Genomic DNA, 55,001 nt, shown 5'->3' on the forward strand with positions numbered 1-55,001 from the left:
GCCCCGGGACTTTTCAGTCCCGGGGCCGCCCCTTTGGTGCTCGGTCGCGCTTACGCGCCCTTCGACAGGTCCGGGCCGGAGCCCGTGGCCTCGATGGGGGGAAGGTCCGGCAGGGCCGACTTCTCCTCACCGCGGAAGGTGAACTTGGCTTCCTCGCCCTCACCCTCCTTGCCGACGACCACGATGTGACCGGGACGCAGCTCGCCGAAGAGGATCTTCTCCGACAGGATGTCCTCGATCTCGCGCTGGATCGTCCGGCGCAGCGGCCGGGCACCCAGGATCGGGTCGTAGCCGCGCTTGGCGAGCAGGAGCTTCGCGTCACCGCTCAGCTCGATGCCCATGTCGCGGTCCTTCAGGCGCTCGTCGACCTTGGCGATCATGAGGTCGACGATCTGGATGATGTCTTCCTCGGTGAGCTGGTGGAAGACGACCGTGTCGTCGACACGGTTGAGGAACTCGGGCCGGAAGTGCTGCTTGAGCTCTTCGTTGACCTTCGCCTTCATCCGGTCGTATCCGGTCTTGGTGTCGCCCTGGGCCGCGAAGCCCAGGTTGAAGCCCTTCGAGATGTCCCGGGTACCCAGGTTGGTCGTCATGATGATGACCGTGTTCTTGAAGTCCACGACCCGGCCCTGGGAGTCGGTCAGACGACCGTCCTCCAGGATCTGGAGAAGGGAATTGAAGATATCCGGGTGGGCCTTCTCGACCTCGTCGAAGAGGACGACGGAGAACGGCTTCCGGCGCACCTTCTCGGTGAGCTGGCCACCCTCTTCGTAGCCCACGTAGCCGGGGGGCGAACCGAAGAGACGGGAAACCGTGTGCTTCTCGCTGAACTCCGACATGTCGAGGGAGATCAGCGCGTCCTCGTCGCCGAAGAGGAATTCGGCGAGCGTCTTGGAGAGCTCGGTCTTACCGACACCGGACGGACCGGCGAAGATGAACGAGCCACCCGGACGCTTCGGGTCCTTCAGACCCGCACGGGTACGGCGGATGGCCTGGGAGAGCGCCTTGATGGCGTCCTTCTGGCCGATGACCCGACGGTGGAGCTCGTCCTCCATGCGGAGCAGTCGCGAGGACTCCTCCTCGGTGAGCTTGAAGACGGGAATGCCGGTCGCGGTCGCGAGGACTTCGGCGATGAGCTCACCGTCGACCTCGGCGACGACGTCCATGTCGCCGGCCTTCCATTCCTTCTCGCGCTTGGTCTTCGCCGCCAGCAGCTGCTTCTCCTTGTCGCGGAGAGAGGCCGCCTTCTCGAAGTCCTGGGAGTCGATGGCCGACTCCTTGTCGCGGCGCACGCCCGCGATCTTCTCGTCGAACTCGCGGAGGTCCGGCGGCGCGGTCATCCGGCGGATGCGCATCCGGGAGCCGGCCTCGTCGATCAGGTCGATCGCCTTGTCCGGGAGGAAGCGGTCCGAGATGTACCGGTCCGCCAGCGTCGCCGCCTGGACGAGGGCCTCGTCCGTGATGGAGACGCGGTGGTGGGCCTCGTAGCGGTCGCGCAGGCCCTTGAGGATCTCGATCGTGTGGGGGAGGGAAGGCTCCGCCACCTGGATCGGCTGGAAGCGGCGCTCGAGGGCCGCGTCCTTCTCGAGGTGCTTGCGGTACTCGTCGAGCGTCGTGGCACCGATGGTCTGGAGCTCACCACGGGCCAGCATGGGCTTGAGGATGCTCGCGGCGTCGATCGCGCCCTCGGCGGCGCCCGCACCCACGAGGGTGTGGAGCTCGTCGATGAACAGGATGATGTCGCCGCGGGTGCGGATCTCCTTGAGCACCTTCTTCAGGCGCTCCTCGAAGTCACCGCGGTAGCGGGAACCCGCGACCAGGGCGCCGAGGTCGAGCGTGTAGAGGTGCTTGTCCTTCAGCGTCTCGGGAACCTCGCCCTTGACGATCGCCTGGGCCAGGCCCTCGACGACGGCGGTCTTGCCGACGCCGGGCTCGCCGATGAGGACCGGGTTGTTCTTCGTACGGCGGGACAGCACCTGCATGACCCGCTCGATCTCCTTCTCGCGCCCGATGACCGGGTCGAGCTTGGATTCGCGGGCCGCCTGGGTGAGGTTGCGGCCGAACTGGTCCAGGACCAGCGAGGTCGAGGGCGTGCCCTCGGCCGGCCCGCCGGCCGTGGCCGACTCCTTGCCTCCACCGGTGTAGCCGGAGAGCAGCTGGATGACCTGCTGCCGGACTCGGTTGAGATCGGCGCCCAGCTTCACGAGGACCTGGGCGGCGACGCCCTCGCCCTCGCGGATCAGGCCGAGCAGGATGTGCTCGGTGCCGATGTAGTTGTGGCCGAGCTGGAGGGCCTCTCGGAGCGAAAGCTCCAGGACCTTCTTCGCCCGCGGGGTGAAGGGGATGTGGCCGGACGGGGCCTGCTGCCCCTGACCGATGATCTCCTCAACCTGCTGGCGAACAGCCTCGAGCGAAATCCCGAGGCTCTCCAGGGCCTTAGCGGCGACACCCTCACCCTCGTGGATCAAGCCCAGGAGGATGTGCTCGGTGCCGATGTAGTTGTGGTTGAGCATCCGGGCTTCTTCCTGAGCCAGGACGACAACCCGCCGCGCGCGGTCGGTGAACCTCTCGAACATCGTTTATCGCTCCTCAGAGCGGTCGGGCAGTTCGGGGTCGGTCCCCGCCCTGTCCTTCCGCATGCTAGTCCCGCGGGGCGGGACAGCTCATTCCAACTGCCGACATCCGTCCGCGGTTCGCCCCTGCATCAGCGGGAAAACCGGCTTGAAGAGCCGACAACTGCTCCAACTCGATGGTGCGAGACGATGTTCCCGCAGGCCAGGCAGATACCCGTCATGCGTGTACGCCGACGGCGAACGGAGGCCCGTCAAATCAGCGTGTCGCCCCGATCCACTAGGAATGTCTTACCCGTAAGGACTGACACTCCATGCCGGTAGCACCGGTTCCCTCCGCTAAGGGCGAACACAGTTCCGTCCCGAATGCGGGACTCCGGACTCCACGGACGTTTACGTTCCGCATCGAGATGGGTGCGGTCCGTCACATTGAGCGTAACCCCGGGGCGTTTCGGAAGTTGCTCCGGACATGGCCGTAACCCTCCCGCCGCTCGCCCCGCCGACCGTGCCGCTGCCCCGCACGGCGCCCGAGGAGGACGCGTACGCCTCCTGGTACGGGAGAGAGCTCGGCTGGACCGTCACGGGCGGGCCGCCCCTCCAGCTCGCGACCGGGATCCGGTTCGACGTGCTGGAGCTGCCGTCCGACGCGGGGGCCGCACTGCTGCGCAGGCCCGTCGCCACGGGCCCGGTGGCCCTGATGGGGCGCCGGATGCGGTTCCTGGTGGCCGCGGGGAGCGCAGACGAGCTGGACGGGCTGCTCGACTGGCTGGAATGGGGCGGGGTCGCCCTCGATCTGACCGCCCTGGGTACGGGTGGCCGGATCACCGCCCCGGCTCCCCCGGGAGAAAGCCCTCGGGGGGCCGCCGTGTGGCTGCGACCCCCCGAGCAGGGGTGTGAGGCACTGCTGCCGGCCCTGCCCGGTCCCGGGCGGGCCGCCGGACCCGCTCGGCCCGACCTCGTACGCCTGGTGGCGGCGGCGGCGACGGAATGCCACCGGGCGCGCCTCGGGCGGCGTACGAAAGGGGTCCGTCAGCCCTTGGCCTTCTCGTAGGCCTCGCGGATCTCGGCCGGGACGCGGCCGCGGTCGTTCACGTTGTAGTTGTTCTCCTTGGCCCACGCGCGGATCTCCGCGGTGTCCGGGTGACCGGTCGCCGCCGAGCCGCGGCCCTTGGCGCGGGCGGCGGTGGCACGGCCACCGGTGCGGCGGCCGCCCTTGGTGTACGGGTCGAGCAGACCGCGGAGCTTTTCAGCGTTGGCGGTGGTGAGGTCGATCTCGTAGGTCTTGCCATCCAGAGCGAACGTCACCGTCTCGTCCGCCTCGCCACCGTCGAGGTCGTCGACAAGAAGGACCTGAACCTTCTGTGCCACCGGGATTTCCTTTCATCGAAAAGCAGTACGCGGAAAGGAAACCGCTTTTGCCTGGAAAACACAAACCCCCCGGGAGAGGTTCGAGACCGCAACGGGGCGGGAAACGTGCGCGATTCGGACATAGGCCACAGGTGCGCGGAGCGCCGGAAAAGCTGAGGCCATCGATCAGAGGTGCAGAAGCATCCGACTGTTGCCCAAGGTGTTCGGCTTCACTCGTTCGAGACCGAGGAACTCGGCGACACCCTCGTCATAGGAACGCAGGAGCTCCATGTACACATCGGTCTTGACCGGGGTCTCGCCGATCTCGACGAAGCCGTGCTTCGCGAAGAACTCGACTTCGAAGGTGAGGCAGAAAACCCGGCTCACCCCGAGCGTGCGGGCGGTCCGCAACAACTGCTCCAGCACCTGATGACCGACTCCGCCGCCCTTCAAGTCGCGGTCGACGGCGAGAGTGCGTACTTCGGCGAGGTCTTCCCACATCACGTGGAGAGCGCCGCAGCCGACGACCTGACCGTCGGAGTCGCGTTCCGCGACCCAGAACTCCTGGATGTCCTCGTAAAGGACGACCGGTGCTTTGTCGAGCAGGATCCGCTGCTGCACGTACTGGTCGAGGAGGCGGCGCAGCGCGGGAACATCACGCGTGCGGGCACGGCGGATCGTCACTGTTTCTGCATGTGCAGAGGAAAACTCTCCCATGGCTGCGGACGCTATCGCCCCGGCTCCTGCGGGCGCTCGGCGGAGTCCCCTTCGGCGGCCGGCGCAGCCGGGGGTTCGGGGGCGGCCTCGGGGCCGGACTCGCCGTCGTGCTGGACGACCCGCACGGCGTCGCGGAGGGCTTCCCGCTGTTCCGCGGACATCATGCCGAAGAAGGCCACGAGGGCGGCCGCGGGGTTGTCGCTCGTCGACCAGGCCTCGTTCATCAGTGCGGCCGAGTAGGCGGCGCGGGTGGAGACCGCGGTATATCGATAGGCGCGGCCTTCGGCTTCCCGGCGGACCCAGCCCTTCTGATGAAGATTGTCCATAACGGTCATGACCGTGGTGTACGCGATGGACCGTTCCTGCTGGAGGTCTTCCAGTACTTCCCGAACGGTGACCGGGCGGTTCCACTGCCACACCCGTGTCATGACGGCGTCTTCGAGTTCTCCCAGGGGGCGAGGCACATCAGCACGATAGTGCTGCTTGTACGGAATTGCCCGACTATTCGCTCGGCAACGCGCAACAAAATCGGGCGCGCGGCCGGGGAAGCCGCACGCCCTGAGGGGTTACTTCTGCTGCCGCTGAGTGGCTTCGGCCCGGGCGAGCACGGCGTCGACCGCCGCGTCCTCCTTGGCCTTGTTGGAACCGCCCTGGCTCTTCACGATCGTCACGACGAGAGCGATGAAGAACACGGCCATCACGAAGGGGGGCACGAGCGCGGAGACGTAGTCCATGCCCCCAGCGTAGCTACCCCGCGGCCCGCCCGGCCGCCGGGGGCGGGCCGGGCTTGCGGCGCGGCGGGAACACCTCGCCCGGGGTCGGAACGGGCCGCTCGGGGCGCGGCTGCTCCTCGGGGTGCGGCGCCGGGCGCGGCGGCTGGTCGTCCTTTTCCTTGTCCTTGCCGCCGGCGAGGGCCAGCAGCCGGGTTCTGGGCGCGGGCGTGGTGGACAGCCGCCGGCGCACGGACCGCTCCGCGACGGTCCGGACCCGTTCCAGCAGCGCGGCGGCGACCGGATTGGCGCGCAGCGCCCGCAGGGCGGCGAGGTCGTCGGGCTCCGGTTCGTACCCGGCGGCCAGGGCGTCCTGCAGCAGTTCCAGGTAGCCGGAGAGGCTGCCGGGCAGGGCGCCGCGGTAGCGGGCGAGGTCCGCGAGGAGGAACGCTCTGAGCCGGCCCGCCTCCTGGACCGCGTCGTCCACCGACTGCGCGAGGCGCAGGCAGTCCTGGACCTCCTCGGCCGCCAGGGGGGCCGAGGAGGACTGAAGGGCGTGGGCGAGGAGGCGCCTGAGCAGGTGCAGCTCAGCGGCGCTGAACGCCATGCCGCCGCGGGATCCGTAGGGCGTGGGCATGGGCCGAAGATACGCGCTAATCGGACAAAATCCCCTGATCGCGGACGCGGCGCGGCGCGCAGGTCCCTCAGCCGGTCCCTCAGCCGGTCTCTTTGACCGCTCGCAGGAAATCGGCCCAGGCGGCCTGGGTGGTGGCGAGCACGAGGTGGGCCGGGTCGGCTCGGTCGGCGACCTTGACGAGGGCTCCGGGGGCCGTGGCGACGTATACGCAGGCGTCGCCCTCAGTGCAGAACGAGGACTTCCGCCACGCGGGCTGAGTGGTCATGGTGTCTCCTCCGGGCGCGGTGGCCGGTAATTGCCGTCCAAGGACGGTATCGCCGAGGTCGGCCCCGGCCGGTGCTTTCGTGGAATTCGGTGTTTCGCCGGTTCCCGGCGGAGCGGGGCGGGTATCGCTGCGCGAGCCGCTCCCCGCCCCGCCCTTTCGCCGTTCCGCGGTTTCCCGGGACTGCGCCCCGGAATCTCGCGACCCGCAGGCGGCGGGGCCCTCAGATGCGGGCCACGAAGGCCGCGACGGCCTCGTGGACGTCGGACTCCGTCCAGGACAGGCCCGGCCCGGTGACCTCGACCTCCGTCACCGCGAGGCCCGGCGGGCCGTCGGCGGACCAGCGGCGGAAGAGGACCGTGCCCGTCTCCTCCGCCTGGCGCAGGCCCGCATCCGTCAGCCGGTCAGCGTCGTACGGGAGCCACACCTGGAACTGGTGCGTGTGCGGCTCCTCCGGGTTGATCCGGGCCCACGGGACCGTCGAGTCCGCGAACGCCGAGCGCAGCGCCCCGGCCACCGTCCGGGCCCCGGCCACGTACGACGGCAGTCGGGGCAGTTCCCGTTCCAGTCCGGCCAGCGCGGACAGGGCCTGCGGGAACTGCCGGAAGATCTGGCCGCCGTAGCGGTGTCGCCAGACCCTGGTCTCCTCCACGAATTCCCGCGGTCCGGCCAGCGCCGCCCCGCTCAGGCCGCCGAGCGACTTGTAGAAGGAGACGTAGACGGAGTCGGCGAGCGCCGCGATCTCGGGCAGTGTGCGGCCGAAGTGGACGGTGGACTCCCACAGCCGGGCGCCGTCGAAGTGGACGACCGCGTCCCGCTCCCGGGCCGCTTCGGTCAGCGCCTCCAGCTCCTCCCAGGTGGGCAGCAGGAAGCCGGCGTCCCGCAGGGGCAGCTCCACCATCAGCGTGCCGAAGGGCTCCCGGAGCGATGCGACGTCCTGCGCCGACGGCTGGCGTGCCTCCGTGGTCGGGTGCGCCACCCGCAGTCCGGAGACGGCCGACAGCGCGTCCCCCTCCCACCGCTCCGGATGGCTCATCGGGTGCAGCGCCACCACCGGGTTCCCGGTCCGGCCCGCCCAGCAGCGCAGGGCGATCTGCTGCGCCATCGTCCCGCTGGGGAAGAACGCCGCGTCCTGCGTCCCCAGCAGGTCCGCGACCTCGCGCTCCAGTGCGGCGACGATCCCGTCGCCGTAGACGTCGGCGGGGCCGTCCATGTCGTACGGGGCCTCCGCGAGGGAGTCGAGCAGCTCCGCCAGGGTGGGCTCCAGCAGGCTCCGGGACAGGGTCCGCCCCGCCCCGCGCCAGGCCGCGACCAGCCGCTTCGTGCGTTCCGTGTCCTCGCTGTCGTCACTCATGAGGACAGATCCTCTCCTCCATCGCCACGGACCGGCCAATAGCCCCAGGAGCTAGCATGGCGGCGTATCGTCCGGTACCCCCCGCGGACTGGAACGGAAGGGCCCTCCCCGCGTGAATCCATCACAGCAGCCACGCCCTGCCCGGCTCGCCGTCGGCGTCGTCGGAGCCGGCCGCGTCGGCCCCGCGCTGGCGTGCGCGCTCCAGCAGGCCGGGCACCGGCCCGTCGCCGTCTCCGGAGTCTCCGACACCTCCGTGCGCCGGGCCGCGCGGATGCTGCCCGACGTGCCGCTGGTACCGCCCGCTCAGGTGCTGGAACTGGCGGATCTGGTGCTCCTCACCGTTCCCGACGACGCACTGCCCTCCCTCGTGGAGGGCCTCGCCGAGACCGGCGCGATCCGGCCCGGACAGCTCCTCGTGCACACCTCCGGCCGGTACGGGACCTCCGTGCTCGACCCCGCGCGCCGCGCGGGCGCCCTCCCGCTGGCCCTGCACCCGGCGATGACCTTCACCGGCACCGAGGTCGACGTGCAGCGGCTGGCCGGCTGCTCCTTCGGCGTCACCGCCCCCGAGGAGCTGCGGCTGGCCGCGGAGGCCCTGGTCATCGAGATGGGCGGGGAGCCCGAGTGGATCGCGGAGGAGAACCGTCCGCTCTACCACGCCGCCCTCGCCCTCGGCGCGAACCACCTGGTCACCCTGGTCGCCCAGTCGATGGAGCTGCTGGCCAAGGCCGGGGTGGAGCACCCCGACCGGATGCTCGGCCCGCTGCTCGGCGCGGCCCTCGACAACGCCCTGCGCTCCGGCGACGCCGCCCTGACCGGCCCGGTCGCCCGCGGTGACGCCGGTACGGTCGCCGCGCACGTCGCGCAGCTGCGCAGGCACGCGCCCGCCACGGTCGCCGGGTACCTGGCGATGGCCCGCACCACCGCGGACCGGGCCCTCGCGCACGGTCTGCTCAAACCCGAACTCGCCGAGGACCTGCTCGGCGTGCTCGCCGACACGGAGTCCGACGGGGGCGACCAGTGACCGATCTGCTGCTGCACACCGCAGAGGAGCTGCACAAGCTGTCGCGCACCGGCCGCCGGGCCGTGGTGATGACCATGGGCGCCCTCCACGAGGGCCACGCCACCTTGATCCGCACGGCCCGCGAAGAGGCCGGGCCGGACGGTCAGGTCGTCGTCACCGTCTTCGTCAACCCGCTGCAGTTCGGGGCGGGCGAGGACCTCGACCGCTACCCCCGCACCCTCGACTCCGACGTGGCGATCGCCCAAGAGGCGGGCGCCGACGCGGTGTTCGCCCCCGCGGTCGACGAGGTCTACCCGGGCGGCGACCCGCAGGTGCGGATCAGCGCCGGCCCCATGGGCGAGCGCCTCGAAGGGGCCACCCGCCCCGGGCACTTCGACGGAATGCTGACCGTCGTCGCCAAGCTGCTCCACCTCACCCGTCCCGACCTGGCCCTCTTCGGCCAGAAGGACGCGCAGCAACTCGCCCTGATCCGGCGGATGGTGACCGACCTGAACTTCCCCGTCGAGGTGGTCGGCGTACCGACCGTCCGCGAGGAGGACGGGCTCGCGCTGTCGTCCCGCAACCGCTACCTCTCCGCCGCCGAGCGGCACACCGCCCTGGCCCTGTCCCGCGCCCTGTTCGCCGGCCGCGACCGGCTCGCCGCGCAGGCGGCGCTGCGCGCCCGCGCCGAGGCCGCCCCGGCCAGCGACGAGCGCGCCACCGCCCTGGCCCGGCTGGGCGAGATCCGCGCCTCCGCCGACGCGCACGCCGTCTCGGCGGCGGGCGCCGGACTGCCGGACGCCGTACGGGCCGCCGCGCTCCACGTCCTGGAGGAGGCGGGCCGCCACGAGCCGCCGCTCGTGCTGGACTACCTGGCGCTGGTGGACCCGCTGGACTTCATCGAGACCGGTCAGGACTTCACCGGGCGGGCCGTGCTGGCCGTCGCCGCGAAGGTGGGTTCCACCCGGCTGATCGACAACATCCCATTGGAATTCGGAGCACACTCGTGAGCACCCCAGGCAGAGGCCCCGCAGGCAGCGACGGCGGCACGGGCACCGGCATACGGCTGCACGCGCCGGCCCCCGGCTGGTCCCTCGACGCCGACGTCGTGGTCGTCGGTTCCGGCGTGGCCGGCCTCACCGCCGCGCTGCGCTGCGCCGCCGGGGGCCGCCGTACCGTCGTGGTCACCAAGGCCCGGCTCGACGACGGGTCCACCCGCTGGGCGCAGGGCGGTATCGCCGCCGCCCTCGGCGAGGGCGACACCCCGGAGCAGCACCTCGACGACACCCTGGTCGCGGGTGCGGGCCTGTGCGACGAGGAGGCCGTACGGCTGCTCGTCACCGAGGGTCCGGACGCGGTACGGCGGCTGATGGCCACCGGCGCGGTCTTCGACACCTCCACCGAGACCGGCGAGATAGAACTGACCCGCGAGGGCGGTCACCACCGCCGCCGGATCGCGCACGCGGGCGGCGACGCCACCGGCGCCGAGATCTCCCGGGCGCTCGTCGAGGCCGTCCAGGCCGCCGGCATCGAGACCGTGGAGAACGCCCTCGTACTGGACCTGCTCCAGGACGCGCAGGGCCGTACGGCCGGTGTCACCCTGCACGTCATGGGCGAGGGCCAGCACGACGGGGTCGGCGCCGTCCACGCGCCCGCCGTGATCCTCGCTACCGGCGGCATGGGCCAGGTCTTCTCCGCCACCACCAACCCGTCGGTGTCCACCGGTGACGGTGTGGCGCTCGCGCTGCGCGCCGGGGCGGAGGTCTCCGACCTCGAATTCGTGCAGTTCCACCCGACGGTGCTCTTCCTCGGCCCCGACGCCGAGGGGCAGCAGCCGCTGGTGTCGGAGGCGGTCCGCGGCGAGGGCGCGTACCTCGTCGACGCGGACGGCGTGCGCTTCATGCAGGGGCAGCACGAGCTCGCCGAGCTCGCGCCGCGCGACATCGTCGCCAAGGGCATCATGCGCCGCATGCAGGAGCAGGGCGCGCAGCACATGTACCTGGACGCCCGGCACTTCGGTGCGCAGATGTGGGAGCAGCGGTTCCCGACGATCCTGGCCGCCTGCCGCTCGCACGGCATCGACCCGGTGACCGAGCCGATCCCGGTGGCGCCCGCCGCGCACTACGCGTCCGGCGGCGTACGGACCGACCTGCACGGGCGGACCACCGTCCCCGGCCTGTACGCCTGCGGCGAGGTCGCCTGCACCGGTGTGCACGGCGCGAACCGGCTGGCCTCCAACTCCCTGCTGGAAGGTCTGGTCTTCGCCGAGCGGATCGCCGAGGACATCGTCGCCGAGCGGGCCGCCGGCAGCGGCCCGGGCATACCGGTCCCGGCGACCGGCCCGCTGCAGCCCGCGGGGGCCCGGTACGAGGTCCAGCGGATCATGACGGACGGCGCGGGCGTGCTCCGCTCCGCCGAGTCGCTGAGCGCGGCGGCCGAGGCTCTCGAAGCGCTGTACGCCACCGCGCTGAACGACCTCGAAGCCCACGGCAAGACCGCCGAGCCGGGCGTGGACACCTGGGAGGCCACGAACCTGCTGTGCGTGGCGCGGGTCCTGGTCGCCGCGGCGCAGCGGCGCGTGGAGACCCGCGGCTGCCACTGGCGCGAGGACCACCCCGACCGGGACGATGCCCACTGGCGCCGCCATCTCGTCGTCCGGCTCTCGGCGACCGAGCGGCGCGCCCTGGTCGTCGTACCCACCGACACCGCGGACTTCCCGTCCGTGCACCCCCTGAGCACCCCGAGCCTGGAGCAGTGACCGTGAGCACCCCCGAACTTCCCCTGATCGACCAGAACGACGGCGGCTGCGGCGACGACTGCGCCTGCGGCGACGGCGAGGAGAGCGGCCTCGACCCCGCGCTGGCGCAGCTGCTCGCCGACGCGGGCCTGGACCCGATCGAGGTCGAGGACATCGCGCACATGGCGCTGTCCGAGGACCTGGACGGCGGCGTGGACGTGACGACCGTCGCGACCGTGCCGGAGGAGGCCGAGGCCGTCGCCGACTTCGTCGCGCGCGAGGACGGCGTCGTGGCCGGTCTGCGCATCGCCGAGGCCGTGTTCTCGGTGGTCTGCACGGAGGCCTTCGAGGTGGAGCGGCACGCCGAGGACGGCGATGCCGTCAAGGCCGGGCAGCTGCTGCTGTCCGTGCGCTCGCGCACCCGTGACCTGCTCACGGCGGAGCGCAGCGCGCTGAACATCATGTGCCGGCTGTCCGGCATCGCGACGGCCACCCGCCGCTGGGCCGACGTGCTGGAGGGCACCGCGGCCAAGGTCCGCGACACCCGCAAGACCACGCCGGGCCTGCGCTCCCTGGAGAAGTACGCGGTGCGCTGCGGCGGCGGCGTCAACCACCGGATGTCGCTCTCGGACGCGGCGCTGGTCAAGGACAACCACGTGGTGGCGGCGGGCGGTGTCGCGCAGGCGTTCAAGGCCGTCCGCGAGGCGTTCCCGGAGGTCCCGATCGAGGTCGAGGTCGACACCCTGGAGCAGATCGGCGAGGTCCTGGAGGCGGGCGCCGACCTGATCCTGCTGGACAACTTCACGGTCGAGCAGACCGCGCAGGCCGTGGCCCTGGTGGCCGGGCGCGCGGTGCTGGAGTCCTCGGGCCGCCTGACCCTGGACACGGCGCGCGCGTACGCGGAGACGGGCGTGGACTACCTGGCGGTCGGCGCGCTGACCCACTCCTCGCCGATCCTGGACATCGGGCTCGATCTGCGCGAGGCGGTGTAACCCGTGCTCCTCACCATCGACGTGGGCAACACCCACACGGTCCTGGGCCTGTTCGACGGTGACGAGATCGTCGAGCACTGGCGCATCTCGACCGACCCGCAGCGCACGGCCGACGAGATGGCCGTGCTCATGCAGGGGCTGATGGGCATGCACCCGATGCTCGGCAGCGAGCTCGGCGACGGGATCCACGGCATCGCGATCTGCTCGGCGGTGCCGTCGGTCCTGCACGAGCTCCGCGAGGTGACCCGCCGCTACTACGGCGACGTGCCCGCGGTGATCGTGGAGCCGGGCACCAAGACGGGCGTGCCGATCCTCACGGACAACCCGAAGGAGGTCGGCGCGGACCGCATCGTGAACGCGGTCGCGGTGGTCGAGCTCTACGGGGGCCCGGCGATCGTGGTCGACCTCGGTACGGCGACCACCTTCGACGCGGTGTCCGCGAAGGGCGAGTACGTGGGCGGGGTGATCTCCCCGGGCATCGAGATCTCGATGGACGCGCTCGGCGTACGGGGTGCCCAGCTGCGGAAGATCGAGCTGACCCGGCCGCGCAACGTGATCGGGAAGTCCACGGTCGAGGCGATGCAGTCGGGCGTGGTCTACGGCTTCGCGGGGCAGGTCGACGGGGTCGTGGCCCGGATGGCGAAGGAGCTGGCCGGACCGCACGGCAACCCGGACGACGTCCGGGTCATCGCCACCGGCGGGCTGGCTCCGATGGTGCTGGGCGAGTCCTCGGTGATCGACGACCACGAGCCGTGGCTGACGCTGATCGGGCTGCGGCTGGTGTACCAGCGCAACGCGCCCAATTTTGCATAGTCCGGTCCCCCGGGGGGCCGGGCGGGGCGTCGGGGTCCCGGGCCGGTCCGGCTCGGGTTCCGCGCCCGGTCAGCACGCCCGCGGGCGGACGAATATCCGGCGCAGGGCCGCACGCCAGGGGTGTCGGCCCGATCTGCCGTCCATGACGGCGCGTGCCTGCTCGTACGAGCGGAGCGAGCGCAGGACGGCCACGTCGTCCCGCCCGGGCGGCGGGGGCATCGGGGCGCCCTGCTGGGACGCCCGGTAGGTGTCGATCATGTACTGCTCGATTGCGGTCATGACCCAAGCCTCACCCCGTCGGCGGCATCGCGCACGACAGTTGACGTTCCCCGTCAATCGACGGCTCGAAAGCGCCCCCGCGGCCACAAATGATCACTCGTCCGGCCGCCGTGCCGGGGCGACCGCAGCCACTCGTACGGCGGCCCCCGGCGGCCGCCCCGGACCTCCCCGTGGTGCGCGGAACGACAGAATGGCCTGATGAGCGTCACCATCGACATCGCAGGCCTGCCCACCGAGCGGATCAGTTTCGCCCCCTCCCCGCTGGCGGAGCTCTGCATGTCCCTGCACGCGCTCTCCCAGCCCTCGCACCACCCCGGGCTGGCCTCCTGGACCACCGCCACCGCCGCCGCGCTCGATCCGTGCCTCGCGGACCGGCTGCTGGAGGCCGAGTTCATGTGGCGGAGCTCCTTCTCCGACATCTTCATGCCCTTCGCCGGGATCCCCGGCGGCACCGGGCTGCCGGCCGCGACGCTGGCCGAGGAACTGGACGTGCTCGACCGGCTGGACGACGAACAGTTCGTGCGGGCCGCCATGGAGCACTGCTGGCTGGCGCTCTACAACGAGGGCGGCCCGGCCTCCTCGCCGCCGGCGAACCCGGCGGCGCGGGCCAAGGCGCTGGAGACGGCCGCCGCCCGCGGCCCGCGCCAGCTGGACTTCTCCGTGCGGCTGCTGGACGACACGGCCGCCGTACGGGTGTGGATGCGGCGCCTCCTGGAGGACTGCGAGGAGGCCTTCTTCGCCGAGACGTGGAAGCGCATCGAGCCCGGGCAGAGCGCCGACGCCCGGCACAAGAGCGAGGTGCTGCGCCGCAAGGGGCTGCCGACCGCGCTGAAGGAGGTCTCGGCGGCGCTGAGCGTCGACGAGGGCGCCACCACGATCACCGTCGACAAGATGGTCCACGGGTCGACGACGGCCACCGATCCCCGAATAGGCACCGGCCTCGTCTTCGTGCCGACCAACTTCGGCTGGCCGCATCTGCTGGTGCTGCACGCTCCGCGCTGGCGGCCGGTGGTCCACTATCCGCTCGGCAGCCCCGAGCCGGCGGGCGCGCCGGGCTCGGTGGAGCTGCTGCAGCTGCGGATGGAGGCGCTGGCGCATCCCATGCGGATGATGCTGTGCCGGAGCCTGGCCCGTGCCCCGTACACGACGAGCGAGCTGGCGACCGTGTACGGGATCACCGCGCCGGAGGTGTCACGGCACCTGGCCGTCCTGAAAAAGGCCGGTCTGATGCATACGCGACGTCAGGGCCGGTATGCCCAGCACCAGTTGGATCTGCCGGTGGTTGCCCGCATCGGGTCGGACTTCATCGAGGGCATCCTCCGCTAGCCGCCCCCAGGACGAACCTGCAGGTGGATGGCCGGAATCGGGCGGCCCGTATTCACCGATATGCGGAATTCATAAACCGGAATCAGCGAAAACTCTGGCCATGGTGGCCACTTGCTGTCTAACGTGCGTCCACCGATCCCCCACGTAACGCGCACCACTTCTGCTCACCCGCTCCGCCACGCTCTGCCTTGCTGTGCCCTGCTCCGCCCTGACCTGCTCGCCTTTGTCGTGGAAGGACCTTCATGCCCTCACGCCGTATAGCCGCAGCAACCGCCGCCCTGGCAGCCGCGGCCCTCGTCTCGCCTCTGCTGCTGGCCGGACCGGCCGGTGCCACCGGGAGCCCGCAGAGCGACGCCGCCCGGGGTGACGCGCTCGCCAGGAAGCTGGTCAAGGACGCGACCGGCAAGGGCGCCTACAACCACCTCAAGGTGCTGCAGTCGCTGGCCGACTACAACAACGGCAACCGCGCGGCCGGTTCCAAGGGCCACGAGCAGTCGGCCAAGTACATCGAAGCCGTGATGAAGGCGGCCGGCTACACGGTCACCAGGAACGAGTTCGACTTCGTCTACGTCGAGACCATCGAGGAGAAGCTGACGGTGGGCGGCGCGAACCAGCGCGACGTACCGATCCACCTGATGTCGTACACGGCGAACTCCCCGGAGGGCGGCGTGACAGCCCAGGTCGCCGTCGCCCCGGTCGACGCGGACGGGACGAACGGCTGCGAGCCCGGCGACTTCGCCTCCGGCACCTTCACCGGCAAGATCGCCCTGGTCAAGCGCGGCGGCTGCACCTTCGCGGTGAAGCAGCAGAACGCGGCGGCGGCCGGCGCGGTCGGCGCGGTCATCTACAACAACACCGCGGGCGCCCTCAACGGCACCCTCGGCGACCCGAACGCGGGCAAGGTCCCGACGGGCGGCATCACCCAGGAGGACGGCGAGAAGCTCGCCGCCGAGGCCGCGGCCGGCCCGGTCGAGGTCACCCTCGACATCCGGCAGCTGCGCGAGAACCGCAAGACGTTCAACGTCATCGCCGAGACCAAGGGCGGCGACGAGAACAACACCGTCTTCCTCGGCTCGCACCTCGACTCCGTCGCCGCGGGCCCGGGCATCAACGACAACGGTTCCGGCTCGGCCGGCATCCTCCAGGTCGCACAGCGCCTCGCGAGCGAGCAGAAGAAGGTCAAGAACAAGGTCAAGTTCGCCTGGTGGTCGGCGGAGGAGTTCGGTCTGCTCGGCTCCGAGGCGTACGTCGCCGGGCTGACGGACGAGCAGAAGAAGCAGATCAAGCTCTACCTGAACTTCGACATGATCGCCTCGCCGAACGCCGCGTACTTCGTCTACGACGGCGACGACTCGGACGCCACCGGCGCGGGCCCCGGCCCGGAGGGCTCCGCCCAGCTGGAGAAGGGGATCAACGACTTCCTCGACTCGAAGAAGATCCCGCACGAGGGCACGGACTTCTCGGGCCGCTCGGACTACGGCCCGTTCATCGAGGTCGGCATCCCGTCCGGCGGTACCTTCACGGGCGCCGAGGGCATCAAGACCCCGGAGCAGGCCGCGAAGTTCGGCGGCCAGGCCGGTGTCGCCTACGACGTGAACTACCACGGCAAGGGTGACGACATCACCAACATCGACCAGAAGGCGCTCGACATCAACGTCGACGTCATCGCGGACGCGGTCGGCCACTACGCCCACGACCTGGCCCCGCTGTCGAAGCCGGTCGTCTCGCAGCCGACGGACGGCTCGGGCAGCGGCGGCGGCCTGCACCAGGGCCACGACGAGGTCAAGCAGTAGTCACACCGGCAGGTGAGCAGGAGGGCCGGGATCCGCGACGGGATCCCCGCCCTCCTCCTCGTTTCCGGCGCGTCAGCGCTCCGGGCGCTGCTCCGGGTGCTCCGGGTGCTCCGGGTGCTCCGGGTGCTCCGGGTGCTCCGGGAACGGTTGCGCAGGGCCGGGCCAGGCCGCGATGCCGACCGGCTGGACCAGCCAGCCGAAGGCTCCCAGCCCGGCGCGGTCCATGAGCTCCGCCGCCTCGCCGGCCGCGGACAGGGCCCGTACGTAGGCCACCGGGTCCGACGAGGCCAGGGCCAGCGGGGGCCGGGCTCCCGAGACGCCGAGGGCGGTCAGGGCCTCGCGCTGGGTCAGCAGGACCGCCCCCGGGCCCGCGCAGGAGTCCAGGGCCACGTGGGCGGTGACGTCGCAGGAGCCGTCCGGGACCGGCGGGACCTCCCGGCCGCCGCGGAAGCCCGTCAGGGTGCCGTACGGGGGCCTCGCGTCGCGGGTGTGGGCGTAGTCCACGGCCACCGCGAGGCCCCGCTCCAGGGTCCCGGTGGCGGCCGCCCAGGCCTCGTCGCGGGTCCGGCCGATCTCCGCGCGGCCGCCGCCGGGCCACCACCGCTCCAGCCAGGCCCGGTCCGCGTCGTCCAGCGGCCCGCCCGGGGACTGCGTACCGTCCGGGGCGACCAGCACGTAGCGCCCGTCCTCGGCGACCTCCAGGGGCACGTTGTCCAGCCATTCGTTGGCGAAGAGCAGCCCCGTCGTCCCTCCGGGCGGGTCGGCGACCCAGCGGATCCGCGGGTCGAGCCCGGCCGGCCGCCCGGCCCGTTCCACGGCGTACGGGCGCACCCGTGCGGCCGTCCGCGGGTCCAGCGCGCGGAGCACCCCGGCCAGCAGCTCCCCCCGGCCGGCCCCCACGTCCACCAGGTCCAGCTCCGGCGGGTGCCCGAGCCGGGCGTCCACCCGGCGCAGCAGCCGGGCCACGGCCCCCGCGTACAGCGGCGAGGCGTGCACGGAGGTGCGGAAGTGTCCGGCGGGTCCCGGCCCGCCGGGGCGCACGTAGAAACCGCCCGGCCCGTACAGCGCGGCGTGCATCGCACTGCGCCACCGGACCGGACCCGCGCCTTCACCCTGAGAGCTCACCGGACAAAGGTTATGCATCCGTCCACCTTGGGGAGTACTCGCCCGGTGCCAGGTTCGGACCTCTGGTTGACTCCAGCACCTATCTGCGTTCCCTACTCTGGGTGACGTGCAGCGCCTCTACGACTTCCTCCGCAGACACCCGACGGGCGTCGACAGCTTCTGGGCTGTCTTCCTCTTCGGGATCGGGATGCTGCAAGTCGCCGACGACAGTTTCTCCAGCACCACCGCGCGGATGCTCGCCGTCCCCGCCGTGGTCGCGATGAGCGTCGTGGTGGCCCTGCGCCGCAAGTGGACGCAACAGATGTTCTGGCTGGCCGTCGGCACGGGCGTCTACAAGCTGATCACCCACACCGAGGTGAACAACGCCGACCTCGCGATGCTGATCATCCTGTACACGGTGGCCGCCTCCGCCGAGGTCTCGCGCCGGATGTCCCGTACCGCGCTCGCCATCGGATTCCTCGCCTCCCCCCTGTACGCCCTGCGCTTCCAGGTGGACAAGGGCGGCTTCCGCGACAACGTCCTCTTCACGCTCTTCGCCATGGTCCCGTTCGCCCTCGCCTGGGTGCTGGGCGACTCCCTGCGCACCCGCCGGGCCTACTACGCCCAGCTCGTCGAGCGGAACCAGCGCCTGGAGAACCAGCGCGAGGCCCAGGCCAAGGTGGCCGTGGCCGCCGAGCGCGCCCGGATCGCCCGTGAGCTGCACGACGTCGTCGCGCACAACGTCTCGGTGATGGTGGTCCAGGCGGACGGCGCGGCGTACGTCATGGACGTGGCCCCCGAACAGGCCAAGGAAGCGCTCCAGACCATCTCCGGAACCGGCCGCCAGGCGCTGGCCGAGATGCGGCGGCTGCTGGGCGTCCTGCGCACCGGCGAGCCGCAGGAGTCCGAGGACTACGTGCCCCAGCCGGACGTCGAGCAGATCGAGGTCCTCGTCGAGCAGGTGCGGGCGGCGGGGCTCGCGGTGGACTTCGAGGTCGAGGGCGCGCCGCGGCGGCTGCCCAGCGGGGTCGAGCTGACGGCGTACCGCATCGTGCAGGAGGCGCTGACCAACACCCGCAAGCACGGCGGCCCGGACGCGAAGGCCAGCGTCCGGCTGGTCTACTTCGACGACGGGCTCGGCCTGCTGGTCGAGGACGACGGCCGGGGCGCTGCCCACGAGCTGTACGAGGACGGCGGCGCGGACGGCGCCGGGCACGGGCTGATCGGCATGCGCGAGCGGATCGGTATGGTCGGCGGAACCCTGGACGCGGGGCCCAGGCCCGGTGGCGGCTTCCGGATCAGCGCACTGCTTCCGCTGAAGAAGAGATGACGAGGACGAGGTAACTGATGTCCATCCGCGTGATGCTGGTCGACGACCAGGTGCTGCTGCGCACCGGTTTCCGTATGGTGCTCGCCGCCCAGCCGGACATGGAGGTCGTCGCCGAGGCGGGCGACGGCCTGGAGGCGCTGGAGGTGCTGCGGGCCACGAAGGTGGACGTGGTGCTGATGGACGTCCGCATGCCCAGGCTGGACGGGGTCGAGGCGACGCGGCGGATCTGCGAGCCGGAGGAGCACCCGAAGGTGATCATCCTGACCACCTTCGACCTGGACGAGTACGCCTTCTCGGGCCTGAAGGCGGGCGCGAGCGGGTTCATGCTGAAGGACGTCCCGCCGGGCGAGCTGCTCGCGGCGATCCGCTCGGTGCACAGCGGGGACGCGGTGGTGGCGCCGTCCACGACGCGGCGCCTGCTGGACCGCTTCGCGCCGATGCTGCCGACGACCACGCAGGAGCCGCAGAACAAAGAGATCGAGCGGCTGACGGAGCGCGAGCGCGAGGTCATGCTGCTGGTGGCGCAGGGCCTGTCGAACGGGGAGATCGCGGCCCGGCTGGTCCTCTCGGAGGCGACGGTGAAGACCCACGTGGGCCGCATCCTGACCAAGCTGGGCCTGCGCGACCGGGTCCAGGTCGTGGTCCTGGCGTACGAGACGGGCCTGGTCCGCGCGGGCGGCGGGGCCGGCTAGCGCGGCGACCGGGCGGCGGGGCGGCTGTCAGGCGCCCCGCTCCTCGCCGTCGACGAACCGCGTCTCGAGCGCGTCGGCGTAGCCGTCCAGAGGGTCGTCGGTCTCCAGGACGGCGAAGCGGCAGCTGCTGTCACCGAGTGACAGCAGGGAGGTGCGCTCGGCGCGCAGTCCGCTGACCGCGGGGTCGATCGCCTTCATGAAGTTCACGTCGAACGCGCACATCACCGTCGTGACGGGCGTGGCGTCGTGACGGGCGAAGAAGTCGCGCCAGAAGCAGCGTCTGACGTTCATCTCGAAGAGCCCCGGCTCCGGCCGTTGGAAATCGAACTCGAAGTGGGCGGGGTAGAGCTTCACCATCACGCGGCACGTCTTCTCGATCTTGTCGAGCGCGTGGTCCCTTTCGTTGAGGGTCGAGAAGGCCATGTCGTAGGGGCGCCTCAGCACCGGGCTCATCGCATGCTGGAGATAGCGGATCGTTCGCCTGCGGTCCCCGTCGAACAGGGGGACCAGCGTCTCGAAGGCGGCGAGTACCACCGCACCGATCAGCAGCGCGCCCTTCGACGGTCCGTCGACGGCCATGTCCTCGTCCGCGTCGGCGATCTCCTTCGCCCGCGCGCGGATCGTGTCGATCAGCTCGTCCTCGCGATCGGGCGCCACGTGGTGGAGGTGCTTGCGGACTTCGCCCAGAAACCTGCGGGGCATGACGCGCCCCATCAACCAGTGGGCCTCTGCTCCGATTGCCTTGTCGATGGCATTCACAAAGTCACCCTGCGTGCTGATCGCGATCAGGGACGGCCCGAGGTTCGCGACCTCGGTGGGGGGCCTGGGCCCGGTTCTTCATCCTCGACTTTTGTGCCAGAAAAGCGTACTGCCGGGCCCATCCCGTCGCCACCGAGCGCCATGCCGAGGCGAATGTCTCAGGCGCCCCGTCAGCTGCCGGGGCCGACCGGCCGCTTGTAGTAGCGCCACGGGAACCATCCCGCGCCAACCGGAATCCAGCCTTCCGATTCCATGCGCCGGTGTCGCGCGGGAGAGGGGAGCGTGATCCGGCAGTGCTCCCAGGCGTGGCCGGACGCCTCCACCTCGTGGAAGAAGGGGCCGTAGCCGACCATGTGCCAGCCGTCGCGACCGGCCTCCTCCAGGGCGGCCATCTCGTTGAAGGCGGACAGTCCGCCGAGAATGCGCCGCTCGGGGCCGTCCGGGCCCCCGGCGGCCGGCGACGACGGGTGTGCGCCCGCGCCCTTGCCCGCGAAACGCTGCTGGGCGGCCTGGCGGCTCACCCCCAGGACACGGCCCACCGCGTCCCAGCTGTGGCCGGCGGCCCTGGCGCCCTGGACGGCCTCGCGCAGCAGCCGGCTCGCCTCCTCGGCACCGACGCGCGAGGCGTCCACCAGGCGCAGATATCCGTGGGGGTCGTGTTCGAGCGACTCGGCGAGCCCCTCGGGGGCGCCGAGGACGGCCGCGGCGATCCCTTCCCGGATCCGGTCCATCTCCACCGGTTCCAGCAGCGGTCCGTCGTTCATCGGCGCAGCCCGGCGAGGGGCTCGAGGGCGTCCAGAACCGCTTCGTCGCGGCGCGCCCGCTCGGCGCGGGCGGCCGACCGGGCGGCCAGGGCGCCCGTGCAGGCGATGAGGGCGAGGCCCATGACGACCAGGACCAGGGTGGCGGTGGCGCCGAACCGGTCCCCGGACATCACCGTCACGGCCGGCAGGGCCACGCCGAGCGGCAGTGCTGCGGCCATGGACGCGGTGGCGGGGAAGGGATCCCGGCGCGGGGCCTTCGATCGCAAGATCAACATACGTCAAGGAAAGCTTGACATGATCACTTTGTCAAGAATTCCTTGACGCCCGGGCCGGTGCCCCCCGCCCCCCGCCGCCGGGCGCCGGTTCAGGCGTCGGGGTCCGGTGCCGTCATCCAGCGGTCCGGGCGGGCGGAGGCCCGGGAGGTGCGGGAGCGGGCGGCCTGGGCGTGCAGCAGGGTCGCCGCCTCCGGCTCCGGCCGGAGGCGGGCCGTGACCGTGCAGTTCGCGCCGGTGTCCACGTGGACGTCGGCGACGCCGCGGGCGCGGGCCCACGGGCCCTGTGTGAAGCGGACGCTCTGCACCTTGGCGTGCGGGACGATCTCCGTACGCCGGCACAGGCGGCCGTGGCGGGCGGCGAACACCTGCGGGGAGACGGCCAGGGCGTAGCCCTTCCACCACACCGGGACCACCCAGCGGGACCCGGCCCGCGGGGAGCCGGAGAAGGACAGGGCCGCGAGGTCCACCCCGGGCAGCACCCGGGCGATCACGGCGTACGCGGCGTTCCGCGAGGCCACCGGGACCAGGACCGTGTTCTTCGAGCCCGCCACGGCGAGCTCCACGCGGACCAGGCCGCGCCGCCGCCACAGCACCGGTTCCACGATCCGTACGCTCTGCACGCGCCCCGGCGGCACGGTCTCGTGGGCCCGGTCCAGCATTCCGTGGTCCAGGCGCAGCCCGTCCGGGGACTCGGCGACCCGCCAGTCGAACTCGGTGAGGAAGCGGCCCGCGGTGCCCGTCCACACGGCGCCGAGCAGCGGGAGCATCGCGACGATGGCCGCCCACGGGCTGGAGCTGAGCCACCACACGACCGCCGGCACGATCAGGCCGGGGGCCAGCAGCGCCCAGAAGCCGAGGCTGAGGAGCATCGACACGGCGAGCTCGCGCGGGCTCACCCGCAGCAGTTCGCGTTCGGGGGCCTCACCCAGGCGGACCGCCTCCTCGGGGGCGAAGCCCGCCGCACGGGCGAGGAGCTCGGCGCGCAGCGCGACGGCCTGCTTCTCGCCGAGGAAGGACAGCTGGTCCTTCTCCTCGGTGCCGATGACATCGAGCCGCAGGCTGGCGACGCCCGTGAGGCGGGCCAGGAGCGGGCGGGTGACGTCCACGGCCTGGAGCCGGTCGAGGCGGATGTGCGCGGTGCGCCGGAAGAGGAGTCCGCTGCGGATGCGCAGCTCGGTGTCGGTCACGGCGTAGTGGGTGAACCACCAGCTCAGGAAGCCGTACGCGCTGAACACCAGGATCAGGCCCAGCAGCGCCGCCGCCCGCAGGAGGGTGGAGAGGTCGGCCAGCCACTGGCCGGCCTGGTCGCCCTGCTGGGCGATCACGCCGACGGTCGCGGCGATCGGCACCCAGGCGCGGCGCAGCGGGGTGAAGGGGTGCAGGCGCCGTTCGCCGGCGGACCCGCCGACGACGGGACTTACCGGACCCTCCGGGGCGGGACCTTCCGCGGTGGGCGGGGCGGCCTCGTCGGCCCGCGGGACCGCCTCGTCGGCCCGCGGGACCGCGTCGTCGGCCTGCGGGACGGCGTCGTCGGCCGGGGCGGGGCTCACAGCCCCGCCGACCTTGCCTCGCCGAGGGCGGTGAGCCGGTCGCGCAGCCGCTCCGCCTCGGCCGGCACCAGCCCGGGGATCTTGGCGTCGGAGGCGGCCGCGGCCGTGTGCAGCTGTACGGAGGCCAGGCCGAAGCGCCGCTCCAGCGGGCCGGAGGTGACCTCGACGAGCTGCATCCGCCCGTACGGGACCACGGTCTCCTCGCGCCAGAGCACTCCGCGACTGATCAGCAGGTCGTCCGCGCGCTCCGCGTACCGCCAGGACCGCCAGTTCCGGCCGAGGAGCACCCAGCCCCAGGCCAGGAGCGCGAGCCAGAGCGCCCCGAGGGCCGCCCACACCGGGCCGAGCGTCAGCCCCAGTACGACGGCGGTCACGACGGCGAGCAGCACCGTCCATATCACCAGCAGCGTCCGCCGCAGAGTGAGCAGCCCGCCCGGCAGCCCGACCCAAGCGGGGCCGCCCGTCTCACCCATTGTCCCCGTATCCATGCGTCCACCCTAGGGCTGAGACAATGCCCGCATGACGGAGACCACGGTCGGTATCGGCGGAGCGGCGGAGAGCACCGACATGGTGCTCAACATCGGCCCCCAGCACCCCTCCACGCACGGCGTGCTGCGCCTGCGCCTCGTCCTGGACGGCGAGCGGATCGTCAGTGCCGAACCGGTGGTCGGCTACATGCACCGCGGTGCCGAGAAGCTCTTCGAGGCCCGTGACTACCGGCAGATCGTGATGCTCGCGAACCGGCACGACTGGCTGTCCGCGTTCTCCAACGAGCTGGGCGTGGTCATGGCGGTCGAGCGGATGCTCGGCATGGAGGTGCCCGAGCGGGCCGTGTGGATGCGGACGCTGCTGGCCGAGCTGAACCGGGTGCTGAATCACCTGATGTTCCTCGGGTCCTACCCACTCGAACTGGGTGGAATCACCCCGATCTTCCACGCGTTCCGGGAGCGCGAGGAGCTCCAGGCCGTCATGGAGGAGATCTCCGGCGGCCGGATGCACTACATGTTCAACCGGGTCGGCGGCCTCAAGGAGGACCTCCCGGCCGGCTGGCTGGGCCGGGCCCGCGCCGCGATCGCCGACGTCCGGACGCGGATGGACGTCTACGACAAGCTGGTCCACGGGAACGAGATCTTCCGCGCCCGTACCCGCGGGGTCGGCGTGCTGTCCGCCGAGGCGGTGCACGCCTACGGGGTCTCCGGCCCGATCGCCCGCGCCTCCGGCGTCGACTTCGACCTGCGCCGCGACGAGCCGTACCTGGCCTACGGCGAGCTGCAGGACGTCCTGAAGGTGATCACCCGCACCGAGGGCGACTGCCTGGCCCGCTTCGAGTGCCTGCTCGACCAGACCCACAACGCCCTCGACCTGGCCGTGGCCTGCCTGGACCGGATGGCCGAGCTGCCGCCGGGGCCGGTCAACCAGCGGCTGCCCAAGGTGCTGAAGGCGCCGGAGGGGCACACCTACGCCTGGACCGAGAACCCGCTCGGCATCAACGGCTACTACCTCGTCTCCAAGGGCGAGAAGACCCCCTACCGGCTGAAGCTGCGCAGCGCCTCCTACAACAACATCCAGGCGCTGGCCGTGCTGCTGCCGGGGCAGCTGGTCGCCGACATGGTGGCGATCCTGGGCTCGCTCTTCTTCGTGGTGGGCGACATCGACAAATAGCCCGACCCGCGGACATGTCCGGATCTAGGGTGGGCACATGATCTCTGGCATATACACCGATTACCTGGGCCGGATCGGCATCACGGACCCCGGATCCCCTTCCGTCGAGGGGCTGTTCGCGCTCACGCGGGCCCATCTGGCGCGGATTCCGTTCGAGAACACCGAAATCCAGCTGGGCCGGCCGCCGGGCATCGAGCCCGAACTGTCCGTGCGCCGCCTCGCCGAGGGGCGCGGCGGCTACTGCTTCCACCTCAACGGCGCCTTCGCGGCCCTGCTGGAGCACCTCGGGTACGACGTGACGCTCCACTTCGGGGGCATGTGCGCCACGCCGGACTCCCAGGAGGTGAGCGGCGATCACCTCACCCTGACCGTACGGATCGACGGGCAGACCTACTTCGTGGACGTCGGCCTGGGCGACGGGCCCCCCGAGCCGCTGCCCCTGCACGAGGGCCGGTACGTGCGGGGCTTCCGGTACGGACTGAGGCCGCTGGGCGGCCCGGACGGCGCCGACACGGGCTGGACCTTCCTCAACGAGGACTCCCCCTTCCCCGCGATGAACTTCCGCTCGGCCCCCGCGGCCATGGCCGACTTCGCGGCCGAGCACCTGCGGCTGTCCACCGCCGAGGACTCCCCCTTCCTGCAGTCCTTCTTCATGCTGCGGCGCAACGCCGGTGCCATCGACCGGCTGCACGGCAGGATCCTGGTCCACATCGACCCCGAGGGCGGGCAGGACAAGCGGGAACTGGCCTCCCCGGAGGAGCTCTTCGAGGCCATGTCCACCGTCTTCGGGCGGGAGCTCGACGACCTGACCCCGGCGGACCGGGACGCGCTGTGGGCCCGGGTGCAGCGGGCCCACGAGGCGTGGCTCGCCTCCCAGCAGGCCTGATGTCGGTGCGGCAGGGCACACTGGGCCGCATGTCCCACTCTCCCCGCCGGGCCTGCCCCACCTGCGGCCGCGACTGCGCCGTCACCGCCGGACGGATCGCCCGCCACGACCCGCCCGCCGGGCGGGGCCGCGGCGACCTGGTGTCCTGCCCCGGATCCCGGGCCCGGGTGGTGCTCGGCGCCTCAGCGCCGACGCTGGACGGCTTCGTCCTGTCCGAACACCCCGGGCAGCTACCGCTGTTCTGAGACCCGGGGTGGGGGATCCGGGGTGCGGGAGCCGGGGGTTTTCCCCCTCTGCCGACGGGTGAGGACCGGATGTCGGGGACCGGCGGGCGTCCGTAGCGTTCCCGACATGACGATCACGCAGCACAGCAAGCAGCAGCGGCGCCGGCAGTGGCTGCGGCGCGGCGCCGCAGCCGTGGCCCTCGCCGCCGTACTCGGCGGGATCGCCGCCCCGGCGGCGCTGGCCGCGCCCGCCGCCGGGGCCGGTGCGTCCGCCGCCGCCCGCGGCTCCCTCGTCTCCGTCGTCCCGCTGGACACCCTCGACCGCGACCGGGTCACCGCCGAACTCGCCACCCTGGGCTTCGACTCCGGGACCGTCCGGTACGGCGTGCGCTCCTACCGGCTCACCTACGCCACGGTGGACCCGCGGGGCCTGCCCACCACCGCGACCGGGCTGCTCGTCCTGCCGCGCGGCGGCCCGCACCGCCTCGACCTGGTCTCCGACACCCACGGCACGGTCCCCACCCGCGACGACGCCCCCTCCGGCGGCGCCGGCTACAACCGGCTCACCCCGTACCTGCACGCCTCCGCCGGCCGCGCCGTCGCCGCCCCGGACTACCTGGGCCTGGGCGGCGGCCCCGGCAGTCACCCGTACATGGACACCCGTTCCGCGGTCACCGCCTCCGTCGACATGCTGAAGGCCGCCCGCACCGCCGCCGACCGGCTGGGGCGCCCCGTCGGCCGGGACGTGTACGCCACCGGCTTCTCGCAGGGCGGCCAGGTGGCCATGGCCCTGGGCCGCGAACTCTCCCGCGGCCGGGACGGGCTGCGGCTGCGGGCACTGGCCCCGATGGCCGGGCCGCACGACCTGCTGGGCACCGAGTTCCCCGGGATCACCGACGGCCGGGTCGATCCGCGCTCCGCGGTCTTCTACCTCTCCTACTTCCTCACGGCGCAGAACCGGCTCCACCCGCTCTACAAGGACCCGGCCGAGGTGTTCCGCGCACCCTATGCACAGGCTGTGGAAGACCTGTTCGACGGGAGCCACCGGCCGCAGGACATCGTGGCGGCGCTCCCCGCGACGCCGCAGGAGCTGCTGACCCCGCAGTGGGCCGAGAACGTCCGCACCCCGCACGGGGCCCTGCTGGAGGCCGTGCGGGCCAATGACGGGGTCTGCGACTGGAAGCCCGCCGTGCCGGTACGCCTCTACGCGGGCACGGCCGACACCGACGTGCCGATCGCCAACTCCCGCGCCTGCGCCGCCGACCTGGCCCGCCACGGGGTCCCGGCGAAGGTCGTGGACCAGGGCCCGGACGCCGACCACACGACCACGGCGGTCCGCTCGGCACCGCAGGTGGTCCGCTGGTTCGACTCGATCCGCTAGGAATTGTCCTGCCGGTGAACGGGCGCTACGAGATCGCGGTGCGCAGCCGGACCACGTCGATCGGCTCGGTCTCGTCGTGGGCCGTCAGGTCGATGACCTGGCCCACCGCGCGGGTCTCGGCGGTCGCCGGCTTGAACTCCGGCTCGACGGCGGTCCGGGCGGATTCCGCCTTGTGCACCGCGAGGGCCTCGGCGCCGACCACGTCGGCCAGGTCCTCGTTCTGGACCGCCTCGATCACCGCACGGGCCTGCGCCGCGTTCTTGGTGCCGAAGAAGTCGAAGCCGCCCTCGACGCGGGAGGCCGTACGCCGCTGGGCCGCGTACGGGGCCACCGCGGCCGCCGGACGCCGCGCGGGGAGCGAGGGCGTCGCCGCGGCGGGGGCGTGGCCGCGACCGGATCCGGGGCCGGGCTCCGGGGCCGGCGGCGGGGGCAGTTCCCGCGCCTGCCGCTTGCGGGCCAGCGCCCCCAGGGCCGCGTGGGCCCGGGCGTAGCCGACCGCGGTGGGCGCGCCGGCCGAAGTGCGCTCCTCGGTGACGGCCGGAAGTTCCTTCGGCGCGGCGGCCTGACCCGCGGAGGCCTCGATGGCCAGCAGTCGGCGGCCTTCCAGCGCGCTGGCGCGCTCGGTCTCGGCGGTCGCGTACCGCCGCAGCAGCGCCGCGTGCTCGCCGCGCAGGCCCGCGAGTTCGACCCGCTTGGCGCGCAGCTTGGCGTCGAGCTTGGCCCGCAGCATCCGGGCCTCTTCGAGGTCGGATTCGAGCTCGGCTATCCGCTCGTCCGTCTTCCACTCGTCCTTGACCCGCTCGCGCGCGAGCTCCGCGACGCGGCGGCCCGCCGAGCGGTCCCAGGCGCGCATGACGACGGCGCCGGTGACCCCGGCGGCTGCCGTGAGGGCCACGAGCAGCCGGAGCGCCATCGGATCCGCCAGCAACCAGGCCGCGCCGGCGCCGACGGCGGATAGGCCGGCCACGGTCGTCGGCGTGAGCAGCCGGTGCAGGGGTTCGGGATTGCGGTGGCGTCCACGGGGCATGGCCCGAAATTTACAGGGGAAGGGGGTCGAGTGGGATACCCGCCCGGCAAACTCTTCCCGGGCGGTTACCCCACATTTCTGCATCAACCCCGTGCGCGCTACTTCTTCAGCAGCCCCTTGGACTCCAGGTAGGCCTTCGCGACGTCGGCGGGCTTGGCGCGCTCGGCGTCCACCTTCCGGTTCAGGTCGACCAGATCGGCCGTCGTGAGCACCTTGGTCAGCTTGTCGAGGGAGGCCGCGATCTCCGGTGTGCCCGCGTCCTTGGCGTTGACCACCGGCAGGACGTTGTCGGCGTTCTGGAGCTTCTTGTCGTCCTCCAGCAGGACCAGGCCGAAGCTGTCGAGGGTGGCGTCGGTGGTCGTGGTGAGCACGAGCTGGTCGGCGCCGTCCTTGACCGCCTGCTTGGCCTGGGGGGTGCCGACGCCCTTCGGGTCGATGCCGGAGACCTGAATTCCGTAGGTCTTCGTCAACCCCGGTGCGCAGAAGGGCCGGACGCTGCATTCGTCGCCCGCCGCGATCTTCACCTCGAGTCCGGACCTGCCGAGATCGGAAAGCGTCTTCAGGTTGTTCTTCTGGGCGAATTCCTTGGTCACCGCGAATGCGTTCTGGTCGACCGCCTCGCCCGCGGCCAGCGCCTTCAGGCCGAGCGGGGCCGCGAGCTTCTCCAGGCCCGCCACCGTCGCCGCGACGTCGCTGGAGGCGACCGGCTTCTCCTCGGGCGCCTTCGGGCCGTTGACCTTGGCGTTGAGGAACTCCGCGAGCGTGGCCGCGTACTCCGGGACGACGTCGATCTCGCCCTTCTCCAGCGACGGCTCGTACAGCTCGCGGTTGCTGACCGTCTTGATCGACGTGCTGTGGCCCGCGTCCTTCAGGACCTGCGCGTACAGCTCGGCGAGCACGTTCGACTCGGTGAACCCGGCGGCGCCGATCACCAGGCTGCCCTTGCCGCCGCCCGCGGACGAGGAGGAGTCGGCGGAGGCCGCGCCGCCGTCCTTGCTCTTCTCCAGGCTGTCGCCGCCGCACGCGGCCAGCGACACCGTCAGCGCCAGGGCGCCCAGGGACGCGCCGAGGACGCGCGTGGTCTTGGTCATGGAGGTACTCCGTTCGAGGCGAGGGACAGGAATCAGCGGGACGCCGCCGTCCGCGGCAGCAGCCGGTCCGCGGCGACCAGCGCGCCCTCCACCAGCAGGGCGAGCGCGGCCACCAGCAGGGCACCCGCGACGACCTGCGGGGTGTTGTACGTGTTGAAGCCCGCGGTGATGATCCGGCCGAGGCCGCCCTGGCCGACCATGGCGGCGATCGTGGCCGTGGCGATGACCTGCACGGCGCCCGAGCGCAGGCCGGTCATCACCAGGGGCCGCGCGAGCGGCAGCTCCACGCGCAGGAACAGCTGGCTGCCGGACATGCCCATGCCGCGGGCGGCCTCGACCACCGAGCGGTCCACCTCGCGCATGCCGACGTAGGCGTTGGTCAGCAGCGGCGGTACGGCGAACAGCACCAGTGCGGCGATGGTGGGGAGGTATCCGGCGTTGCGCAGCGGGGAGACCATGAAGAGCGCCAGCACCGCGAAGACGGGGACGGCCCGGCCGATGTTGGAGATGTTGATCGCGAGGGTGCCGCCCCGGCCGAGGTGGCCGAGGAAGAGCCCGATCGGCAGCGCCACCGCGCAGGCGATCGCGAGCGCGACCCCGCTGACGTAGACGTGCTCGCCGAGCCGGTGCCAGACGCCGCTCTCCCCCGACCAGTTGGCGCCGTTCGCCAGCCAGTCCCAGGCCCCTGTGATCACGTCCACGGGCTCAGGCCCCCTTCGCCTGCGCCGACGGCCGGGCGCCGGCCCGGGTCCAGGGGGTCAGCAGCCGCTGCACACCGAGCAGCAGCAGGTCGGCCGCGAGCGCGAGCAGGACGCACAGCACGGAGGCGGTGAGTACCTGGGCCTTGAAGGAGCTGTTCACGGCCGGTGCGATGAGATTGCCGAGGCCGCCCTTGCCGACGATGGAGCCGACGGTGGTCAGCGCGACCGTGGAGACGGTGGCGATCCGGACGCCGGCGAGCAGGGCGGGCAGCGCGAGGGGCAGTTCGACCTGCCACAGCAGGCGCCCCGGGCCGTACCCCATGCCGCGCGCGGCCTCCCGTACGTCCTCGGGGACGGCCTCCAGGCCGGCCAGCACGTTGCGGACCAGGATCGTCAGCGAGTACAGCACGAGGCCGGTCACCACCAGCGACGCCGAGAGTCCGAAGACCGGCAGCAGCAGGGAGAACATGGCCAGCGAGGGGATCGTGTAGAGCAGGGTGGTGAAGGCCAGGACGGGCGCCGCCCAGTGCCGGCCGCGGCGGGCCAGCAGGGCGAGCGGCACGGAGACGGCGATGCCGATCAGGACCGACACGCCGGTGAGCCAGATGTGTTCGAGGGTGGCGTCGGTGAGTTCCTGGGAGCGGGAGGTCACGTAGTCCCAGCAGATCCAGTCGTTCGCCACCAGGCAGTTCTGCCCGGCCATTCCCCTCACCCCCCACCATTCGAACGTACGTCTTCACGATCACCCGACCAGAGCGACCCTAACCCCCACCACCCCCGATGGCCGGAATCCTTCGCACTCGGGCAACACGCCCTTCACAAATCCACGACGCCGGTACGGAAAGATGGTTTTGTGATCCGATTCGAGCAAGTGACCAAGCGCTACCCCGACGGAACGACAGCCGTCGAGGACCTGTCCTTCGAGGTGGCGGAGGGGGAGCTGGTCACGCTCGTGGGACCGTCCGGCTGCGGCAAGACGACCACCATGAAGATGGTCAACCGGCTGATCGACCCGACGTCCGGCCGGATCCTGCTGGGCGGCGAGGACATCGCCGACGCCGATCCGGTCGAGCTGCGCCGCCGGATCGGGTACGTCATCCAGCAGGTCGGGCTGTTCCCGCACAAGACGGTGCTGGAGAACACGGCGACCGTGCCGCAGCTGATCGGCACCCCGAAGGCGGCCGCCCGTGCGCGGGCGGCCGAGCTGCTCGAACTGGTGGGCCTGGACCCGGCCGTGTACGGGAGCCGCTACCCGGAGCAGCTGTCGGGCGGCCAGCGCCAGCGCGTCGGCGTGGCCCGCGCGCTCGCCGCCGATCCGCCCGTGCTGCTGATGGACGAGCCGTTCGGGGCGGTGGACCCGGTGGTGCGCGAGCGGCTGCAGAACGAGTTCCTGACGCTGCAGAAGACGGTGCGCAAGACGATCCTGCTGGTCACGCACGACCTGGAGGAGGCGATCCGGCTCGGCGACCGCATCGCCGTCTACGGGACGGGCACCATCGAGCAGTTCGCCCGCCCGGCGGCGGTCCTCGGGTCGCCGGCCACCCCGTACGTGGCCTCCTTCGTCGGCTCCGACCGCGGTCTCAAGCGGCTCGCGGTCACCGCCGTCGGGGCGGCCGACCTGGCGGCGGCGGAAGGGAAACAGCCGACGGCGTCGGTGGAGTTGGGGGCGACGCTGCGCGAGGCGCTCGCCGCCCTGCTGCAGGAGGACTCGGGGCGGATCGGGGTCACGGACCCCGAATCCGGCGCGCTGGTCGGCGTACTGACCCCGGAGGCCGTCCACCGGGCACTGCGCCGGGCCCAGCTGCAGAAGGCTTAGCCCCGAAACGGCTGTGACCGGCCTCGGGAGGCCGGTCACGGGTGTGTCGGCGCCGGTTCGGCGCGGGGCTGAGCGGGGCGGGTCAGGCCTCGATGCGGTCGCTCATCCACGTCAGCATCGGCGGGATCTCGCGTCGCCACGTGTTGAAGTTGTGGCCACCGCTGTCGAGGATGATGGAGGAAACCCGGTCCGGGCCCTGCACCTTCTTGATGAACTTCTTGGTGTCGGCGAGGTTCGGTTCGCCCTTCTCGCTGCTGGTGACGAGGAAGGACGTACCGGTCGGCTTCTTGTTCTCGATGCTGTACAGCACGTCCGCGCGCTTCTTCAGCTTCGCGTCCCCGTGGAACAGGTCACCGGTCGTCGGGTCGTCCGGGGCGTCGTAGTACGCGGACAGACCCGCAGCGGCACCGAAGGTCTGCGGGTAGTGCGCGGCGATCTTCAGGGCGCAGTAACCGCCCGTGGAATTGCCGATGAAGCCCATGTTCTGGGGCTTCTTGCCGACCCGGAAGGTGTCCGTGATGGCCTGCGGGAGGTCCTCGCCGAAGAAGGTCTCGGTCTGCGGGCCATCGGGTATATCGACGCACTCGGTGTCACGCGGGGGCGCGATGGTCGGGCGCAGCATGACCAGGATCATCGGCTCCATCTTGCCCGCCTTGGACAGGGTGAAGGCCTTCATCGGGTAGTCGAGCCCTTTGATGAGGTTCTCGGCGGTGCCCGGGTAGCCGGTCAGGACGATGGACGCGGGGAAGTTACGGTCCTTGTGCTGCGGCTGGAAGTACTCCGGCGGGAGCCAGACGTAGCCGGGGCTCGTTATCTTCGACTTCTGCCCGGTTATGGCAACCTTCAGGATCTGACCACCGACCTGGGGCTTGGCGCCACCGGGTACGTCCAGCTTCTGCTTGTCGACGACCTTGATGTCCTTGCTGCTCATCGAGTGGTCGACGACCTTGCCCATGGACGTCTCCCGGCCGAACAGGTCGGCCCAGGAACCGTAGAAGAGGAACGACTTGTTAGCCGCGAGCCCCACAGCCGAGAACAGCGCCAGCTGGGTCGCCAGCAGGAGCCCGATCCGGCCGGCGAACGCGCGCCAGGTGCGGCCCGAGAGCTTCGGCCAGAACCAGACCGTGGCCGCGAAGAGCAGCACACCGGCGAGGATCGCCAGCGCCAGAACCGTATTACTGGTGAGACCCATGAGCAGTCAGTCGACTTTCTTGTAACAGGACCGTTTTTTCCGACGAAAGAGTGAACCCGCTCCTCGTCGATGTCGTCCTAAGGGACGCACCACACACCGGAGGCTGTCGCGGCCTTCGGCCACATGATCTCTCGCGGAGCAACGGGAAGCGATGTCTAGCAGGATAGATGGCGATAAGTCGGGACAGGTTCCGAGCAGGGTCCGCCGAATCCTCCGAGGCCCACAGCCGGAGGCGGTGCCCGGCCTGGTAGGTACGGCCGTCATGATCGTCGGCCTTCTGGACATCGCGGCAGGGGTGTTCCCGCGTTTCCGGCACAGCCGGATCCACGCGGTCGCCGAGGTGCTGCCGGTGTTCGGCCCCTTCGCAGCGGCCCTCGCCATCAGCGCGGGCGTACTGCTCCTGCTGCTCGCGCACGGCCTCAAGCGCCGCAAGCGCCGGGCCTGGCGGGCGGCGGTGGTGCTGCTGCCGGCCGGTGCCGTGGCGCAGTTCCTCTACCGGCACTCGATCCCCGGCGTGATCATCGCAGCGGTGCTCTTCGCCCTGCTGCTGCGCCACCAGGGTGAATTCAAGGCGCTGCCCGACCCGCGCAGCCGCTGGAAGGCGCTGGCCAACTTCGTACTGATGAGCGCCGGCTCCATCGGGCTCGGCCTGCTCATCGTGAACGTCCACCCGAACAGGGTCGTCGGCAACCCGGGCCTGTACGAGCAGATCACGCACGTCGTCTACGGCCTCTTCGGCTTCGAGGGCCCCGTCGACTACGCGGGCCAGGTGTCCTGGACCGTCGGCTACTCGCTCGGCGCCCTCGGCATGCTGACCGCGCTCACCACCATGTACCTGGCCTTCCGCCCCGAGCACCCGGCCGCCCGGCTCACCTCCGACGACGAGGACAAGCTGCGCGAGCTGCTCGCCAAGCACGGCGGCCGCGACTCCCTCGGCCACTTCGCGCTCCGCCGCGACAAGGCCGTCGTCTTCTCCCCCAGCGGCAAGGCCGCCGTCACCTACCGCGTCGTGTCCGGCGTGATGCTCGCCTCCGGCGACCCCATCGGCGACGTCGAGGCCTGGCCCGGCGCCATCGAGCGGTTCATGGAGGAGGCCAAGGCCCACTCCTGGACCCCGGCCGTCGTGGGCTGCAGCGAGACGGGCGGCGAGGTCTGGACCCGCGAGACCGGGCTCGACGCGCTGGAACTGGGTGACGAGGCGATTGTCGATGTCAAAGACTTCTCCCTCGCGGGCCGTCCCATGCGCAATGTCCGCCAGATGGTGAAGCGCATCGAGCGCAACGGCTACACCACCAAGGTCCGCCGGGTCAGCGAGCTGACCGAGGAGGAGCTGGAGCAGGTCCGCGGCGCGGCCGAGGCCTGGCGCGGCACCGACACCGAGCGCGGCTTCTCGATGGCCCTGGGCCGGGTCGGCGAGGAGGGCGACGGCGACTGCTTCATCGCCACCGCGCACCGCGTGGAGGAGGGCGACACCAGCCCGTACGGCGACCTCAAGGCCGTCCTGCACTTCGTCCCGTGGGGCACCGACGGCATGTCGCTGGAGCTGATGCGCCGCGACCGCGCCGCCGACCCCGGCATGAACGAGCTGCTGATCGTCGCCTCCCTGCAGGCCGCCCCCGGCCTGAAGATCGAGAAGGTCTCGCTGAACTTCGCGATGTTCCGCGCGGCCCTCGCCCGCGGCGAGAAGATCGGCGCCGGCCCGGTCCTGCGGATGTGGCGGGGCCTGCTGGTCTTCCTCTCCCGCTGGTTCCAGATCGAGTCGCTCTACAAGTTCAACGAGAAGTTCCGCCCCCGCTGGGAGCCGCGCTTCATGGTCTACCGCACCACCCGCGACCTTCCCCGCATCGGCTTCGCCGTGATGCAGGCCGAGGGCTTCGTCACGGTGGCCCTGCCGCGGCTCTTCGCCAGCCGCCGCCGTCCCAAGCCGGTCCGCACCTGTGCGCACCACCACGTGACGGCCGTGCCCAAGCAGCAGGAGCGCGAGGTCCAGGCGGCGTAGCCCTCGCCGGGCGGGCGGGCCCGGGGCCCGCAGCAGCCGGTGGCCCCGGCGCCCTTGCACCGCCCGGCCGGGGCAAGGGCGCCGGGGCCCTGTCGTATCCAGGTCACGCCTACCCTTGGACCTATGAACACGAAGCGCGGAGCCACCGGCAGGGGCCGGGTCGCAGGTCTGCCGGACTGGGACCGCTGCGGGGTCATGGGCGTCGTCAACGTCACCCCCGACTCCTTCTCCGACGGCGGCCGGTGGTTCGACACCACCGCCGCGGTCAAGCGCGGACTCGACCTCGTCGAGCACGGCGCCGACCTCGTCGACGTCGGCGGCGAGTCCACCCGCCCCGGAGCCTCTCGCGTCGACGAGGAGGAGGAGCTGCGCCGGGTCGTCCCCGTGGTCCGCGGCCTGGCCTCCGAAGGCGTCACCGTCTCCGTGGACACCATGCGCGCGGCCGTCGCCGCCCGGGCCGTCGAGGCCGGCGCGGCCCTGGTCAACGACGTCAGCGGCGGTCTGGCCGACCCCGGGATGATCCCGGCCGTCGCCGCCGCCGAAGTGCCCTTCGTGGTGATGCACTGGCGGGGCTTCAGCGCCGGCATGAACAGCCTCGCCGTCTACGACGACGTGGTCGCCGAGGTCACCGCCGAGCTGCGGGCCCGGATCGACGCGGTCGTGGCCGGCGGGATCGCACCCGAGCGGCTGCTCGTCGACCCCGGCCTCGGCTTCGCCAAGAACGCCGAGCACGACCTGGCCCTGGTCGCGCACCTGCCCGAGCTGCGCGCGCTGGGCCTCCCGCTGCTGGTCGCCGCATCGCGGAAGCGTTTCCTCGGCCGGGTCCTGGCCGGCGGGGCCGACACCGCCCCGCCGCCCGCCCGCGAGCGGGACGCCGCCACGGCCGCCGTCTCCGCGATCGCCGCGCACCAGGGCGCCTGGGCCGTACGGGTGCACGAGGTACGGGCGACCGCGGACGCGGTTCGAGTGGCCCGCGCCGTGGAAGGCGCACTCTGATCCGTACCCACCGACAAGGAGCACCGTGAGCAGAACCGACATCGAGGCGGTCGAAGAGGTCAACACGGCCTTCTACGAGGCAATGGAGCGGGGGGACTTCGACTCACTGTCGGCGCTCTGGCTGGAGGACGAGATCTCCTGCGTCCACCCCGGCTGGCCGGTGCTCTCGGGCCGCGGCGAGGTCCTGCGCTCGTACGCGCTCATCATGTCGCACACCGACTACATCCAGTTCTTCCTCACCGACACCAAAGTGGCCGTAATAGGCGATACCGCCCTGGTCACGTGTACGGAGAACATCCTCAGCGGGGGGCCCGCCGAGGACGGCGGGGAACTCGGCCCGCTCGTCGGTCAGCTGGTCGTCGCGACGAATGTGTTCCGACGCACATCCGAGGGCTGGCGACTCTGGTCCCACCACGGTTCTCCCGTCCTCACGGAGTCCGAGGACGACGAGGAGGAGGACTCCTCGTGACCCCTCCGGCGGGATCCGGAGTATTTCGCAGGTAAATTCGAAGACGGACGACGCCGACCGCACTCGGCGCAGCCATGGCCCCGGGGAGCCCCGGGACCGGAAGCATCTACCAAAGCAGGAGTGATTCGCGTGGATCGTGTCGCGCTGCGCGGCCTCAAGGCTCGCGGGCACCACGGCGTCTTCCCCCGGGAGCGCGAGGAAGGCCAGACCTTCATCGTCGACCTCGTGCTGCACCTCGACACCCGCCCCGCGGCGGCCGGAGACGACCTGGCGAAGACCGTGCACTACGGGGTCGTCGCCGAGGAGGTCGTCGACGTGGTCCAGGGTGAGCCCGTCGACCTGATCGAAACCCTGGCCGAGCGGATCGCCCAGCAGTGCCTCAAGCACGAAGCGGTGGCACAGGTGGAGGTCGTCGTCCACAAGCCGGACGCGCCCATCACCGTCCCCTTCGACGACGTGACCATCACGATCACCCGGAGCCGCGCATGAACAACGGACTGAACGCACCGAGCGACCCCACCGTCCAGCCGGTACCCGCATCCGTCGTCGAGGCGGTCGACGCGGCGGACGTCACTCTGTCCAACCCCAAATGGGCCGTGATCGCGCTCGGCGCGAACCTCGGCAACCGGCTGGAGACCCTGCAGGGCGCCATCGACGCCCTCGGTGACACCCCCGGCATGCGGGTCAAGGCCGTCTCCCCCGTCTACGAGACCGAGCCGTGGGGCGTCGAGCCCGGCTCGCAGCCCTCGTACCTCAACGCGGTCGTCGCCGTGAAGACCACCCTGCCCCCGTCCTCGCTCCTGGAGCGCGCGCACGCCGTCGAGGAGGCCTTCGACCGCGTCCGCGAGGAGCGCTGGGGGCCGCGCACGATCGACGTGGACATCGTCGCGTACGCCGACAGGGTCTCCGACGACCCGGTCCTGACCCTCCCGCACCCGCGTGCCCACCAGCGTGCCTTCGTGCTGGCCCCCTGGCACGACATCGACCCGGAAGCCCGGATCCCGGGCCGCGGGGAGGTCGCCGCGCTGCTGGCCGAAATCGGTCTGGGCGGTGTCACGTCGCGCCCCGACCTGGAACTCCACCTCCCCGAGTAGTCGTTAGTAGCCTGTTCACGGCTACTCGCTGAAAGTGGGGAACGGGCAAGTGAAGCAACTGAGGCCGGCGGTCCTGGCGGGCATCTTCGTGGTCGCCGGGGTCCTGTCCTGGGCGGGCGCGCGCCTGTGGAACACCTACGGCACCCTGCCGGGGGTTCCACTGGCCGCGCCGATCGTCCTCGGCATCATCGCGGCGGTCCTGCTGGCCACGGCCCTGTCCATGCGCTCCCGGCTCAAGGCCCAGCGCGAGCGCCGCCCGGGCGCCAAGGGCGTCGAGCCGCTGATGGCGGCCCGCGCGGTGGTCTTCGGCCAGGCCAGTGCGCTGGTGGCGGCGCTGGTGGCGGGCATGTACGGCGGTGTGGGCGTCTTCCTGCTGACCGACGCCCTCGACGTCCCCGCCCGCCGCGACCAGGCCTGGTACGCCGGCTTCTCGGTCCTGGCGGGCGTGGCGGTCATCGCCGCCGCCCTCTTCCTGGAGCACGTGCTGAAGCTCCCCGAGGACGAGGACCCGGGCAAGGCCCCGGCCCGCGCCTGAATCAGCCGGATCCGGGCATCGCGGGATCCCCGGTGCGGACCTCGCCCACGGGGACGCAGTTGTCGATGCCCTCGGCCGGCCGCAGCTCGCAGAGCCGGGCCTGTGACAGGTCCGCGCCCTCCGGGATGAGCTGCCAGGTGCGGATCCAGTACGGGGTGTCCGCCCTCAGCGTGCCGAACCAGCTGTCCACACCCGGTCCGAACTCGTCCGACAGCATGTCCTCGCGGGTGAAGTAACGCGATGCGCCGTCGAAATGGCTGCAGCTGATCCTCGAGTTCTTCTCGGCGGCCGCCCGGCAGCCGTCGAACACGACGCCCCAGTGACCGACGGGGTTCGGGGACTTCAGGTCCCGTCCCTGCTCGCCCGTCAGCTTCAGTACGAGCTGGACGTACGTCAGGCCGCTCGGAGCGGGATCCTCCGCCGTGTTGGGGCTGACCACCGCGTCGACGATCCGTACGGAGTGCCGGTACTGCGCGTTCTTCACGTCCAGAACGGGCCCGCGGCCCTCCAGCCGGTCCGCGGTCCCCTTGGCGGGCGCGGCGGCCGGTGCGGACGGCGTGGCGGCCGCCGAGGCGGACGCCGGCGCCGCCGGGCCGGGCTTCCCGGCCTCCCCCGCGCCGCCACAGGCCGTGAGGACCGCGCCGCAGGCCAGGGCGAGACCGCCCCGGACCCACCGTCCTGAGAAAAACGCCTTCGCGTGCACCACTGATCGGCTCCCCCGTCGCGGGGCCGTCCCCCGGACGCCCCCTCGTGATCTTCAGCGACACACTTTAGGGGGTGTCCGGACGGGGGTCAGCGGGCCATGATCAGGCTCATCGCCTCGTTGCGGGTGGCGGGGTCGCGGAGCTGACCGCGGACCGCGGAAGTGATCGTCTTCGCGCCGGGCTTGCGGACTCCGCGCATGGTCATGCACATGTGCTCGCACTCGATGACCACAATGCAGCCGCGCGGGTCCAGGATCTCCATCAGGGAGTCCGCGATCTGCGTGGTCAGGCGCTCCTGCACCTGGGGGCGGCGGGCGAAGACGTCCACGAGGCGGGCCAGCTTCGACAGGCCGGTGATCTTGCCGTCGGTGGACGGGATGTAGCCGACGTGGGCGACACCGTGGAACGGGACGAGGTGGTGTTCACAGCTCGACATGACCTCGATGTCCTTCACGAGGACCATCTCGTCGTGCCCGAGGTCGAACGTCGTGGTCAGGACCTCTTCCGGCTTCTGGTACAGGCCGGCGAATATCTCCCGGTACGCGCGCGCCACGCGCGCCGGGGTCTCCAGGAGCCCCTCGCGGTCCGGGTCCTCGCCGACCGCGATCAGGAGTTCACGGATCGCCGCCTCCGCGCGCTTCTCGTCGAACTCGCCGATCCTGCCCTCGTCACCGTTCAGGGTCACCGGGTCGGTCATCTCATCCTCGTTCCTGTCCGCACACGCGGTCGTACAAATGTGCCGCGCCCCCCAGGCTAGAACCTGGGGGGCGCGGCTTCCATTCCGGGTGGGTCGAGCCGCCGGCTACTCGGGACGGTCCTCGGGTGCCACCTCGATGCCCTTCTCCGTGGAGACCGGCGCGACGGAGGCCGACGTGCCGTTCGCCGAGTTCGTCAGCTGGAGCTCCTTGGGAGAGAGCACCGGCGGACGGGTGGAGGGGGTGCGGCGGGAGGAACCGGTCCACGCGGGGCGGGCCGGACGCTTCACGATCGTGGAGAAGATCTCGGCGATCTGCTCCTTGTTCAGCGTTTCCTTCTCCAGCAGCGCGAGGACCAGGTTGTCGAGGACGTCACGGTTCTCGACGAGGATCTCCCAGGCCTCGTTGTGCGCGGTCTCGATGAGCTTCTTGACCTCTTCGTCGACCAGCGCCGCGACCTCTTCCGAGTAGTCCCGCGGGTGCGACATCTCGCGGCCCAGGAACGGCTCGGTGTTGTCGCCGCCGAACTTGATCGCACCGAGGCGCTCGGTCATGCCGTACTGCGTGACCATGGCCCGCGCCGTGGCGGTGGCCTTCTCGATGTCGTTCGCCGCGCCGGTGGTCGGGTCGTGGAAGACCAGCTCCTCGGCCGCGCGCCCGCCCAGCATGTACGCCAGCTGGTCGAGCATCTCGTTGCGCGTGGTCGAGTACTTGTCCTCGTCGGGCAGGACCATGGTGTAACCCAGGGCCCGGCCGCGGGACAGGATCGTGATCTTGTGGACCGGGTCGGAGTTCGGGGAGGCCGCCGCGACCAGGGCGTGTCCGCCCTCGTGGTACGCGGTGATCTTCTTTTCCCGGTCCGACATGATCCGGGTCCGCTTCTGCGGGCCCGCCACGACGCGGTCGATCGCCTCGTCCAGCGAGTGGTTGTCGATCAGCTTCTTGTCCGAGCGGGCCGTGAGCAGCGCGGCCTCGTTCAGGACGTTGGAGAGATCGGCACCGGTGAAGCCGGGCGTGCGACGGGCGACGGCGCCGAGGTCGACGTCCGGGGCGACCGGCTTGCCCTTCTGGTGGACCTTGAGGATCTCCAGACGGCCCTGCATGTCCGGGCGGTCGACCGCGATCTGCCGGTCGAAGCGGCCCGGGCGCAGCAGCGCCGGGTCGAGGATGTCCGGACGGTTCGTGGCGGCGATCAGGATGACGCCGCCCTTCACGTCGAAGCCGTCCATCTCGACCAGCAGCTGGTTGAGGGTCTGCTCGCGCTCGTCGTGACCGCCGCCGAGACCCGCACCGCGGTGCCGGCCGACGGCGTCGATCTCGTCGACGAAGACGATCGCCGGGGCGTTGGCCTTGGCCTGCTCGAACAGGTCACGGACACGCGAGGCACCGACACCGACGAACATCTCGACGAAGTCGGACCCGGAGATCGAGTAGAAGGGGACACCGGCCTCGCCCGCGACGGCGCGCGCCAGCAGGGTCTTACCGGTGCCGGGCGGGCCGTACAGCAGCACGCCCTTGGGGATCTTCGCGCCGACGGCCTGGAACTTCGCCGGCTCCTGGAGGAACTCCTTGATCTCGTGGAGCTCCTCGACGGCCTCGTCCGAACCCGCGACATCGGCGAACGTCGTCTTCGGGGTGTCCTTGGTGATGAGCTTGGCCTTGGACTTCCCGAAGTTCATGACCCGGGAGCCGCCGCCCTGCATCTGGTTCATCAGGAACAGGAAGACGAGGACGATGAGGACGAAGGGCAGGAGCGAGAGCAGCACGCTCAGGAACGGGCTGGTCTTGTCCGGAGTGACGGAGTACCCGTCCGGAATCTGACCGGCGTCGTACTTGGTCTGGAGGCTCTGGGCGAGCTGGACGCCCTGATCCCCGATGTAGTTGGCCTGGAACTTGGTGCCGTCGTGCTTGCCGAGCTTCTCGCCTTGCTTGAGCTCGATCTTGATCATCTGGCTGTCGCCGGTGGTCAGCTTGGCTGTCTCCACCTGGCCACTGTTGATCGCCTTGATGACCTCGCTGGTGTCCACCGACTTGTAGCCGCCGCCGGAGCCGACGACATTCATCAACACGACCACGGCGAGGACGGCCAGCACGATCCACATGACCGGCCCACGGAAGTATCGCTTCACGTCCATCCATACGGGGCGCCAGGCGCCCCGTCCCTCCTGCCCGTAGGTAAATGCTGCTGTGAGTAAAGACTGTTCTTCGGAATGTACCCCTGTATTGTCACCCGCGGCCCCGTGGGACGGCTGACAGACCCGCCTTCCCCTGCTCCAACGGCGGGAATCGCCCCCAGGTTCCCCGCAGGCCTGCCGGGGTTCCCGGGGACGGGAGCGGTGGTGGGATCAGCCGCCGTAGACGTGCGGGGCGAGCGTGCCGACGAACGGCAGGTTGCGGTACTTCTCCGCGTAGTCCAGGCCGTAGCCCACGACGAACTCGTTGGGGATGTCGAAGCCGACCCACTTCACGTCGATCGCGACCTTCGCGGCCTCGGGCTTGCGCAGCAGCGTGACGACCTCCAGGGAGGCCGGCTGGCGGGAGCCCAGGTTCGACAGCAGCCAGGACAGCGTCAGGCCCGAGTCGATGATGTCCTCGACGATCAGGACGTGCTTGTCCTTGATGTCGGTGTCCAGGTCCTTGAGGATCCGCACCACACCGGAGGACTGGGTCCCGGCGCCGTACGAGGACACCGCCATCCAGTCCATGGTGAGCGGGGTGGACAAGGCGCGCGCCAGGTCCGCCATCACCATCACGGCGCCCTTGAGCACACCGACGATGAGCAGGTCCTTGCCCGCGTACTCCGCGTCGATCTTCGCGGCCAGCTCGGCCAGCTTCGCGTCGATCTCTTCCTTGGTGATGAGCACCGACTGGAGGTCGTTGCCCATGTCCTTCTCGTCCACCCGCATCACTTTCGTTGTCGGCCGGGGCTCCGGGGGGCGACCCCGGAGGACTCAGCCGTGTTTCAGCACCAATCAGCCCTGCCGAATGACAAGTCTGCCACCCTGCCGCTGGGCCTCGACCCGGCCGGGCAGGTTGATGGCGCCCTGACCGCGCCATCCGGTGATGAGGCGGTCGACTTCTTCGATGTGGCGGGCGAAGAGGGAACCCGCGGGGGACCCTGCCGCGACCACGGCCCTGCGCAGCACGCGGCGGCGGACGGCCGGGGGCAGGGCGTAGAGCTTGGCGCACTCCAGGCGCCCGTCCGCGTCGCGTACGCCGGTCTCCGCCTCGGCGGCCCAGGCGTCCAGGGCGTCGGCGTCGTCCCGGGAGAGCTGCGCGGTGCGGGCGAGTGCCTCGACGACTCCCTTGCCGAGCGCCTTCTCGAGGGCGGGCAGTCCCTCGTGGCGCAGCCGGGAGCGGGTGTAGGCGGGGTCGATGTTGTGCGGGTCGTCCCAGACGGGGAGGGACTGGACCATGCAGGCCTTGCGGGCGGTCTGCCGGTCGACCTGGAGGAACGGGCGGCGGTAGCGGTTCGTGCGGCCGGCGCTGCCGCCGGAGACCTCGGGCATGCCGGACAGCGAACGGATGCCGGAGCCGCGGGCCAGGCCCAGCAGGACGGTTTCGGCTTGATCGTCCCGGGTGTGGCCGAGCAGCACGGCGGCGGCGCCGAGCCGGTCCGCGGCCTCGTCCAGGGCTCCGTAGCGGGCGTCGCGGGCGGCGGCCTCGGGTCCGCCGTCGCGTCCGACGCGCACGGCGACGGACTCCACCGGGTCGAGGCGGAGTGCGGTCATGCGGGTGACGACCTCGGCGGCACGCAGGTCGGAGCCGGGCTGGAGGCCGTGGTCGACGGTGATGCCACCGGCCCTGATGCCGAGCTTGGGGGCCTCGAAGGCGAGGGCCGAGGCGAGCGCCATGGAATCGGCACCGCCGGAGCAGGCGACGAGGACGAGCGGCGGGTGACCCCCGGCGGCGCGGGAGCGGCCGGGACTGTCGGTGAGATCGGTGAGGACGTCGTGGAGTACGCGGCGGACCGCCAGGCGTATCGCCGCGACCGCAGGATGGGGACCCATGTCCGGTGCCCTTCGATGGTGTTCGGATGCCTCGGAGGCGTTGGGGTGGTGCGCTGGGGTGCTGTTGCCCGGCTGCCCCCCGCGGAACGGGAGGATGTCACTCAGAGTGCGTCGATGGTGACAGAACCGAGCCGTTCCCCGAGCATCGCACGGCCTTCCACGGCCCACGGTCCCTCGGACGGGTGACGCTGCTTCCCCCAGTGAGACATGTTTACGCCCCTTGTGTCACTCCGCTTCGCTCTGTTCGCTCCCCTTGCGGTGCACCCGGGCCACCCAGTCGGCGGGCTTGGCGATCTCCGCCTTGGTCGGCAGCGTGTTCGGGGAGGTCCACACCCGGTTGAAGCCGTCCATGCCGACCTGGCCGACGACGGCGCGGACGAACCGCTCCCCGTCGCGGTACTGGCGCAGCTTGGCGTCGAGGCCCAGCAGCTTGCGCAGGGCGGCGTCGAGCCGGCCCGCCCCGCTGGCCCTGCGCTGCTGGAACTTCTCGCGGATCTCGGCGACCGAGGGCACCACCTGGGGGCCGACCCCGTCCATGACGAAGTCGGCGTGGCCCTCCAGCAGGGACATGACCGCGGTGAGGCGGCTCAGGATCTCGCGCTGCTCGGGGGTCTGCACGAGCTCCACGAGGGAGCGTCCCTCGTCGCCGCTCTCGGCGTCCGGGCGGGCGCCCGCGAAGGACTGGGCGGCCTCGCGGATGCGCTCCAGCACGGTCGAGGGGTCCACCTCGGTGGCCCCGAGAAACGTCTGGATTTCGCCTTCGAGGTGCGCGCGCAGCCACGGGACGGCCGTGAACTGTGTACGGTGCGTCTCCTCGTGCAGGCAGACCCACAGCCGGAAGTCGTGCGGGTGCACGTCCAGCTCGCGCTCGACGTGCACGATGTTGGGCGCGACGAGCAGCAGCCGGCCCCCCGCCGCGGAGGCCGGCAGGTCCCGGGAGACCGGCGCGAAGGTCTCGTACTGGCCGAGGACCCGGGAGGCCAGGAAGCTCAGCAGCATGCCCAGCTCGACGCCGGTGACCTTGCCGCCGACGGCGCCGAGGACGGCTCCGCCGGGGGCGCCCGCGCGGCGGTCCTGCATCTTGCCGAGGAGCGGCTGGAGCAGCTCGCGGAACCCGGCGACGTTGGCCTTGACCCAGCCGGCCCGGTCGACGACCAGGACGGGCGTGTCGGGGACGGCCGACCCCTCGGGGATCATCCGGGTGAACTCGCGCACGTGCCGTTCCGAGGTCCTGGCGTGCCGCCGCAGCTCCGCCACGACGGCGCGCGCCTCGTCCCGGGTGACCTCCGGGCCGGGTCGCACCAGCCGGGTCGCGGTCGCCACCGCGAGGTTCCAGTCGACCATCTCCGCACCACTGATGCTCGTCATGCGTCAACCGTACGTGGACCGGCCCTTCTGCGGACCCCCTACGAAGCGGTCGCCACGGCCGCGGCGAGCTTGTCGAGGGCCTTCTCCGCGCCCTCGGGGCCGGGGCTGTTCGCCGTGAGGAAGGCGAAGGCGAGGAGTCGGCCGGAGGAGTCGACGACGGTCCCGGCGAGGGAGTTCACCCCCGTCAGGGTGCCGGTCTTGGCCCGGAGCAGGCCGGCGGCCGGGGAGCTGCCGGCGTTGCGGGCCCTCAGGGTCCCGGTGAATCCGGCGACGGGCAGTCCGGTGAGGACCGGCCGCAGCTCCGGGCGCCCTGGGTCGGCGGCCTTGACGAGGAGCCCGGTCAGCAGGCCGGCGCTGACCTTGTCGGCTCGGCCCAGACCGCTGCCGTCGGCGAAGCGCGAGCCGGCCGTGTCGATGCCGAGGGCGGCGAGCCGGTCGGTGACGGCCTGCTCGGCGCCCTCGAAGCTCGCGGGGCGGCCGGAGGCCAGGGCGGTCTGCCGGGCGAGGGCCTCGGCGATGTCGTTGTCGCTGTTGGTCAGCATCCGCTCGACGAGCCCGGCCACCGGGGTGGAGAGGGTGACGGCCAGCGGCTGGACCCCGGCGGCGGCCTTGGCCCGGGCCGGTGCGGCGGTGACCTTGATGCCGCGTTCCCCCAGCAGGGTGCGGAAGGCCCGCGCGGCCTCCCCGGAGGGGTCCTCGGTCCGGTCCGCGGGCCCGGACGTGGAGTCGTCGGAGCGGCCCTCGTCGGCCGCCAGGGCGGTCACGGGAGCGATGTTGGGGTTGAGGCCGATCGGGTGGCGGGCCGGTCCGCTGTAGAGGCTGTCGTCGTAGGCCAGGGTCACCGTGTCGGTGCCTGCAGCCTTGAGGGCCTGCGCGGTGTCGCCGGCGAGGGCGACGAGGCTGCCGCCGGATCCGGCGGGGCTCTTCTTCTTCGCGGTGAGCGAGGGGTCGCCGCCGCCGACCAGGACGATCTGTCCGAGGGCGGTGCCGGGCATGACGGTCGTCCTGATCCGGTGCTCGGGCCCGAGGGCGGCGAGCACGGCCGCTGCGGTGGCGATCTTGACGGTGGACGCGGGGGTCATCGCGTCCCGCGCCCCGGATTCGTAGAGGACCTGCCCGGTGGCGGTGTCGACGACGGACGCGGTACGGACGCTGCCGAGCGCGGGATCGGCGAGCAGCGGCTTCAGCACGGCGGCCAGGCCCCCGGCGGAGGCGGGCTCGGCGGGGGCGGCGGACTGCCCGCGCAGGGCGCCGGGGCCGATCCCGCCGAGCACCCCGGGGGCACTGGGCGCGGCCTGCGGCAGGCCCCCGGAACCGGGCCCGACGCCGTGATCTGCGCCACCCGTACGGTCCCAGGAGGCGGCCCTGTCCCGCTCGGCCTTACGCTGGCCGGAGTCCCAAGGACCGGCGGCGGCCACCGCTGCCACCGACAGGGCCAGGCCGGCGACGGCCGAACCCGCGATGAGCTGCCACGTCTTGTCGAATGGCACCTCGGACCAGCCCCTTTCGCGATCACACATCTGCGTGAGGGACACTTAACCACTGCGTCTTGCCGCGAGCATGGCACCCCACCCGGCAGGGCTGGGGCGGACGCGCGCGCAGGTGAATCAACGCAGTCTCGAAGCAATGCAGCTGATCATGGAGGAGCAGGACGTGGAGTTCGACGTCACCATCGAGATCCCCAAGGGTTCGCGGAACAAGTACGAGGTGGACCACGAGACCGGCCGGATCCGTCTGGACCGTCGCCTCTTCACCTCGACCAGCTACCCGGCCGACTACGGCTTCGTCGAGAACACCCTCGGCGAGGACGGCGACCCGCTGGACGCGCTGGTCATCCTCGACGAGCCGACCTTCCCGGGCTGCCTGATCAAGTGCCGCGCCATCGGCATGTTCCGCATGACGGACGAGGCGGGCGGCGACGACAAGCTGCTGTGCGTGCCGGCCTCCGACCCGCGTGTCGAGCACCTGCGCGACATCCACCACGTGTCCGAGTTCGACCGCCTGGAGATCCAGCACTTCTTCGAGGTCTACAAGGACCTGGAGCCGGGCAAGTCCGTCGAGGGCGCGAACTGGGTCGGCCGCACCGAGGCCGAGGCCGAGATCGAGGCCTCGTACAAGCGCCTGGAGGCGCAGGGCGGCCACCACTGAGCTCGCGCTCGGCGGTAACGGGCCGGGGCACTGCCCCGCGCCTCTTGTGACATGGCGGGCGGTACCCCTCGGGGTGCCGCCCGCCGTCGCGTTCCCGGGCCGCTGCGGTCCGGGAACGGCCCGGCCGGGTATGCGGTGGGAGGAAACGATTCCGCATACTGATACCCCGGGTGATCACGGACTGGAGGACGCGTGGCGGAGGCCGACGGGGCACAGGACAGGAAGCCCCAGTCCGACGAGGCGCACAGCGCCTTCACGGCGCCGCCCGGGATGGAGCCGGAGGCTCTGGAGGAGGACCAGCCCACCTCCGAATTCGCCCTTCCGGCGGGCACCGAACCGGCGCAGGCCGAGCCGGAGGGGTCGGCCTTCGCCGCCCCCGCCACCTACCGGGCCTCGCAGTCCCCGCCCGCCTACACCCCCGGCCAGGGCTTCCCCGTCGCGCAGATGAAGGAATCGCCCTGGCAGGACCGCATGCGCACGATGCTGCGCATGCCGGTCGACATCCGGCCCATGCCCGAGCCGGTGCAGCGGCAGAGCGAGACCGGCCCCGCCGTGGGCCGCGTGCTCGACCTGACCCTGCGCATCGGCGAGCTGCTGCTCGCGGGCGGCGAGGGCGCAGAGGACGTGGAGGCCGCGATGTTCGCGGTGGCCCGCTCCTACGGGCTGGACCGCTGCGAGCCGACCGTCACCTTCACCATGTTGTCGATCACCCATCACCCGTCGCTGGTGGGCGACCCGGTCTCGGCCAGCCGGACCGTGCGCCGCCGCGGCACCGACTACAACCGGCTCGCGGCCGTCTTCCGGCTCGTGGACGACATCAGCGCCCACGAGATCGACGTGACGCTGGAGGAGGCCTACCGGCGCCTCGCCGAGATCCGCCGCAACCGGCACCCGTACCCCGGCTGGATGCTCACGGCCTCCGCCGGACTGCTCGCCGGCGCCGCCTCCACGCTCGTCGGCGGCGGGGTCCTCGTCTTCTTCGCCGCCGCGATCGGAGCGGTCCTCGGCGACCGCCTGGCCTGGCTGTGCGCCGGGCGCGGTCTGCCCGAGTTCTACCAGTTCGTGGTCGCCGCGATGCCGCCCGCCGCCCTCGGGGTCGCGCTCAACATGACCGGGATCGACGTCAAGGCCTCCGCCGTGATCACCGGCGGGCTGTTCGCGCTGCTGCCGGGACGGGCCGTGGTCGCGGCCGTGCAGGACGGCCTGACCGGCTACTACATCACCGCGTCGGCCCGGCTGCTGGAGGTCATGTACCTCTTCATCGGCATCATCATGGGCGTGCTGGTGGTGCTCTACGTGGGCCTGCAGTTCGACGCCTCGCCGCGGCCGGAGGAGGTCCTGCAGATCCAGCAGCGGCCGCTGATCCAGATCGCCGCCTCGATGGTGCTGGTGTTCACCTTCGCGATCCTGCTCCAGCAGGAACGCTCCACCGTGTTGATCGTGACGCTGAACGGCGCGGTCGCCTGGGTCACCTTCGGGGCCCTGCACTACGCGGGGGGCATCCCGCCCGTCCCGTCCACGGCCATCGCCGCCGGACTGGTGGGCCTCTTCGGGCAGCTCTTCTCCCGCTACCGCTTCGCCTCCGCCCTGCCGTACGTGACGGCCGCCATCGGCCCCCTGCTGCCCGGCTCGGCGGTGTACTACGGGCTGCTGCTGATCGCCGAGAACCGGCTGAACGAGGGCCTGGGCTCGCTGGTGAACGCCGCGGCCATCGCGCTGGCCATCGCCATCGGGGTCAACCTCGGGTCGGAGGCCTCGCGGCTGTTCATGCGCATCCCGGGGGCCGCGAGCGCCGCCAAGCGCCGTGCGGCGAAGCGGACCCGAGGCTTCTGAGCGGCACGGGGCGGCCGGGCGGCACGAGCGGGCCCGTCCGGCCCCTGCGGGGCCCGAGCAGGCCCGTGCGGCCCGCCCCGGGTACGCGTACGCCCCGGAGACCCTCACGGATCTCCGGGGCGGTACGGGCGTACGGACGGTGCCGCGGGCGGCGGCGGTCAGCGCTTGGCGTGGCGGCCGCGCGCGCCCGGGGCCTGCGGGCCCGAGCCGTCGGCGGCGGTCACCGCGGGCGCCTCGGCGGCCGCGTTCGCCTTGCCCTCCTTGCGGGCCTTGAGGACCTCGAAGACCACCGGGATGACCGACACCAGGACGATGCCCACGAGGATCGGCTCGACGTTCGTCTTGATGAACTCGATCTGCCCGAGCCAGTAGCCGGCGATCGTGACGCCCGCGCCCCAGCCGATGCCGCCGATGATGTTGTACGTCAGGAAGGTGCGGTACTTCATCGAGCCGGCGCCCGCGACCATCGGGGCGAAGGTGCGGATGATCGGCACGAAGCGGGCGAGCACGATGGCCTTCGGCCCGTGCCTGTCCATGAACTCGTGCGCCTTGTCCAGGTTCTCCCGCTTGAAGAGCTTGGAGTTCGGCCGGTTGAAGAGCTTCGGTCCGAAGAACTTGCCGATCATGTAGCCGACCTGGTCACCGATGATCGCGGCGGCCACGATCAGGGTGCAGACCAGCCACAGCGGCTGCTTGATGTACTGACCGTCCGCGACCAGCAGGCCCGCCGTGAACAGCAGGGAGTCGCCGGGGAGGAACGCGAAGAGTCCGGACTCGGCGAAGACGATGACCAGGATGCCGATCAGGCCGAAGTGCGAGATCAGATAGTCCGGGGACAGCCACGTAGGGCCGAGCGCAAGCGTATACACGGGTTCCGGGCTCTCCTGGATCAGGGGTGTGCTGCGGGACGGGCGGTTTTCAATTATCAACGCACACGACCCCCGCCCGGTTCCAGGTACCGGAGGGGGTCGCTTGCGTGATATTCCGCTTACACGCTGCGCACGCCGTTGGCGAGGATCGCGTCCCGCAGGTGCTCGGCGAGACCCGGCTTCATCGCGTCGTAGAACGCTGTGAACCGCTCGTCCGCCACGTACATCTCGCCGAGGCAGGTGTGCATCTCGTACGGGCAGTCATAGAACCACTTGCTGATGTGCCGGCGGTGCTCCTCGGCCAGGTCCATCGCCCGCTCGCCGTCGGCGGGTTCGCCCGCCTCCATGAGCGCCACGTAGCGGCGGCCCCAGTCGGCGGACTCGTCCTGGATCCGCTGCCAGTCGTCCTTCGTGTACGAGGCCGCCCGGCGCTGCGACTCGGCGTACGCCTCGGTGTCGCCCCAGCGCTCCTCGACCTCCTGGGCGTACTGCTCGGGGTCGTCGTCCCCGAAGACCTCGAACTTCTCCTCGGGCGTGAGGTTGATGCCCATCTTCTTCGCCTCCATGGCGTGCTCAACGGCCTTGGCCATCTGCTGGAGCCGGTCGATCCGGTCGATCAGCAGGGCATGCTGCCGGCGCAGATGCTCCCGCGGATCCGTCTCCGGGTCGTCCAGCAGGACCGCGACCTCGTCGAGGGGGAAGCCGAGCTCCCGGTAGAACAGGATCCGCTGCAGCCGGTCCAGGTCGGCGTCGTCGTACCGCCGGTGTCCCGCGTGGCTGCGGCCGCTCGGGGAGAGCAGACCGATCTCGTCGTAGTGGTGCAGGGTGCGCACCGTGACTCCGGCGAAACCGGCGACCTGGCCCACGGAGAAGCCCATTTCTTCCCTCCTCTGCTCGGGTACGCCCTTCACTGTGGTCCCTCACGTGGCGTGAGGTGCAAGTCCTCTTCGGCGGCTACCTGCTCAGGCCCCGGTAGCGGCCCACCGCCAGCGGGAAGAAGACCGCGAGCAGCAGGAGCGGCCACGCGACCGCCAGCAGGGCCGCGTGGTCGGCGGCCCACGAGGGGGGCGCCGCGGCCGGGTTGGCGAACAGGTCGCGGACTGCGGTGGCCGTCGCCGAGAGCGGGTTCCATTCCACCACCGCGCCCAGCCAGCCCGGCATCGACTCCGGCGTGGCGAACGCGTTGGACAGGAAGCCCACCGGCCACACCAGGATCTGCACCGCCTGCACCAGCTCCGGCCGGCCCGCGACCATGCCGAGCCAGATCCCGATCCACAGCATCGCGAAGCGCAGCAGCAGGAGCAGCCCGAAGGCGAGCAGGGCGGCGGCCGCGCCGCCGTGCCAGCGCCAGCCGAGCAGCAGCCCGACCGCGGCCAGGACCAGCAGTCCGACGGCCGACTGGAGCATGTCGGCGGCGCTGCGGCCCACCAGGACCGCCGAGGAGGACATCGGCATGGCGCGGAGGCGGTCGATCACCCCCTTGTTCAGGTCCTGGGTGACGGCCGTCAGGGTGGCCTCCAGCCCGAAGACCATGGTGAGGGCGAGCATCCCCGGGACCAGGAACTCGACGTACTCGCCGTCGATGCCTCGGCCGCCGCCCACCAGGAAGCCGAACATCAGCAGCATCATCACGGGGAAGACCAGGCCGACGAGCATCTGGACCGGCTGGCGCGCCCAGTGCGCGAGCTCGCGCCGGGTCATCGTCCAGGAGTCCGAGACCACCCATGCCGCGCTCATGCGGCCACCTCCTGGCGGTCGGTCAGGTGCAGGAAGACCTCGTCCAGCGTGGGGCGCCGGACGGCGAGGTCGGCGGCCTCGACGCCCGCCTCCTCCAGCGTCCGCAGGGTCCGGGCCAGGCCTGCCATGCGGTCCTCCACCGGGAAGCTCAGGGTCAGGGTGTCGGGGTCGACGGTGGGGTCGGGAAGCAGCCGCGCGGCCTCCGCCAGCCGGGCCGCGTCCCGCAGGACGACGACGATCCGGTCGGCCCCGACCAGGGCCTTGAGTTCGTCGGCCGTGCCCTCGGCCGCGACCCGGCCGCCGTCGATCAGGGCGATCCGGTCGGCCAGCTGGTCGGCCTCCTCCAGGTACTGCGTGGTGAGCAGGACGGTGGTGCCGCCGCCGACCAGGGAGCGGACCGCGCTCCACACCTCGGCGCGGCCGCGCGGGTCGAGGCCGGTGGTCGGCTCGTCCAGGAACAGCACCTGCGGGTCCGTGATCAGGGAGGCGGCGAGGTCGAGCCGGCGCCGCATGCCGCCGCTGTACTGCTTGACCGCCTTGCGGCCGGTGTCCGCGAGGCCGAAGCGCTCCAGCAGTTCGTCGGCCCGCAGCCCGGCCCGGCGGGCGCCCAGGTGGTGGAGGCGGCCGAACATCTCCAGGTTCTGCCGCCCGGCCAGTTCCTCGTCGAGCGCCGCGTGCTGGCCGAGCAGCCCGATCCGCGAGCGGACGGCTGCCGGGTCCGTGCGCACGTCGTGGCCCGCCACCCGGACCACCCCCTCGTCGTGGCGGAGCAGGGTGCTCATGATCCGCACGGCCGTGGTCTTGCCTGCCCCGTTGGGGCCGAGCACCGCGTGCACGGTGCCGGGCGCCACCTCCAGGTCGAGCCCGGCCAGCGCGGGTTTGTCGCCGTACCGCTTGTGGACACCTTCGACGGAGATCGCCAAAACCACTCCTCCGTTAGTCAAATTTGATTAGCTGCGGGCGCCCAAGGTAATGCCCGCCTTGCAGCTAGTCAAACTTGATTACGCATCCTGTTGCGCGGCGTACGGATTCTCCTGGCCGTCCGCGAGGACCCCCACGAACGGATCGCCGCCCTCACCCGCGAAGGAGTACGCGCCCGACTCGATCCGGGCGATCAGCCCCTGCGTCCACTGCGCCTCGGCATCCGCGGAGTGCACCCACATGTGCATGATCTCGCCGATGTGACCCAGCGCCTCCGGGCCGCCCTCCGGCGTGTAGTAGTCCGTCACCGACGACCGCCAGGCCGCCAGCTTCGCCATCCGCTCCCGGAGCAGCGCGAGCACGTCCGCCCGCGGCAGATCGACCATGAAGCCGATCGCCGCCGACAGCACGTCCGTCTTCTGGTCGTACGCCGCGAGGGCCTCGCGCAGCAGCCTGAAGTACTCCTCGCGGCCCGCGTCCGTCACCTCGTACTCGGTGCGCGGCGGCCCGCCCGCGACACTCGGCGCCACCTCGTGCGCGTGCAGGACGCCCTGCTTCGCCATCTGCTTGAGCGCGTGGTAGATCGATCCCGGCTTGGTGTTCGACCACTCGTGGGCGCCCCAGTACTCCAGGTCGTTGCGCACCTGGTACCCGTGGGCCCGCCCGTGCTGGCGGACGGCGCCGAGGACAAGAAGCCGGATCGCTGACATGGAGCCAGGCTAAGCCCCGGCCGCGCGGCCCCTCGCTCGGCCCGTCGCCCGCCCCGCCCTTCGCCTAGCCCATCGCCTTGGTGCCGTCGATGGATTCGCGGACGATGTCCGCGTGGCCGGCGTGCCGGGCGAACTCCTCCACCAGGTGCAGCAGCATCCAGCGGACCGACACCTTGGTGTCCTTGGGGAACCAGGGCGCCGGCGGCAGCGGGAAGGTCACGTCCAGGCTCGGGACTGCGGCGACGAATGCCTCCGTCTCCTGCCGGACCCCGTCCCAGAAGGCCAGCACGGACGGGATGGACTCGCCCTCGACGAGGCGGAAGCTGTCGCCGTAGCTCGCCTCGTCGCGCAGCCGCTCGTTCGGCCGCTGCTGCGCCAGCCGCAGCCAGTTCAGCTCGACCTCCGCCACGTGCTTCAGCAGCCCGGACAGGCTGAGCTCGCTGGCGCTCGGGCGGCTCGCCGCCTGCTCCTCGTCGAGCCCGAGGAGCGTCTCGCGGATCGCCGTGCGCTGGGCCTCGACGAAGGCAAGGAGCGTGCCGCGCTCGTCGCCGAGGACCTCGGTGGAAATCTGAGCCATGACCTGACCGCCTCTGCGTGGGGTGTCGCCGGGGGCCTCTCCCCCGACAACCCCCACGCTACGGAGCGATGCGGTCAGATCATGTCCTAATTCCCGGCTCCGTTCGGGGAGTTTTCCTCGTCCGGCCGAATCGCGGGCAGCGCGGTGGCGGGCTGCGGGAGCAGGGCCTTGGACAGGTCCTGCTTGCCCGTCGGGTCGAGCCCGTACATCGCCTCGTAGATCTTGCGGACCGCCGGTCCCGACGCCCCCGAGCCGGTGCCGCCCTGGGAGATGGTCATGACGATCGCGTAGTCCTCGGTGTAGGAGGCGAACCACGAGGTGGTCTGCTTGCCCTGGACCTCGGCCGTGCCCGTCTTGGCGTGCATCGGGATCTGCTTCTGCGGCCAGCCGCCGAAGCGCCAGGCGGCGCTGCCGTCGGTGGCCACGCCGGCGAGGGCCTCGTCGATGTTGTCGCGCGTCTTGGCGTTCATCGGGAGCTTGCCCGTCTCCTTGGGGACGATCTCCTTCACCGATGTGCCGTCGGCGCTGACGATCGCCTTGCCGACGCTCGGCTGGTGCAGGGTGCCGCCGTTGGCGATGGCCGAGTAGACGGACGCCATCTGGAGCGGGGTGACGAGGGTGTCTCCCTGCCCGATCGAGTAGTTGATCGCGTCACCCTCGCGCAGCTGGTTGCCCTGGCGGCAGTTCTCGTAGGCGATCTTCTCGGCGAAGCTGCCGTTCTTCTTGCCGTCCCGGCACCAGGCGTCCTTGTTGGCGTCGAAGAAGTCCTGCTTCCACTTGCGGTCGGGGACCCGGCCGGGCACCTCGTTGGGCAGGTCGATGCCCGTGCGCTTGCCCAGACCGAACTCGTGGGCCGTCTTGAAGAACCAGTCGTTCGGGTCCTTCTTCGGCTTGATGCCCCCGTCCTTCTTCCACTCCTGGTCCGCGATCAGGTAATAGACCGTGTCGCAGGAGACCTCCAGGGCCCGCCCGATGGTGATGTCACCGTGGCCCTGCGACTCGAAGTTCGTGAAGGTCTGGTTGCCCACCGAGTACGAGCTGGGGCAGGGGTAGCGGTTGTTGAAGGGGTAGCCGGCGTTGACCGCGGCGGTCGAGGTGACCACCTTGAAGATGGAACCCGGCGCCGCCTGTCCCTGGATCGCGCGGTTCAGCAGCGGGTAGTTGGACTCCTTGTCCGTGAGGGAGGCGTAGTCCTTCGCGGAGATGCCGCCCACCCAGGCGTTGGGGTCGTAGGTCGGGTTCGAGGCCATCGCCACGATCCGGCCCGTCTTGGTCTCCATCACCACGACCGCGCCCGAGTCGGCCTCGTAGTCGCGACCGGTGTTCTTGTCGTGGACCTTGC

The 55,001-nt window shown here is 71.4% G+C and carries 56 protein-coding genes and 1 pseudogene (1 of these 57 running past the window's edge); 23 read left to right on the forward strand and 34 right to left on the reverse strand.

All coding sequences use genetic code 11. The features are described from left to right. Window positions 1–50: 50 nt before the first annotated feature. Complete coding sequence (locus tag ACWGE1_RS00005) at window positions 51–2,576, reverse strand: ATP-dependent Clp protease ATP-binding subunit (protein WP_266603452.1); 2,526 nt, start codon at window positions 2,574–2,576, stop codon at window positions 51–53. A 463-nt stretch (window positions 2,577–3,039) separates the two neighbouring features. Here ACWGE1_RS00005 and ACWGE1_RS00010 point away from each other — a divergent pair, with 463 nt between their 5' ends. Then, entirely contained in the window at window positions 3,040–3,621 is a 582-nt protein-coding gene (locus ACWGE1_RS00010; RefSeq protein WP_453418278.1) for an SCO3374 family protein, read from the forward strand. Here the strand turns inward: ACWGE1_RS00010 and ACWGE1_RS00015 are convergent. The 7 genes from ACWGE1_RS00015 to ACWGE1_RS00045 all read right to left on the reverse strand — a co-directional run bounded on the left by ACWGE1_RS00015 (window position 3,600) and on the right by ACWGE1_RS00045 (window position 7,597). After that, window positions 3,600–3,938 carry a histone-like nucleoid-structuring protein Lsr2 gene (locus ACWGE1_RS00015; RefSeq protein WP_052876537.1) on the reverse strand — a complete coding sequence of 113 codons (339 nt, stop codon included), beginning with the start codon at window positions 3,936–3,938 and terminating at the stop codon, window positions 3,600–3,602. The genes ACWGE1_RS00010 and ACWGE1_RS00015 overlap by 22 nt on opposite strands. 165 nt (window positions 3,939–4,103) lie before the next feature. Further along, window positions 4,104–4,634 (reverse strand): amino-acid N-acetyltransferase, encoded by a 531-nt coding sequence (locus tag ACWGE1_RS00020; RefSeq protein WP_453418279.1) that lies wholly within the window; start codon window positions 4,632–4,634, stop codon window positions 4,104–4,106. Window positions 4,635–4,645: 11 nt separating this feature from the next. Then, window positions 4,646–5,098 (reverse strand): BlaI/MecI/CopY family transcriptional regulator, encoded by a 453-nt coding sequence (locus tag ACWGE1_RS00025; RefSeq protein WP_453418280.1) that lies wholly within the window; start codon window positions 5,096–5,098, stop codon window positions 4,646–4,648. A gap of 102 nt (window positions 5,099–5,200) precedes the next feature. Next, on the reverse strand, window positions 5,201–5,368 hold the full coding sequence (locus ACWGE1_RS00030) for a hypothetical protein (protein ID WP_453418281.1): 168 nt from the start codon (window positions 5,366–5,368) through the stop codon (window positions 5,201–5,203). A 13-nt stretch (window positions 5,369–5,381) separates the two neighbouring features. Next, complete coding sequence (locus ACWGE1_RS00035) at window positions 5,382–5,951, reverse strand: hypothetical protein (RefSeq protein WP_453418385.1); 570 nt, start codon at window positions 5,949–5,951, stop codon at window positions 5,382–5,384. Between the two features lie 109 nt (window positions 5,952–6,060). Next, window positions 6,061–6,246, reverse strand: coding sequence for a DUF397 domain-containing protein (locus tag ACWGE1_RS00040; protein ID WP_384738986.1), 186 nt, complete (start codon window positions 6,244–6,246; stop codon window positions 6,061–6,063). A gap of 220 nt (window positions 6,247–6,466) precedes the next feature. After that, the gene (locus ACWGE1_RS00045; RefSeq protein ID WP_453418282.1) at window positions 6,467–7,597 is read right to left on the reverse strand and encodes a threonine aldolase family protein; all 1,131 of its coding nucleotides are present in this window, start codon (window positions 7,595–7,597) and stop codon (window positions 6,467–6,469) included. A 112-nt stretch (window positions 7,598–7,709) separates the two neighbouring features. Between ACWGE1_RS00045 and ACWGE1_RS00050 the strand changes: the two genes are divergently transcribed. Genes ACWGE1_RS00050 through ACWGE1_RS00070 form a run of 5 tightly spaced genes read left to right on the forward strand, consistent with a single transcriptional unit; the run spans window position 7,710 to window position 13,142 of the window. Continuing rightward, on the forward strand, window positions 7,710–8,621 hold the full coding sequence (locus ACWGE1_RS00050) for a Rossmann-like and DUF2520 domain-containing protein (protein ID WP_453418283.1): 912 nt from the start codon (window positions 7,710–7,712) through the stop codon (window positions 8,619–8,621). Then, the gene (gene panC / locus ACWGE1_RS00055; RefSeq protein WP_453418284.1) at window positions 8,618–9,610 is read left to right on the forward strand and encodes a pantoate--beta-alanine ligase; all 993 of its coding nucleotides are present in this window, start codon (window positions 8,618–8,620) and stop codon (window positions 9,608–9,610) included. Before ACWGE1_RS00050 ends, panC begins: the two co-directional genes overlap by 4 nt. Continuing rightward, window positions 9,607–11,358: an L-aspartate oxidase gene (locus ACWGE1_RS00060; protein WP_453418285.1), complete on the forward strand. Its 1,752-nt coding sequence runs from the start codon at window positions 9,607–9,609 to the stop codon at window positions 11,356–11,358. The genes panC and ACWGE1_RS00060 overlap by 4 nt, the downstream gene beginning before the upstream one ends. Window positions 11,359–11,360: 2 nt before the next feature. Beyond that, a complete protein-coding gene (nadC, locus tag ACWGE1_RS00065; protein ID WP_453418286.1) occupies window positions 11,361–12,329 on the forward strand; it encodes a carboxylating nicotinate-nucleotide diphosphorylase in 969 nt (322 codons plus the stop codon). Window positions 12,330–12,332: 3 nt separating this feature from the next. Beyond that, complete coding sequence (locus ACWGE1_RS00070; RefSeq protein ID WP_453418287.1) at window positions 12,333–13,142, forward strand: type III pantothenate kinase; 810 nt, start codon at window positions 12,333–12,335, stop codon at window positions 13,140–13,142. A 69-nt stretch (window positions 13,143–13,211) separates the two neighbouring features. On the opposite strand, the gene ACWGE1_RS00075 is transcribed toward ACWGE1_RS00070, so the two are convergent. Further along, the gene (locus tag ACWGE1_RS00075) at window positions 13,212–13,421 is read right to left on the reverse strand and encodes a hypothetical protein (protein ID WP_301368272.1); all 210 of its coding nucleotides are present in this window, start codon (window positions 13,419–13,421) and stop codon (window positions 13,212–13,214) included. Between the two features lie 198 nt (window positions 13,422–13,619). On the opposite strand from ACWGE1_RS00075, the gene ACWGE1_RS00080 reads away from it, so the two are divergent. Both ACWGE1_RS00080 and ACWGE1_RS00085 read left to right on the forward strand, forming a co-directional pair. After that, window positions 13,620–14,747 (forward strand): DUF5937 family protein, encoded by a 1,128-nt coding sequence (locus ACWGE1_RS00080; protein WP_453418288.1) that lies wholly within the window; start codon window positions 13,620–13,622, stop codon window positions 14,745–14,747. A gap of 242 nt (window positions 14,748–14,989) precedes the next feature. Continuing rightward, window positions 14,990–16,540: a M28 family metallopeptidase gene (locus ACWGE1_RS00085; protein WP_453418289.1), complete on the forward strand. Its 1,551-nt coding sequence runs from the start codon at window positions 14,990–14,992 to the stop codon at window positions 16,538–16,540. A gap of 72 nt (window positions 16,541–16,612) precedes the next feature. Here the strand turns inward: ACWGE1_RS00085 and ACWGE1_RS00090 are convergent, their stop codons facing one another. Next, window positions 16,613–17,683, reverse strand: coding sequence for an SAM-dependent methyltransferase (locus ACWGE1_RS00090; protein WP_453418290.1), 1,071 nt, complete (start codon window positions 17,681–17,683; stop codon window positions 16,613–16,615). An 88-nt stretch (window positions 17,684–17,771) separates the two neighbouring features. On the opposite strand from ACWGE1_RS00090, the gene ACWGE1_RS00095 reads away from it, so the two are divergent. Both ACWGE1_RS00095 and ACWGE1_RS00100 read left to right on the forward strand, forming a co-directional pair. After that, entirely contained in the window at window positions 17,772–18,974 is a 1,203-nt protein-coding gene (locus ACWGE1_RS00095) for a sensor histidine kinase (RefSeq protein ID WP_453418291.1), read from the forward strand. A gap of 17 nt (window positions 18,975–18,991) precedes the next feature. Continuing rightward, window positions 18,992–19,666 (forward strand): response regulator, encoded by a 675-nt coding sequence (locus tag ACWGE1_RS00100; RefSeq protein WP_376565253.1) that lies wholly within the window; start codon window positions 18,992–18,994, stop codon window positions 19,664–19,666. A 27-nt stretch (window positions 19,667–19,693) separates the two neighbouring features. Here the strand turns inward: ACWGE1_RS00100 and ACWGE1_RS00105 are convergent, their stop codons facing one another. The 5 genes from ACWGE1_RS00105 to ACWGE1_RS00125 all read right to left on the reverse strand — a co-directional run bounded on the left by ACWGE1_RS00105 (window position 19,694) and on the right by ACWGE1_RS00125 (window position 23,502). Next, window positions 19,694–20,368, reverse strand: a complete 675-nt coding sequence (locus ACWGE1_RS00105) for an L-2-amino-thiazoline-4-carboxylic acid hydrolase (RefSeq protein WP_453418292.1) — start codon at window positions 20,366–20,368, stop codon at window positions 19,694–19,696. A gap of 227 nt (window positions 20,369–20,595) precedes the next feature. Next, a complete protein-coding gene (locus ACWGE1_RS00110; RefSeq protein WP_453418293.1) occupies window positions 20,596–21,189 on the reverse strand; it encodes a hypothetical protein in 594 nt (197 codons plus the stop codon). Continuing rightward, the gene (locus ACWGE1_RS00115; protein WP_453418294.1) at window positions 21,186–21,464 is read right to left on the reverse strand and encodes a hypothetical protein; all 279 of its coding nucleotides are present in this window, start codon (window positions 21,462–21,464) and stop codon (window positions 21,186–21,188) included. The genes ACWGE1_RS00110 and ACWGE1_RS00115 overlap by 4 nt, the downstream gene beginning before the upstream one ends. 89 nt (window positions 21,465–21,553) lie before the next feature. Continuing rightward, window positions 21,554–23,014, reverse strand: coding sequence for a PH domain-containing protein (locus tag ACWGE1_RS00120; RefSeq protein ID WP_453418295.1), 1,461 nt, complete (start codon window positions 23,012–23,014; stop codon window positions 21,554–21,556). Continuing rightward, window positions 23,011–23,502: a PH domain-containing protein gene (locus ACWGE1_RS00125; RefSeq protein WP_453418296.1), complete on the reverse strand. Its 492-nt coding sequence runs from the start codon at window positions 23,500–23,502 to the stop codon at window positions 23,011–23,013. The genes ACWGE1_RS00120 and ACWGE1_RS00125 overlap by 4 nt, the downstream gene beginning before the upstream one ends. Window positions 23,503–23,533: 31 nt before the next feature. Between ACWGE1_RS00125 and ACWGE1_RS00130 the strand changes: the two genes are divergently transcribed. The 4 genes from ACWGE1_RS00130 (at window position 23,534) to ACWGE1_RS00145 (ending at window position 27,167) form a co-directional block, all read left to right on the forward strand. Then, the gene (locus ACWGE1_RS00130; protein WP_453418297.1) at window positions 23,534–24,676 is read left to right on the forward strand and encodes an NADH-quinone oxidoreductase subunit D; all 1,143 of its coding nucleotides are present in this window, start codon (window positions 23,534–23,536) and stop codon (window positions 24,674–24,676) included. Window positions 24,677–24,713: 37 nt separating this feature from the next. Further along, entirely contained in the window at window positions 24,714–25,562 is an 849-nt protein-coding gene (locus tag ACWGE1_RS00135) for an arylamine N-acetyltransferase family protein (protein ID WP_453418298.1), read from the forward strand. 29 nt (window positions 25,563–25,591) lie between these two features. Beyond that, on the forward strand, window positions 25,592–25,807 hold the full coding sequence (locus tag ACWGE1_RS00140) for a hypothetical protein (protein ID WP_453418299.1): 216 nt from the start codon (window positions 25,592–25,594) through the stop codon (window positions 25,805–25,807). 106 nt (window positions 25,808–25,913) lie between these two features. Further along, on the forward strand, window positions 25,914–27,167 hold the full coding sequence (locus ACWGE1_RS00145; RefSeq protein WP_453418300.1) for an alpha/beta hydrolase family protein: 1,254 nt from the start codon (window positions 25,914–25,916) through the stop codon (window positions 27,165–27,167). A 25-nt stretch (window positions 27,168–27,192) separates the two neighbouring features. On the opposite strand, the gene ACWGE1_RS00150 is transcribed toward ACWGE1_RS00145, so the two are convergent. From ACWGE1_RS00150 to ACWGE1_RS00165, 4 genes are all read right to left on the reverse strand, one after another. Continuing rightward, window positions 27,193–28,194 (reverse strand): hypothetical protein, encoded by a 1,002-nt coding sequence (locus ACWGE1_RS00150; RefSeq protein ID WP_453418301.1) that lies wholly within the window; start codon window positions 28,192–28,194, stop codon window positions 27,193–27,195. Between the two features lie 98 nt (window positions 28,195–28,292). After that, complete coding sequence (locus ACWGE1_RS00155; RefSeq protein ID WP_453418302.1) at window positions 28,293–29,285, reverse strand: ABC transporter substrate-binding protein; 993 nt, start codon at window positions 29,283–29,285, stop codon at window positions 28,293–28,295. 32 nt (window positions 29,286–29,317) lie between these two features. After that, entirely contained in the window at window positions 29,318–29,986 is a 669-nt protein-coding gene (locus ACWGE1_RS00160) for an ABC transporter permease (protein WP_453418303.1), read from the reverse strand. Window positions 29,987–29,990: 4 nt separating this feature from the next. Continuing rightward, a complete protein-coding gene (locus tag ACWGE1_RS00165; protein WP_453418304.1) occupies window positions 29,991–30,689 on the reverse strand; it encodes an ABC transporter permease in 699 nt (232 codons plus the stop codon). Between the two features lie 150 nt (window positions 30,690–30,839). Here ACWGE1_RS00165 and ACWGE1_RS00170 point away from each other — a divergent pair, with 150 nt between their 5' ends. Then, window positions 30,840–31,802, forward strand: a complete 963-nt coding sequence (locus ACWGE1_RS00170) for an ABC transporter ATP-binding protein (RefSeq protein WP_453418305.1) — start codon at window positions 30,840–30,842, stop codon at window positions 31,800–31,802. A gap of 82 nt (window positions 31,803–31,884) precedes the next feature. Here ACWGE1_RS00170 and ACWGE1_RS00175 read toward each other — a convergent pair whose 3' ends face one another. Then, window positions 31,885–32,994: an alpha/beta hydrolase gene (locus ACWGE1_RS00175; RefSeq protein ID WP_453418306.1), complete on the reverse strand. Its 1,110-nt coding sequence runs from the start codon at window positions 32,992–32,994 to the stop codon at window positions 31,885–31,887. A 151-nt stretch (window positions 32,995–33,145) separates the two neighbouring features. Here ACWGE1_RS00175 and ACWGE1_RS00180 point away from each other — a divergent pair, with 151 nt between their 5' ends. The 6 genes from ACWGE1_RS00180 to ACWGE1_RS00205 all read left to right on the forward strand — a co-directional run bounded on the left by ACWGE1_RS00180 (window position 33,146) and on the right by ACWGE1_RS00205 (window position 38,087). Next, on the forward strand, window positions 33,146–34,993 hold the full coding sequence (locus ACWGE1_RS00180; protein WP_453418307.1) for a phosphatidylglycerol lysyltransferase domain-containing protein: 1,848 nt from the start codon (window positions 33,146–33,148) through the stop codon (window positions 34,991–34,993). A gap of 123 nt (window positions 34,994–35,116) precedes the next feature. Beyond that, the gene (gene folP / locus ACWGE1_RS00185) at window positions 35,117–35,989 is read left to right on the forward strand and encodes a dihydropteroate synthase (protein WP_453418308.1); all 873 of its coding nucleotides are present in this window, start codon (window positions 35,117–35,119) and stop codon (window positions 35,987–35,989) included. 25 nt (window positions 35,990–36,014) lie between these two features. After that, on the forward strand, window positions 36,015–36,458 hold the full coding sequence (locus tag ACWGE1_RS00190; RefSeq protein WP_453418309.1) for a nuclear transport factor 2 family protein: 444 nt from the start codon (window positions 36,015–36,017) through the stop codon (window positions 36,456–36,458). Between the two features lie 129 nt (window positions 36,459–36,587). After that, entirely contained in the window at window positions 36,588–36,947 is a 360-nt protein-coding gene (folB, locus tag ACWGE1_RS00195; RefSeq protein WP_030010912.1) for a dihydroneopterin aldolase, read from the forward strand. Continuing rightward, entirely contained in the window at window positions 36,944–37,552 is a 609-nt protein-coding gene (gene folK, locus ACWGE1_RS00200; protein WP_453418310.1) for a 2-amino-4-hydroxy-6-hydroxymethyldihydropteridine diphosphokinase, read from the forward strand. The genes folB and folK overlap by 4 nt, the downstream gene beginning before the upstream one ends. A gap of 49 nt (window positions 37,553–37,601) precedes the next feature. After that, complete coding sequence (locus ACWGE1_RS00205; protein ID WP_453418311.1) at window positions 37,602–38,087, forward strand: DUF3180 domain-containing protein; 486 nt, start codon at window positions 37,602–37,604, stop codon at window positions 38,085–38,087. Window position 38,088: 1 nt separating this feature from the next. On the opposite strand, the gene ACWGE1_RS00210 is transcribed toward ACWGE1_RS00205, so the two are convergent. The 7 genes from ACWGE1_RS00210 to dacB all read right to left on the reverse strand — a co-directional run bounded on the left by ACWGE1_RS00210 (window position 38,089) and on the right by dacB (window position 46,384). Next, entirely contained in the window at window positions 38,089–38,793 is a 705-nt protein-coding gene (locus tag ACWGE1_RS00210; protein ID WP_453418312.1) for a hypothetical protein, read from the reverse strand. A gap of 86 nt (window positions 38,794–38,879) precedes the next feature. Further along, window positions 38,880–39,488: a GTP cyclohydrolase I FolE gene (gene folE / locus ACWGE1_RS00215; RefSeq protein ID WP_453418313.1), complete on the reverse strand. Its 609-nt coding sequence runs from the start codon at window positions 39,486–39,488 to the stop codon at window positions 38,880–38,882. A 105-nt stretch (window positions 39,489–39,593) separates the two neighbouring features. Then, window positions 39,594–41,621 (reverse strand): ATP-dependent zinc metalloprotease FtsH, encoded by a 2,028-nt coding sequence (gene ftsH, locus ACWGE1_RS00220; RefSeq protein ID WP_453418314.1) that lies wholly within the window; start codon window positions 41,619–41,621, stop codon window positions 39,594–39,596. 210 nt (window positions 41,622–41,831) lie between these two features. After that, a complete protein-coding gene (gene hpt, locus ACWGE1_RS00225) occupies window positions 41,832–42,392 on the reverse strand; it encodes a hypoxanthine phosphoribosyltransferase (RefSeq protein ID WP_030010907.1) in 561 nt (186 codons plus the stop codon). A 66-nt stretch (window positions 42,393–42,458) separates the two neighbouring features. After that, window positions 42,459–43,496 carry a tRNA lysidine(34) synthetase TilS gene (tilS, locus tag ACWGE1_RS00230; RefSeq protein ID WP_453418315.1) on the reverse strand — a complete coding sequence of 346 codons (1,038 nt, stop codon included), beginning with the start codon at window positions 43,494–43,496 and terminating at the stop codon, window positions 42,459–42,461. Between the two features lie 225 nt (window positions 43,497–43,721). Then, window positions 43,722–44,864 (reverse strand): zinc-dependent metalloprotease, encoded by a 1,143-nt coding sequence (locus ACWGE1_RS00235; protein ID WP_453418316.1) that lies wholly within the window; start codon window positions 44,862–44,864, stop codon window positions 43,722–43,724. Between the two features lie 38 nt (window positions 44,865–44,902). Then, window positions 44,903–46,384 carry a D-alanyl-D-alanine carboxypeptidase/D-alanyl-D-alanine endopeptidase gene (gene dacB, locus ACWGE1_RS00240; protein WP_453418317.1) on the reverse strand — a complete coding sequence of 494 codons (1,482 nt, stop codon included), beginning with the start codon at window positions 46,382–46,384 and terminating at the stop codon, window positions 44,903–44,905. Window positions 46,385–46,517: 133 nt separating this feature from the next. On the opposite strand from dacB, the gene ACWGE1_RS00245 reads away from it, so the two are divergent. Continuing rightward, window positions 46,518–47,012 carry an inorganic diphosphatase gene (locus ACWGE1_RS00245; protein ID WP_008742522.1) on the forward strand — a complete coding sequence of 165 codons (495 nt, stop codon included), beginning with the start codon at window positions 46,518–46,520 and terminating at the stop codon, window positions 47,010–47,012. 192 nt (window positions 47,013–47,204) lie between these two features. Next, complete coding sequence (locus ACWGE1_RS00250; RefSeq protein WP_453418318.1) at window positions 47,205–48,845, forward strand: threonine/serine ThrE exporter family protein; 1,641 nt, start codon at window positions 47,205–47,207, stop codon at window positions 48,843–48,845. 158 nt (window positions 48,846–49,003) lie between these two features. Here ACWGE1_RS00250 and ACWGE1_RS00255 read toward each other — a convergent pair whose 3' ends face one another. From ACWGE1_RS00255 to mrdA, 7 genes and pseudogenes are all read right to left on the reverse strand, one after another. Continuing rightward, on the reverse strand, window positions 49,004–49,714 hold the full coding sequence (locus ACWGE1_RS00255) for a VTT domain-containing protein (RefSeq protein WP_453418319.1): 711 nt from the start codon (window positions 49,712–49,714) through the stop codon (window positions 49,004–49,006). A gap of 119 nt (window positions 49,715–49,833) precedes the next feature. Beyond that, the gene (locus ACWGE1_RS00260) at window positions 49,834–50,592 is read right to left on the reverse strand and encodes a MerR family transcriptional regulator (RefSeq protein ID WP_453418320.1); all 759 of its coding nucleotides are present in this window, start codon (window positions 50,590–50,592) and stop codon (window positions 49,834–49,836) included. Window positions 50,593–50,668: 76 nt separating this feature from the next. Then, window positions 50,669–51,451: an ABC transporter permease gene (locus ACWGE1_RS00265; RefSeq protein WP_453418321.1), complete on the reverse strand. Its 783-nt coding sequence runs from the start codon at window positions 51,449–51,451 to the stop codon at window positions 50,669–50,671. Beyond that, window positions 51,448–52,380, reverse strand: a complete 933-nt coding sequence (locus tag ACWGE1_RS00270) for an ATP-binding cassette domain-containing protein (protein WP_453418322.1) — start codon at window positions 52,378–52,380, stop codon at window positions 51,448–51,450. The genes ACWGE1_RS00265 and ACWGE1_RS00270 overlap by 4 nt, the downstream gene beginning before the upstream one ends. Before the next feature lie 72 nt (window positions 52,381–52,452). Beyond that, window positions 52,453–53,082 carry a PadR family transcriptional regulator gene (locus ACWGE1_RS00275; protein ID WP_453418323.1) on the reverse strand — a complete coding sequence of 210 codons (630 nt, stop codon included), beginning with the start codon at window positions 53,080–53,082 and terminating at the stop codon, window positions 52,453–52,455. Window positions 53,083–53,146: 64 nt separating this feature from the next. After that, window positions 53,147–53,659, reverse strand: coding sequence for a DinB family protein (locus ACWGE1_RS00280; RefSeq protein ID WP_453418324.1), 513 nt, complete (start codon window positions 53,657–53,659; stop codon window positions 53,147–53,149). A gap of 119 nt (window positions 53,660–53,778) precedes the next feature. Further along, window positions 53,779–55,001: pseudogene (mrdA, locus tag ACWGE1_RS00285) on the reverse strand (penicillin-binding protein 2); its annotated part runs 844 nt beyond the window's last position; the annotation flags it as partial.

Source organism: Streptomyces sp. NPDC054932 (assembly GCF_053610205.1).

Excerpts from the sequence above, each read along its gene's own strand:
- ACWGE1_RS00175 (WP_453418306.1), bottom strand. The coding sequence starts at position 32,994 with ATGGGTCTCACCAGTAATACGGTTCTGGCGCTGGCGATCCTCGCCGGT.
- ACWGE1_RS00030 (WP_453418281.1), bottom strand. The coding sequence starts at position 5,368 with ATGGACTACGTCTCCGCGCTCGTGCCCCCCTTCGTGATGGCCGTGTTC.
- ACWGE1_RS00040 (WP_384738986.1), bottom strand. The coding sequence starts at position 6,246 with ATGACCACTCAGCCCGCGTGGCGGAAGTCCTCGTTCTGCACTGAGGGC.
- ACWGE1_RS00155 (WP_453418302.1), bottom strand. The coding sequence starts at position 29,285 with ATGACCAAGACCACGCGCGTCCTCGGCGCGTCCCTGGGCGCCCTGGCG.
- tilS (WP_453418315.1), bottom strand. The coding sequence starts at position 43,496 with ATGGGTCCCCATCCTGCGGTCGCGGCGATACGCCTGGCGGTCCGCCGC.
- ACWGE1_RS00100 (WP_376565253.1), top strand. The coding sequence starts at position 18,992 with ATGTCCATCCGCGTGATGCTGGTCGACGACCAGGTGCTGCTGCGCACC.
- ftsH (WP_453418314.1), bottom strand. The coding sequence starts at position 41,621 with ATGGACGTGAAGCGATACTTCCGTGGGCCGGTCATGTGGATCGTGCTG.
- folP (WP_453418308.1), top strand. The coding sequence starts at position 35,117 with ATGAACACGAAGCGCGGAGCCACCGGCAGGGGCCGGGTCGCAGGTCTG.
- ACWGE1_RS00045 (WP_453418282.1), bottom strand. The coding sequence starts at position 7,597 with ATGAGTGACGACAGCGAGGACACGGAACGCACGAAGCGGCTGGTCGCG.
- ACWGE1_RS00260 (WP_453418320.1), bottom strand. The coding sequence starts at position 50,592 with ATGGGCTTCTCCGTGGGCCAGGTCGCCGGTTTCGCCGGAGTCACGGTG.
- ACWGE1_RS00020 (WP_453418279.1), bottom strand. The coding sequence starts at position 4,634 with ATGGGAGAGTTTTCCTCTGCACATGCAGAAACAGTGACGATCCGCCGT.
- ACWGE1_RS00005 (WP_266603452.1), bottom strand. The coding sequence starts at position 2,576 with ATGTTCGAGAGGTTCACCGACCGCGCGCGGCGGGTTGTCGTCCTGGCT.
- ACWGE1_RS00010 (WP_453418278.1), top strand. The coding sequence starts at position 3,040 with ATGGCCGTAACCCTCCCGCCGCTCGCCCCGCCGACCGTGCCGCTGCCC.
- ACWGE1_RS00115 (WP_453418294.1), bottom strand. The coding sequence starts at position 21,464 with ATGTTGATCTTGCGATCGAAGGCCCCGCGCCGGGATCCCTTCCCCGCC.
- ACWGE1_RS00035 (WP_453418385.1), bottom strand. The coding sequence starts at position 5,951 with ATGGCGTTCAGCGCCGCTGAGCTGCACCTGCTCAGGCGCCTCCTCGCC.
- ACWGE1_RS00085 (WP_453418289.1), top strand. The coding sequence starts at position 14,990 with ATGCCCTCACGCCGTATAGCCGCAGCAACCGCCGCCCTGGCAGCCGCG.
- ACWGE1_RS00165 (WP_453418304.1), bottom strand. The coding sequence starts at position 30,689 with ATGGCCGGGCAGAACTGCCTGGTGGCGAACGACTGGATCTGCTGGGAC.
- hpt (WP_030010907.1), bottom strand. The coding sequence starts at position 42,392 with ATGCGGGTGGACGAGAAGGACATGGGCAACGACCTCCAGTCGGTGCTC.
- ACWGE1_RS00275 (WP_453418323.1), bottom strand. The coding sequence starts at position 53,082 with ATGTCAGCGATCCGGCTTCTTGTCCTCGGCGCCGTCCGCCAGCACGGG.
- ACWGE1_RS00090 (WP_453418290.1), bottom strand. The coding sequence starts at position 17,683 with ATGCATAACCTTTGTCCGGTGAGCTCTCAGGGTGAAGGCGCGGGTCCG.
- dacB (WP_453418317.1), bottom strand. The coding sequence starts at position 46,384 with ATGTGTGATCGCGAAAGGGGCTGGTCCGAGGTGCCATTCGACAAGACG.
- ACWGE1_RS00075 (WP_301368272.1), bottom strand. The coding sequence starts at position 13,421 with ATGACCGCAATCGAGCAGTACATGATCGACACCTACCGGGCGTCCCAG.
- ACWGE1_RS00130 (WP_453418297.1), top strand. The coding sequence starts at position 23,534 with ATGACGGAGACCACGGTCGGTATCGGCGGAGCGGCGGAGAGCACCGAC.
- ACWGE1_RS00265 (WP_453418321.1), bottom strand. The coding sequence starts at position 51,451 with ATGAGCGCGGCATGGGTGGTCTCGGACTCCTGGACGATGACCCGGCGC.
- ACWGE1_RS00125 (WP_453418296.1), bottom strand. The coding sequence starts at position 23,502 with ATGGATACGGGGACAATGGGTGAGACGGGCGGCCCCGCTTGGGTCGGG.
- ACWGE1_RS00080 (WP_453418288.1), top strand. The coding sequence starts at position 13,620 with ATGAGCGTCACCATCGACATCGCAGGCCTGCCCACCGAGCGGATCAGT.
- ACWGE1_RS00150 (WP_453418301.1), bottom strand. The coding sequence starts at position 28,194 with ATGCCCCGTGGACGCCACCGCAATCCCGAACCCCTGCACCGGCTGCTC.
- ACWGE1_RS00145 (WP_453418300.1), top strand. The coding sequence starts at position 25,914 with ATGACGATCACGCAGCACAGCAAGCAGCAGCGGCGCCGGCAGTGGCTG.
- folK (WP_453418310.1), top strand. The coding sequence starts at position 36,944 with ATGAACAACGGACTGAACGCACCGAGCGACCCCACCGTCCAGCCGGTA.
- folE (WP_453418313.1), bottom strand. The coding sequence starts at position 39,488 with ATGACCGACCCGGTGACCCTGAACGGTGACGAGGGCAGGATCGGCGAG.
- ACWGE1_RS00235 (WP_453418316.1), bottom strand. The coding sequence starts at position 44,864 with ATGACGAGCATCAGTGGTGCGGAGATGGTCGACTGGAACCTCGCGGTG.
- ACWGE1_RS00135 (WP_453418298.1), top strand. The coding sequence starts at position 24,714 with ATGATCTCTGGCATATACACCGATTACCTGGGCCGGATCGGCATCACG.
- ACWGE1_RS00180 (WP_453418307.1), top strand. The coding sequence starts at position 33,146 with ATGTCTAGCAGGATAGATGGCGATAAGTCGGGACAGGTTCCGAGCAGG.
- ACWGE1_RS00280 (WP_453418324.1), bottom strand. The coding sequence starts at position 53,659 with ATGGCTCAGATTTCCACCGAGGTCCTCGGCGACGAGCGCGGCACGCTC.
- ACWGE1_RS00140 (WP_453418299.1), top strand. The coding sequence starts at position 25,592 with ATGTCCCACTCTCCCCGCCGGGCCTGCCCCACCTGCGGCCGCGACTGC.
- ACWGE1_RS00110 (WP_453418293.1), bottom strand. The coding sequence starts at position 21,189 with ATGAACGACGGACCGCTGCTGGAACCGGTGGAGATGGACCGGATCCGG.
- ACWGE1_RS00105 (WP_453418292.1), bottom strand. The coding sequence starts at position 20,368 with ATGCCCCGCAGGTTTCTGGGCGAAGTCCGCAAGCACCTCCACCACGTG.